41 protein-coding genes are annotated in these 42,667 nt (G+C 67.3%); 21 read left to right on the top strand and 20 right to left on the bottom strand.

The window, feature by feature from the left end:
* Positions 1-171 precede the first annotated feature (171 nt).
* Complete coding sequence (locus tag K7711_RS49190; protein WP_308015246.1) at positions 172-1,401, bottom strand: cytochrome P450 family protein; 1,230 nt, start codon at positions 1,399-1,401, stop codon at positions 172-174.
* A 359-nt stretch (positions 1,402-1,760) separates the two neighbouring features.
* Here K7711_RS49190 and K7711_RS45965 point away from each other — a divergent pair, with 359 nt between their 5' ends.
* From K7711_RS45965 to K7711_RS45950, 4 genes are all read left to right on the top strand, one after another.
* Positions 1,761-3,038, top strand: coding sequence for a hypothetical protein (locus K7711_RS45965; protein ID WP_222979301.1), 1,278 nt, complete (start codon positions 1,761-1,763; stop codon positions 3,036-3,038).
* A 95-nt stretch (positions 3,039-3,133) separates the two neighbouring features.
* Positions 3,134-3,790, top strand: coding sequence for an ABC transporter ATP-binding protein (locus K7711_RS45960; RefSeq protein ID WP_308015245.1), 657 nt, complete (start codon positions 3,134-3,136; stop codon positions 3,788-3,790).
* Positions 3,790-4,566, top strand: a complete 777-nt coding sequence (locus tag K7711_RS45955; protein WP_222979299.1) for an ABC transporter permease — start codon at positions 3,790-3,792, stop codon at positions 4,564-4,566. Before K7711_RS45960 ends, K7711_RS45955 begins: the two co-directional genes overlap by 1 nt.
* Before the next feature lie 204 nt (positions 4,567-4,770).
* Positions 4,771-5,430: a PP2C family protein-serine/threonine phosphatase gene (locus K7711_RS45950; RefSeq protein WP_308015244.1), complete on the top strand. Its 660-nt coding sequence runs from the start codon at positions 4,771-4,773 to the stop codon at positions 5,428-5,430.
* Between the two features lie 18 nt (positions 5,431-5,448).
* Here K7711_RS45950 and mscL read toward each other — a convergent pair whose 3' ends face one another.
* A complete protein-coding gene (gene mscL, locus K7711_RS45945; protein ID WP_222979296.1) occupies positions 5,449-5,922 on the bottom strand; it encodes a large conductance mechanosensitive channel protein MscL in 474 nt (157 codons plus the stop codon).
* A 146-nt stretch (positions 5,923-6,068) separates the two neighbouring features.
* On the opposite strand from mscL, the gene K7711_RS49185 reads away from it, so the two are divergent.
* Positions 6,069-6,806 carry a helix-turn-helix domain-containing protein gene (locus K7711_RS49185; protein WP_308015243.1) on the top strand — a complete coding sequence of 246 codons (738 nt, stop codon included), beginning with the start codon at positions 6,069-6,071 and terminating at the stop codon, positions 6,804-6,806.
* Here K7711_RS49185 and K7711_RS45935 read toward each other — a convergent pair.
* Positions 6,788-7,168 carry a VOC family protein gene (locus tag K7711_RS45935; RefSeq protein WP_222979292.1) on the bottom strand — a complete coding sequence of 127 codons (381 nt, stop codon included), beginning with the start codon at positions 7,166-7,168 and terminating at the stop codon, positions 6,788-6,790. The genes K7711_RS49185 and K7711_RS45935 overlap by 19 nt on opposite strands.
* A 195-nt stretch (positions 7,169-7,363) precedes the next feature.
* Here K7711_RS45935 and K7711_RS45930 point away from each other — a divergent pair, with 195 nt between their 5' ends.
* On the top strand, positions 7,364-8,344 hold the full coding sequence (locus tag K7711_RS45930) for an AraC family transcriptional regulator ligand-binding domain-containing protein (protein ID WP_308015242.1): 981 nt from the start codon (positions 7,364-7,366) through the stop codon (positions 8,342-8,344).
* Here K7711_RS45930 and K7711_RS45925 read toward each other — a convergent pair.
* From K7711_RS45925 to K7711_RS45915, 3 genes are all read right to left on the bottom strand, one after another.
* Positions 8,341-8,550 carry a hypothetical protein gene (locus tag K7711_RS45925; RefSeq protein ID WP_051193550.1) on the bottom strand — a complete coding sequence of 70 codons (210 nt, stop codon included), beginning with the start codon at positions 8,548-8,550 and terminating at the stop codon, positions 8,341-8,343. The genes K7711_RS45930 and K7711_RS45925 overlap by 4 nt on opposite strands.
* A gap of 222 nt (positions 8,551-8,772) precedes the next feature.
* Entirely contained in the window at positions 8,773-10,494 is a 1,722-nt protein-coding gene (locus K7711_RS45920; protein WP_222979279.1) for an AMP-binding protein, read from the bottom strand.
* Positions 10,491-12,161 (bottom strand): AMP-binding protein, encoded by a 1,671-nt coding sequence (locus tag K7711_RS45915; RefSeq protein ID WP_222979310.1) that lies wholly within the window; start codon positions 12,159-12,161, stop codon positions 10,491-10,493. Before K7711_RS45915 ends, K7711_RS45920 begins: the two co-directional genes overlap by 4 nt.
* 69 nt (positions 12,162-12,230) lie before the next feature.
* Here K7711_RS45915 and K7711_RS45910 point away from each other — a divergent pair, with 69 nt between their 5' ends.
* Entirely contained in the window at positions 12,231-13,085 is an 855-nt protein-coding gene (locus tag K7711_RS45910) for a helix-turn-helix transcriptional regulator (protein ID WP_222979278.1), read from the top strand.
* A 99-nt stretch (positions 13,086-13,184) separates the two neighbouring features.
* Here the strand turns inward: K7711_RS45910 and K7711_RS45905 are convergent, their stop codons facing one another.
* On the bottom strand, positions 13,185-13,724 hold the full coding sequence (locus tag K7711_RS45905; protein WP_222979277.1) for a YceI family protein: 540 nt from the start codon (positions 13,722-13,724) through the stop codon (positions 13,185-13,187).
* 93 nt (positions 13,725-13,817) lie between these two features.
* On the opposite strand from K7711_RS45905, the gene K7711_RS45900 reads away from it, so the two are divergent.
* The gene (locus K7711_RS45900; protein WP_235748840.1) at positions 13,818-14,651 is read left to right on the top strand and encodes an MmyB family transcriptional regulator; all 834 of its coding nucleotides are present in this window, start codon (positions 13,818-13,820) and stop codon (positions 14,649-14,651) included.
* A 45-nt stretch (positions 14,652-14,696) separates the two neighbouring features.
* Here K7711_RS45900 and K7711_RS45895 read toward each other — a convergent pair whose 3' ends face one another.
* From K7711_RS45895 to K7711_RS45885, 3 genes are all read right to left on the bottom strand, one after another.
* Complete coding sequence (locus tag K7711_RS45895; protein WP_222979275.1) at positions 14,697-16,373, bottom strand: glycerol-3-phosphate dehydrogenase/oxidase; 1,677 nt, start codon at positions 16,371-16,373, stop codon at positions 14,697-14,699.
* Positions 16,374-16,439: 66 nt separating this feature from the next.
* Complete coding sequence (glpK, locus tag K7711_RS45890; protein WP_222979274.1) at positions 16,440-17,960, bottom strand: glycerol kinase GlpK; 1,521 nt, start codon at positions 17,958-17,960, stop codon at positions 16,440-16,442.
* A gap of 97 nt (positions 17,961-18,057) precedes the next feature.
* Positions 18,058-18,891 carry an MIP/aquaporin family protein gene (locus tag K7711_RS45885; RefSeq protein WP_308015241.1) on the bottom strand — a complete coding sequence of 278 codons (834 nt, stop codon included), beginning with the start codon at positions 18,889-18,891 and terminating at the stop codon, positions 18,058-18,060.
* 257 nt (positions 18,892-19,148) lie between these two features.
* On the opposite strand from K7711_RS45885, the gene K7711_RS45880 reads away from it, so the two are divergent.
* From K7711_RS45880 to K7711_RS45860, 5 genes are all read left to right on the top strand, one after another.
* Positions 19,149-19,913 carry an IclR family transcriptional regulator gene (locus K7711_RS45880; RefSeq protein WP_222979273.1) on the top strand — a complete coding sequence of 255 codons (765 nt, stop codon included), beginning with the start codon at positions 19,149-19,151 and terminating at the stop codon, positions 19,911-19,913.
* A gap of 55 nt (positions 19,914-19,968) precedes the next feature.
* Positions 19,969-21,495: a glycerol kinase GlpK gene (glpK, locus tag K7711_RS45875; RefSeq protein ID WP_222979272.1), complete on the top strand. Its 1,527-nt coding sequence runs from the start codon at positions 19,969-19,971 to the stop codon at positions 21,493-21,495.
* A 132-nt stretch (positions 21,496-21,627) separates the two neighbouring features.
* Positions 21,628-21,966, top strand: coding sequence for an Asp23/Gls24 family envelope stress response protein (locus K7711_RS45870; protein ID WP_222979271.1), 339 nt, complete (start codon positions 21,628-21,630; stop codon positions 21,964-21,966).
* Positions 21,963-22,577 (top strand): DUF6286 domain-containing protein, encoded by a 615-nt coding sequence (locus tag K7711_RS45865; protein ID WP_222979270.1) that lies wholly within the window; start codon positions 21,963-21,965, stop codon positions 22,575-22,577. Before K7711_RS45870 ends, K7711_RS45865 begins: the two co-directional genes overlap by 4 nt.
* An 8-nt stretch (positions 22,578-22,585) precedes the next feature.
* Positions 22,586-23,146, top strand: coding sequence for an Asp23/Gls24 family envelope stress response protein (locus K7711_RS45860; RefSeq protein WP_222979268.1), 561 nt, complete (start codon positions 22,586-22,588; stop codon positions 23,144-23,146).
* A gap of 6 nt (positions 23,147-23,152) precedes the next feature.
* Here the strand turns inward: K7711_RS45860 and K7711_RS45855 are convergent, their stop codons facing one another.
* Positions 23,153-24,451 (bottom strand): D-arabinono-1,4-lactone oxidase, encoded by a 1,299-nt coding sequence (locus K7711_RS45855; protein WP_222979266.1) that lies wholly within the window; start codon positions 24,449-24,451, stop codon positions 23,153-23,155.
* A gap of 218 nt (positions 24,452-24,669) precedes the next feature.
* Positions 24,670-25,347 carry a TetR/AcrR family transcriptional regulator gene (locus K7711_RS45850; RefSeq protein ID WP_222979264.1) on the bottom strand — a complete coding sequence of 226 codons (678 nt, stop codon included), beginning with the start codon at positions 25,345-25,347 and terminating at the stop codon, positions 24,670-24,672.
* Positions 25,348-25,461: 114 nt separating this feature from the next.
* On the opposite strand from K7711_RS45850, the gene K7711_RS45845 reads away from it, so the two are divergent.
* The 3 genes from K7711_RS45845 (at position 25,462) to pgm (ending at position 29,971) form a co-directional block, all read left to right on the top strand.
* Positions 25,462-26,976 carry an MFS transporter gene (locus K7711_RS45845; protein WP_222979262.1) on the top strand — a complete coding sequence of 505 codons (1,515 nt, stop codon included), beginning with the start codon at positions 25,462-25,464 and terminating at the stop codon, positions 26,974-26,976.
* Positions 26,977-27,738: 762 nt separating this feature from the next.
* Positions 27,739-28,143, top strand: a complete 405-nt coding sequence (locus tag K7711_RS45840) for a DUF190 domain-containing protein (RefSeq protein ID WP_222979260.1) — start codon at positions 27,739-27,741, stop codon at positions 28,141-28,143.
* A gap of 187 nt (positions 28,144-28,330) precedes the next feature.
* A complete protein-coding gene (gene pgm / locus K7711_RS45835) occupies positions 28,331-29,971 on the top strand; it encodes a phosphoglucomutase (alpha-D-glucose-1,6-bisphosphate-dependent) (RefSeq protein ID WP_222979258.1) in 1,641 nt (546 codons plus the stop codon).
* A 12-nt stretch (positions 29,972-29,983) separates the two neighbouring features.
* On the opposite strand, the gene K7711_RS45830 is transcribed toward pgm, so the two are convergent.
* From K7711_RS45830 to K7711_RS45815, 4 genes are all read right to left on the bottom strand, one after another.
* Positions 29,984-30,652: a DUF899 domain-containing protein gene (locus K7711_RS45830; RefSeq protein ID WP_222979256.1), complete on the bottom strand. Its 669-nt coding sequence runs from the start codon at positions 30,650-30,652 to the stop codon at positions 29,984-29,986.
* Between the two features lie 293 nt (positions 30,653-30,945).
* Positions 30,946-32,004, bottom strand: a complete 1,059-nt coding sequence (locus tag K7711_RS45825) for an AraC family transcriptional regulator (RefSeq protein WP_222979254.1) — start codon at positions 32,002-32,004, stop codon at positions 30,946-30,948.
* A 56-nt stretch (positions 32,005-32,060) separates the two neighbouring features.
* Positions 32,061-33,443, bottom strand: a complete 1,383-nt coding sequence (locus K7711_RS45820; protein ID WP_308015240.1) for a DoxX family protein — start codon at positions 33,441-33,443, stop codon at positions 32,061-32,063.
* A 135-nt stretch (positions 33,444-33,578) separates the two neighbouring features.
* Positions 33,579-34,436 (bottom strand): cyclopropane mycolic acid synthase family methyltransferase, encoded by an 858-nt coding sequence (locus tag K7711_RS45815; protein ID WP_222979252.1) that lies wholly within the window; start codon positions 34,434-34,436, stop codon positions 33,579-33,581.
* A gap of 398 nt (positions 34,437-34,834) precedes the next feature.
* On the opposite strand from K7711_RS45815, the gene K7711_RS45810 reads away from it, so the two are divergent.
* The 3 genes from K7711_RS45810 (at position 34,835) to K7711_RS45800 (ending at position 38,419) form a co-directional block, all read left to right on the top strand.
* Positions 34,835-35,779 (top strand): SMP-30/gluconolactonase/LRE family protein, encoded by a 945-nt coding sequence (locus tag K7711_RS45810; protein WP_235748839.1) that lies wholly within the window; start codon positions 34,835-34,837, stop codon positions 35,777-35,779.
* A 173-nt stretch (positions 35,780-35,952) separates the two neighbouring features.
* Positions 35,953-36,105 carry a hypothetical protein gene (locus K7711_RS45805; RefSeq protein WP_222979251.1) on the top strand — a complete coding sequence of 51 codons (153 nt, stop codon included), beginning with the start codon at positions 35,953-35,955 and terminating at the stop codon, positions 36,103-36,105.
* Positions 36,106-37,273: 1,168 nt separating this feature from the next.
* A complete protein-coding gene (locus tag K7711_RS45800; RefSeq protein ID WP_222979249.1) occupies positions 37,274-38,419 on the top strand; it encodes an alpha/beta hydrolase in 1,146 nt (381 codons plus the stop codon).
* Positions 38,420-38,785: 366 nt separating this feature from the next.
* On the opposite strand, the gene K7711_RS49180 is transcribed toward K7711_RS45800, so the two are convergent.
* The 4 genes from K7711_RS49180 to K7711_RS45780 form a co-directional block, all read right to left on the bottom strand.
* Entirely contained in the window at positions 38,786-39,634 is an 849-nt protein-coding gene (locus tag K7711_RS49180) for a helix-turn-helix transcriptional regulator (protein ID WP_222979240.1), read from the bottom strand.
* A gap of 114 nt (positions 39,635-39,748) precedes the next feature.
* Positions 39,749-40,180, bottom strand: a complete 432-nt coding sequence (locus K7711_RS45790) for a tautomerase family protein (protein ID WP_222979238.1) — start codon at positions 40,178-40,180, stop codon at positions 39,749-39,751.
* A 337-nt stretch (positions 40,181-40,517) separates the two neighbouring features.
* On the bottom strand, positions 40,518-40,901 hold the full coding sequence (locus K7711_RS45785) for a VOC family protein (protein WP_235748838.1): 384 nt from the start codon (positions 40,899-40,901) through the stop codon (positions 40,518-40,520).
* Positions 40,898-41,677: an SDR family NAD(P)-dependent oxidoreductase gene (locus tag K7711_RS45780; protein ID WP_222979235.1), complete on the bottom strand. Its 780-nt coding sequence runs from the start codon at positions 41,675-41,677 to the stop codon at positions 40,898-40,900. Before K7711_RS45780 ends, K7711_RS45785 begins: the two co-directional genes overlap by 4 nt.
* A gap of 127 nt (positions 41,678-41,804) precedes the next feature.
* Between K7711_RS45780 and K7711_RS45775 the strand changes: the two genes are divergently transcribed.
* Complete coding sequence (locus K7711_RS45775) at positions 41,805-42,005, top strand: PNPOx family protein (protein ID WP_235748837.1); 201 nt, start codon at positions 41,805-41,807, stop codon at positions 42,003-42,005.
* 41 nt (positions 42,006-42,046) lie between these two features.
* The gene (locus tag K7711_RS45770; protein ID WP_222979233.1) at positions 42,047-42,475 is read left to right on the top strand and encodes a nuclear transport factor 2 family protein; all 429 of its coding nucleotides are present in this window, start codon (positions 42,047-42,049) and stop codon (positions 42,473-42,475) included.
* The last annotated feature ends 192 nt before the right edge of the window (positions 42,476-42,667 follow it).

The raw sequence follows: 42,667 nt of genomic DNA, 5'->3' as shown, positions 1-42,667 counted from the left end.
TGACGTTCCCTTCTGCTCTGCGTCCGCTCGAGATTAACCGCCGCATACCGAATAAGTAAATACGGCTTCGCTATACCAGCAGGTGAAACCTGTTACAGTTTCGCCAGTATTGTGGCAGGTGAGCGTACTTGTGTTACTGCGAGCAGAAGGATGTTGTTATCCGTATGCCGCCTACTTGAGTCGAACGGGAAAGGCTGTCATCCCGTGGATCAGGAAGCTGGGCTGCCAGATCGGATCCGCTGCCGTGGCGCTCGGGCCCAGGTCCGGGAACCGGCGCAGCAGCGTCCGGAACGCGATATCGGCCTCGAGCCGGGCCAGCGGCGCGCCCACGCAGTAGTGGATGCCGTGACCGAAGGCCAGATGTCCGCTCGCATCGCCGGTGGTGCGCAGCGCCTCGGAATCGGCGTAGTGCTCGGGATCCCGATTGGCCGCGCTCAGCGCGACGTACACCAGTTCGCCCTCCGGAATGTCCACCCCGCCGATCTGCACGGGCTCGTCGGTGAAGCGCGCGGTGGCCCAGCCGACCGGTCCGTCGTACCGCAGGAACTCCTCCACCGCGGCGGGCACGCCGTCGGGATCCTCGCGCAGGGCGCGCAGCTGATCCGGGTTGTGCAGCAGCGCCCGGACGCCGTTGGCGATCAGATTCACCGTCGTCTCGTGACCGGCGACCAGCAGCAGGAAGGCCATCGAGACCAGTTCGCGCTCGTCGAGACGATCGTTGTCCTCGTCGCTGGTGTGCACCAGCCCGGACAGCAGATCCTCGCCGGGGTTCGCGCGTTTGGCCTGGACGAGCCGCCGCAGATACTCGGACATGTCCGAACCCGCCGCGAAGACCTCCTCGTCGGTCTTCGCCGCGCCGCCGATCAGCATCTTGGTCCAGCGCTGGAAGCCCTCGCGGTCGTCGAGCGGCACGCCGAGCAGTTCGCAGATCACGGTGACCGGCAGCAGCACCGCGAAGGACTGGATCAGATCGACCTCGTCCCGGCCCTCCATCGCGTCCAGCAGGCCGTCGGTGATCTCCTGGATGCGCGGCTTCAGCGCGGCCACGCTGCGCGCGGTGAAGGCCTTGTTGACCAGCTTGCGCAGCCGGGTGTGGTCCGGCGGATCGGTGTTGAGCATGTGGCCGGACAGATCGAACATGCCCGGATTCGCCCGGGACGCAGGATTTTTGCGTTCGAAGACCGCCAGCAGGCCGGGCACGTTCTTGCGCAGCCGGGAATCGGTGAGCGCGGCGCGCCCCTCCTCGTATCCGACGATCACGTAGCCCGGCACGGAGTTACGGGGCAATTCGACGTACAGCACCGGGCCGCGTTCGCGCCAGCGACGGTAGTAGGCGTGCGGGTCGGAGAAAAAATCTTCGCCGACTGTTTCGATCGGAGTAGGTGCTTCGGTATCGACCACGATGTCCTCACTGTCCTCTGCGATCGAGATCCGATCGCGCTCCCTGTGCGGCTGTCGGCCCCACCTCATCCAAGCTACTCGCGGGTACCGGGACAGGCTGTGGCGCAAGCGATCACGAGGACGGCGGGGAAATGGGACGAGCCGCGCATTCGAAACCGTCCGGTTCCGGGTCGGTAGTCCAGTTCGGAATGTTCGGTAGCCCTACCGTTCTGCGCGTGTCGCGCGCGCCACGCCGAGGATTTGTGCGAAGTGGCAAACTTGCGGTTTCGCCATGGGCGGTCTATCGACTATTAATGCTATGTGCCGCTACCAACCGTGACCCCTTGGCTGCCGCAGCATCTCACACGCTTGGAGGCGCGATGACCATCGAGCACTCGGGCGAGGACGATGTCACGCATCTGGCAAAACGGGTCGAGCATGCCCGCGGACGGCTGGCCTATCAGTTCGACCCCGCGCTGACCGAGGCCCTGTCCGAAGACGAGCTGCGCGCCGAACGTGAACTCGCCGAGAAGATTCGCGAGGCCGAGCGCGACCAACGCTGGAAGCATGTCCAGGCCGCGGCCGCGGCCTCCGACGAAGCCAGGACAACATCTCAGAAGATCGCGAAAGCCGACATGCGTGATCTGTTGCTCGCCCGCCGGGCGCTCGCCGCACAGCGGCGCGAATCGAGTCCGCACGCCAAACTGGCCTCGCTGTACCGACATCGGGCGTGGTCGCTGCGCGCACTGGCCGGTGTCGTGGCGGCCGGCATGTTGTGGTCCGCGGTGAACGTGCAGCACAACATCGCCCCCGGCGGTCCGACCGATCCGCTGTACTGGTTCAGCTACCTGCTCGAAGCCATGATCAGCGTGTGTCTGGTCATCATCATGATCGGCACCAACAAGGTCGCCGAGTGGGGCATCCTGGACAGCCGCAAGCAGGTCGCGATCGCCGAATTGGCCCTGCTGTCACTGACTGTCGGCCTCAACACCTACCCGTACCTGAGGTCGGGCCGCTGGTACGACGTCGGCGTGCACGCGGTCGCCCCGGTGATGATCGGTGTCGCGCTGCTCATCCACCACGCCGCCAGCTCGCGGTACGGCATGGCCATCGCGCACGCCACCGAACAGGTCCGCGATCTGCCCGACCCCTCGGAGCAGATCCGTCGCACGATGCCGACCTTCGTGAGTTTCTTCCGGCAGAACGTCTCTCCGGACGTCACCCGGCCCAGCGGCGCGCTGATGGCGTTGCCTGGAGGGGAGGCCACCTCCTCGGCCGAGGACTCCACCCGGGTGGACGCCATGGCCGGGGAATCCGACAAGCCCTCGACGGTGGACGCGGACGACACGCTCACCTCGTTCCGCTCCGCGGGCGCCGACGATTCCGCGAGCAGCAACGAATACCGCGCCAACGAAGCCTGGCTGAACGGTGCGGACGTCAACGGTGCGCCGGCGAAGAACGGAAAGTCCGGCGGCAACGGCAAAGCCGCGAGCAACGGCGCGGATGCCGATGCCGGACAGGACGATTCGCTCAACGGCTACGACACCGGCCAGTTCCGGATCGCCGAGACCCTCGAACAGGAACTCGCCGAACTGCGCGCCGAACGTCGTCGCGCCCGCGCGAGCAAGCAGCGCGCCTCCTCGTTCAGCGAGGACTGAGCAGAACTCCCCGAACGCGCTGTCATCCGCACCGGATGGCAGCGCGTTCGTGTGGTTGCGGTGCGTTACGTGCCCGGGTGCGGCAGGGTGGTGTCGTGCACAGCATCGTCCTGGAGCAGGTCGGCGTGGATTACGGGCCGACCACGATATTCGCCGACGTCAGTGTGCGGCTGCCGGGCGGCCGGTGTACCGCGGTGGTGGGGCCCAGCGGGGCCGGTAAGACCACGTTGCTGCGACTGCTGAATCGGCTCGCCGAACCGACCAGCGGGCGGATCCTGCTGGACGACGTGCCGATCACCGAACTCGACGTACTCGATCTGCGCCGCCGGGTCGGGCTGGTGCCGCAGCGGGCGACGCTGCTGACCGACGTCGTCATCGATGAGCTGCGGGTCGGGCGCGCGGAACTGACCGAGTCGCAGGCGGGTGAGCTGCTGCGGCGGGCGGGACTGCCGAAGACCTTCCTGCATCGACGCTGTGCCGAGTTGTCCGGCGGTGAGGCGCAACGGGTCTGCCTGGCGCGCGAGCTGGCCGTCGGCCCGCAGGCGCTGATCCTGGACGAGCCGACCTCGGCCCTGGACGAGGCCGCCGCCGGAGCGGTCGCGGATCTGATCGCCGAGCACACTCGCGACGGCGGATCGGTGGTACTGGTCAGCCACGACAGCGGATTCGTCGGGCGGGTCGCCGACGAGGTGCTGCTGCTGGGCGGCGGCGGGCTGTCCCGGCTCGGCGCCCACGACGATCGGAAAGCCTGATGGTGGAAGGACTTTCGGTCCCGAACTGGCAGGGCGTCGGCACCTCGGTGGCGCTGGTGGCCCTGGCCGCGCTGATCGCCTACCGGCAGCGACTGCATCTGACGCGTGAGTTGCTGATCGCGGCCGCGCGCGCCGGGGTGCAACTGGTCGCGGTCGGCGCGATTCTGCTGATTCTGTTCCGGCACACCGGATTACCGGGCGCACTCGGCTGGGTGGTGCTGATGGTCGGCATCGCCGGACAGGTCGCCGGACGACGCGGCGCCGGTCTGCCGCATGCGATTCGAGCCGCCACCACCGGGGTCGCGTTCGGGACGGTGATCACCCTCGGCGCGCTGATCGCGTTGCAGGTCATCTCGACTCAGGCGCGGGTGGTGGTGCCGGTCGGCGGCATGATCGTCTCGGGGTCCATGCAGGCGACCGGGATCGCCCTGCGCCGCCTGCGCGAGGACGCCGTGGCGGCCCGTCCCGCGATCGAGGCGCGACTGTGCCTGGGGCTGCCCGCTCGCGCCGCATTCCTGCCGTACCGGCGCTCGGCGCTGCGCACCGCCTTGGTGCCCGGCATCGATTCCACCAAGGTCGTCGGCCTGATCAGTCTGCCCGGCGCGATGACCGGCCTGATCCTGGCCGGGGTCGAACCGCTCACCGCGATCCGCTATCAGATCGTGGTGATGTACATGCTGCTCGCCGCGGCATCGCTGGCGGCGCTGGCCGCGGCCCGGGTCGCCGAACGCGCTCTGTTCGACGACGCTCAGCGACTGATCACCCTGCCGGGCTGACCGGAGAACATGCCGGTCGTCCGGTTCTCAGGAATCCCACAGACGAATCTGGTGTTGTCCATGGGTGTGCGGGGTTTACTTGAATTACTGCCGACAGGCAGCGCGGGGTGAGCTGAGCCCAAGGAGGCGGCCGTGGACAGTGGTGTTACCGCCGCGTTTTCCCGTCGTGAGCTGATTCGGGTGGCGGGTGTCGCAGGAGCATCGGTGAGCAGGCGTGGCCTGCGGTCGCTCAATGCCGATGCCGTGTCCAGCTGGACCGATCCGAGTACCGGGACGAGCGCGTTCGTGGTCGCGGACGGAGTCGGCGATCATCTGCCGGCTGCCCGTGCCGCCCGCACGGTCGCCGCGGTCGCCGCGCGCACCGCGACCCAGGCCGGCGCCGCCGACGGAATACTCGCCGCGCAAGCCGAACTGTTGCGGCAATTCCCCGAGAAGGAAGCCGACGCGGTCCTGGTCGTCGCGGTTGTGCCGCCGGCCGACGGGCCGTGCGACATCGCCTGGGTGGGGGACTGCCGCGCGTACCGGTGGAACGGGCGGGTGCTGCATCAGATCACCACCGACCACACGGCCGCGGAATACTTCCGGTCCCTCGGGCGCAATCCGGCGCGGCGCTTCGAACATCTGGTGATCACCTCCGCGCGCACGGTCACTCCCGAGGCCATCGGCCGGGCCACGACCGGATCGAGTCACGGCCGTTTCCTGCTGAGCACCGATGGTGTGCACAAGCCGTTGAGTATGACGGAGATCAAGGAGACGCTCGTCGGGTGCGCCACTCCGGCGATCACCGCGGAGGCTCTCGTGGAGGGCGCGCTGCGAGCCGGAGGTAGCGACAACACCACGGCCCTGGTGGTGGATTGCGGTTGACCGCCGCGCACGAGCGGTTCAGTCGGCGATACTGCTCGCGGTGACGCGTCGCGAGTCGGTGGCCGAGTCGTCGGAGCGATCCGAACCGTCGGAGGCGGCCGAGCCCTTCGCCTGAGCGGCGAGCAGATCGCGGATCTCGGTCAGCAGTTCTTCCTGGGTGGGTTCGGACTTCTTGGTCTCGCCCCGGGCGAAGCGCTTCTTGAGCGTGTTCATCGGCAGGATCAGCGCGAAGTACAGCACGGCCGCGACCATGATGAAGTCGATGGCGGCGCTGACGATCGGCCCGATCGCGATGAAGGTGGCCGGCTTACCGGGCACCAGCTGGAAGCCCAGCCCGAGCTGGCTGTTGCTGCCCAGAATCGCCAGCAGCGGTTCCACGATCCCCTTGGTGACCGACCGGACGATCGCGGTGAACGCGGTACCCATCACGACCGCGACGGACAGGTCGATGACGTTCCCGCGCATGAGGAAGTCTTTGAAACCCTTGAACATGGTGATGCGGACCCCAATCCGAACTAGCTTTGTTTCCCTCCGGAAGTCCTGGGTAGTCTAGTGGTCCCCACAGGGGCATCGGATGCTCCCCGGTGCATGTGGCGATGAACACGGACGGGCAGAGCGCGCCGCGTAGTGTGTCGGAGGTGCAGATCCATCCGCCGCCGCGGTATCGGGAGCGTCGCTCCCGGACGGTCCCGGGCGCGACGGTGTGGGCCCGCACGATCGGCCCGGCCGACGACGCTCCCGTCCTGCCGGACGGATGTATGGATCTGCTCTGGCTGCGCGGCCGACTGGTCGTCGCGGGCCCGGACACCCGCGGCTATCCGACTACCGCCCCGCCCGGAACGCGGGTCACCGGAATCCGGTTCTTCCCCGGCACCGCACCCGCACTGTTCGGCGTCCCGGCACGCGAACTGCTCGACCGGCGAGCCGATCTCGACGAGTTGTGGCGGCCCGCGCGGGTGCGTCCGCTGACCGAAGTCCTTGTCGCGTCGACCGATCCGATGACCGAACTCGACCGGATCGCCGGAGCTGTTGCCGCCGAGACCGATCCGGCCGATCCGGCGTTGCGCGTGGTGGTGCGGCGGTTGGGTGCGGGGTCCTCGGTGGCCGCCGTCGCCGAGTCGCTGGGGCTGGGGGAGCGGCGACTGCATCGAATGTCGCTGTCCGCCTTCGGGTACGGACCCAAGATGCTGGGCCGGGTGCTGCGCCTGCAACGTGCGCTTGCCCTGGCCCGTCGGGGAGTCCCGTTCGCCGAGACCGCATTCCGCGCCGGATATGCCGATCAGGCCCATCTCGCGCGTGATGTTCGCGAGCTGGCCGGGACGTCACTGGCCCGGTTGATCGCCCGGGATCGGTCCGTTCAGACGAGCGGGGCGTAGAGGTCGACCCCGTTCCCGTCCGGATCCAGGACGGTGGCGTAGCGCTGGCCCCAGACCGCGTCGAACGGTTCGATCTCCCCGCGATATCCCGCCTCGATGAGTTCGGCGAAGACCTTGTCCACCTCGGCGGCTCCGTCGCATTCCACCGCCAGCCCGATCCGGCCGGGCCGGCCCTGCCAGTCGGGATGGAAGGAGCGGACGTTGTCCTCGGAGTCGATCATGAACTGCATGCCACCGGGTAGCCGGGCCTGGACGTGGCCGCCGGTCGCCTCGCCGAACTCCACCCCCAGACGGCGGTAGAACCGCACGGCGGCAGCGAGATCCGCGGCGACGAGGCCGATCACATTCAGTCGAAGAGTCATGGTTCCGGACTCTATGGCGGTGATCGGGACTCGGTCTTGAACAAATCGGACACCGGGCCGAGGAGTACCCGACATAATGCGGACCGCTGCGCTCGCGGCGACTACTCTGCCAGGTAGCTATTTCCAGGAAGATTCTTCGGGGAAACAGTAGGCAGGAGGGGCATGGGGACTGACTCGACGTTATTGCACCGATTTGTGATTGCACGGCTTGTCGAAGCCGGGCTGGATCGTGACCGGCTGCTACGCGCGTGCGGGCTGCCCGATTGGGTGATGACCGGACCCGGCGCACATGTATCAAACGACCATTTCAGTCGACTCTGGGAAATCGCCGAGCAATGGCTCGACGATCCCGACGTGGCCTTGCACATCGCGAGCCGCTACGAGCTGTCGACCACGCGGCTCTACGACTACCTGTTCACCAGCGCACCGACGGTCGGCGCCGGGCTGGCGACCTGCGGGCCGTACGTCACCGCGGTCACCAGCAATCACCGCTTCGACCTGTTTCAGGAGAACGCGGAAGAGGCGACACTGTCGCTGGAGATGATCGAGGGCGATGGCCGGGCCCGTGAGCTGACTCAGCTCTGGGGACTGGTCGCCGTGCTGACCAGGGCTCGTGCCGTCGTGGATGCGCCGCTGGACCCGATCCGGGTGGCACTGCGGCAGTCCGCGCCGCGGAATCTGCGGGCCTTCCGGGAGGTATTCGGTTCGGGGGAGATCGAATTCGACGCGCAGATGGACGCGATGACGTTCCGGGCCGCCGATATGGATCTTCCGCTGACCACTGCCGATCCGGCGCTGGCCGAGGTGCTGCAACCGCTGGCGGCCACGTTGCCGCCACCGCCGCCGCTGGAACTGAGCTGGCCCGAACGGGTGGGCGCCGCACTGGCCGAGGCACTGGACCAGGGTGAGGTCTCGCTGGAACGGGTCGCTCGCCGACTGGCCACGAGTCCGCGCACGCTGCAACGCAGGCTCACCGAATCCGGCACGACCTGGCGGCGGGAGCTGGATCGTGCCAGGCTCCACCGCGCCGCGGCCGCGGGCCCGGTGAGCCGTGCCCGGCAGGCGCAGTTGCTGGGATACGCGGACGCCGCCTCGGTACGTCGCGCTGCGCAGCGGTGGAACGTTGCGGCGCAAGCGCGTTCGTTCGTGGAAGCGGGGATTGTCACCGGATCCTAGAATCGCAGGTGGGTGGCGGCGATTCCCCAGAACGTGGTGCGTTCCAGGGAATCGAAATCCCAGCTCTCCGCTATTGCGTGGGTTGCGGCGACGATCGCGGGTACGTCGAAATCGTCGCGGGTTGCGGTGCCCTTCGCCTCGAGAGCGGCCACGACGTACGCCGTGGCGCTCTCGCTGGTGTGCTGGGACCCGGTGTGCTGCGGCAAGGCAATCTCCAATCGTCGAGATACGGACTGTCGATCACGAATAATCGGGACGTGAGCCCCAGTTTTGTGTGCTGACCAATTGCCTTGCTAGCCCGGAACACGCCACTTTCGGGCAAACGCGCCAAACTTCGGCCGGACACCGGATACCCGACACGAAAGTCGGATACGCCAGCTGGAGCTGCCGGGGTGGAGACTATCCGAATCATGATCGCTGCGTGGCCATTAGTCGAGTGTCGTTGTGCGAACGAGTTCTTCGTAGCGGAATTCGGTGTCGATGCGTGCGCCGGAGGCGTGTGCTGTCTGTTCGCGGCGCCGCAGTTCCACTCGCCGGATCTTGCCCGAGATGGTCTTGGGCAGTTCGGTGAACTCGAGCCGGCGCACCCGCAGATAGGGCGCGAGATGGTCGCGCGCGTATTCCAGGATGGCGCGGGCGGTCTCGTCGTCGGCGGCCCATCCGGCGGCCAGCGTCACATAGGCCTTGGGCACGGCCAGCCGGGTGTCGTCGGGCTGCGGCACCACCGCGGCCTCCACCACCGCCGGATGTTCGATCAGCACGCTCTCCAGTTCGAAGGGGGAGACCTTGTAATCCGAGGATTTGAAGACGTCGTCGGTGCGGCCGATATAGGTGATGTAGCCGTCGGCGTCGCGGGTGGCGACATCGCCGGTGTGGTAGTAACCGCCCGCCATCGCCGCGGCATTGCGTTCGGGGTCGTCCAGGTATCCGGTCATGAGATTGACCGGATCGGCGCTCAGATCGAGGCAGATCTCACCCTCGTCGGAGAGTTCGCCGGTGATCGGATCCACCAGCACCACAGGGACTCCCGGCACCGGACGCCCCATCGATCCGGGCTTGACCGGCTGGCCCGGGGTGTTGCCGACCTGCAGGGTGGTCTCGGTCTGGCCGAAGCCGTCCCGGATGGTCAGGCCCCACGCCTTCTGCACCTGCGCGATGACGTCGGGATTGAGTGGCTCACCCGCGCCGAGGATTTCGCGCAGTCCGTCCGGACGTTCGCCGAGGTCGGCCTGGATCAGCATGCGCCACACCGTCGGTGGCGCGCAGAAGGTGTTCACCCCGGCCCGGTGCAACTGCGCCAGCAGCGCCGCGGCGTCGAATCGCGCGTAGTTGTAGACGAAGATCGTCGCCTCGGCGATCCAGGGGGCGAAGAAGCAGCTCCAGGCGTGCTTGGCCCAGCCGGGTGCGCTGATCGCCAGATGGACGTCGCCGGGGCGCACGCCGATCCAGTACAGCGTGCTCAGATGTCCGACCGGATAGCTGGTCTGGTTGTGCCGCACCATCTTCGGCTTACTGGTGGTGCCGGAGGTGAAGTAGACCAGCAGTTCGTCGGTGACATCGGTGACCGCCCGGAACGGCCCCGCGCTCTCGACCGCGTCGGCCTCGGTGTAGGCGTGCCAGCCCGGTACCGGGTCACCGACCACGACCCGGGTGTAGTCGCCGTCCAGCTCGGCGAATTTGGTGGCGTCCGCGGTGTTGGCGATGACGAAACACACTGCGCCACGGTCGATCCGGTCGCTCAGGTCGGTGGGGCCCAGTGCGGCGGTGGTCGGCATGATCACCGCGCCGAGTTTGGCGACGGCCAGCATCGCCTCCCAGAGTTCGACCTGGTTGCCGAGCATCAGCAGCACCCGATCGCCCTTGCGCATACCGAGATTCGCGAACCAGGTCGCGACCCGATCCGAACGGCGCGACATCTCCTGGAAGGTGACCTTCCGTTCGCTGCCGTCCTCCTCCACGATCCACAGGGCGGTGCGGTCGTTGCCGTGCGCGATCACGTCGAACCAGTCGACGGCCCAGTTGAACTTCCCGGTCGGCCGAGGCCAGCGGAAGGTGCGCTGCGCGCTCTCGTAATCGGTTGCCGCACCGAGGAGCTGGTCGCGGCTCGCGCGATAGAGCGCGGTATTGGACGTGGGTTCGGGCCGGGTCACTGAGCCTCTCCTGTCGAGCCTGAGGTGGTGTCCGCCGAATCGGCGGTGAACAGTTGCGCGGAGATCTCCCGCATCTCGACCTTGCGGATCTTGCCGGTCACGGTCATCGGGAATTCCTCGACCAGATGCACGTAGCGGGGGATCTTGAAATGGGCGAGCTTGCCGGTGCAGAATTCGCGCAGCGAGGTAGCGTCCAATGATGTTGTGCCCTCGCGCATTCGGATCCAGGCGACCAATTCCTCACCGTATTTCGGATCGGGTATTCCGACGACCTGGGCGTCGAGGATATCCGGATGGGTGTAGAGGAATTCCTCGATCTCGCGGGGATAGATGTTCTCGCCGCCGCGGATCACCATATCCTTGATCCGGCCGGTGATCGCGACATATCCGTCCTCGTCCATCACCGCCAGATCGCCGGTGTGCATCCAACGTCCGGCATCGATGGCATCGGTGGTTCGTCCGGGATCGTTCCAGTAACCGAGCATGACCGAATAACCGCGGGTGCAGAATTCGCCCTGTTCTCCGCGCGGCACCGTGAGACCCGTTGCGGGATCGATGATCTTGACTTCCAGATGCGGGCCGACCCGGCCGACGGTGGCGGTGCGCTGGGCCAGTGAATCGTCGCGGCGGGTCTGGGTGGACACCGGCGAGGTCTCGGTCATGCCGTAGCAGATGGAGACCTCGCTCATGCCCATCCGATCGATGACCTGTTTCATGACTTCCATCGGGCACGGCGATCCGGCCATGATCCCGGTCCGCAGCGAGCTCAGATCGTACGAGTCGAATCCGGGGTCGGCGAGTTCGGCGATGAACATCGTCGGCACGCCGTACAGCGACGTACAGCGTTCGGCCGCAACGGTATCCAGTGTCGCGGCCGGATCGAACGCGGCGGCCGGGATGACCATCGCCGCGCCGTGACTGGTCGCGGCCAGATTGCCCATCACCATGCCGAAGCAGTGGTAGAAGGGCACCGGAATGCAGATCCGGTCCTCGGCGGTGTAGCCGCACAGTTCGCCGACGAAATAGCCGTTGTTCAGGATGTTGTGGTGTGAGAGCGTCGCGCCCTTGGGGAATCCGGTTGTGCCCGACGTGTATTGGATGTTGATCGGATCGTCGGGGGACAGGTTCTGCTGTGCCGCGGCCAGTTCCGCGGGGTCCGCGGCTTCGCCCGCCGCCAGCAGCGCGGACCACTCGTCACTCTCGAGCAGGATCACCTGCTCCAGGTCCGGGCATTCGGGCCGGGCCTGCTCGATCATCGCCGCGTAGTCCGATCCCTTGAACTCGGTCGCGGCGACCAGTAGCCGGATTCCGGCCTGCTGCAACACATATCGCAGTTCGTGCATCCGGTACGCGGGGTTGATGTTGACCAGGATCGCGCCCATCTTCGCGGTCGCGTACTGCGCCAGCGTCCACTCCGCGCGATTGGGCGCCCAGATGCCCACCCGATCGCCCTTGCCGATGCCCGCGGCCAGCAGACCCGAGGCCAGTGCGTCGACGCGCGCGCCGAGTTCGCGATAGGTCCAGCGCGCCCCGGTGACGCGATCGACGAGCGCGTCACGCTCGCCGTAGGTCGCGATCGTGCGGTCCAGATTGTCGCCGATAGTATCGCCGAGTAATGGCGTGTCCCATGCTCCGTGTGTATAACTGGTCGGCCGAGCCAGGCCCATGCTCCAACTCACGGTTATAGGATCTAGGTCACAGTTGCCCGTCGCTACCCCCGGAAAGGGGTGCCCGCAATGAGTTCCGCCGATGTCCTGCGCCCGCGCGATTCCGACGCGTTGCGCGCGGAGTTACGGCAGGTCGCGGCGGTGTCGGGGATGCCGGTGGTATTCGGCGGCCAGGTGTACGCCGGTGCGCTGGTGCTGACCGAGTTCCTGGGTACCCGGACCAGTGCGATGCGAGGTCTGGTGGTATCCCCCTCCTCGGGGGTGGGCGGTGCGGCCTTCGCCAGTAAACGTCCGACCTCGGTCGCGGACTACCGGGCGGCCTCCACGATCACCCATCACTACGACGCGCCGGTGCTGACCGAGGGGCTGCGCGCGGTGGTCGGCATTCCGGTCGTGGTGGGCGGGGAGTCGCGTGCGGTGCTGTACGTCGCGAGTCGTGATGCCGGTCCGGTCGGTGACCGCGCGGCCGATCTGGCCATGGCGGCGGGGCGGCGCCTGTCGGTCGAGTTGGCGATCCGGGACGAGGTGGACCGGCGGCTGCGGCTGCGTGAGGCCGCCGCGCCCGCGCCCGGACCGGACGCGGTGGTCGCCGAGCAGCTGCGCGCCATTCACGCCGAGGTGCGGGGTATCGCGCAGACCGTCGGCGATGCGGTGACCCGCACCCGCTTGCGGGATCTGTCCGACCGGCTGGCCCGGCTCATGTCCGATCCTGGGATCCCGGACGAGGTACCCGCCCTCGCGCCGCGCGAACTCGACGTGCTCGCGCAGATCGCGCTGGGGTGCACCAATGCCGAAGCCGCGGAACGTCTTTCGGTCGGTCCGGAGACGGTGAAGAGTTATCTGCGCAGTGCCATGACCAAACTGTCCGCGCACACCCGGCACGAGGCCGTGGTGCGGGCGCGGCGGCACGGGCTGCTGCCCTGACCGGTCCGATCGGCCCGTCGCCCGGACACGTCGAAGCCGCCCCGGCCGGGATCGGCGAGGGCGGCTTCGCGCGCGAGAATCAGACCCGTGGTCCGGGGCTCAGCCCTGGGGCTCGATCAGCTGGATGTCCAGCTCGATGGCGATCTTGTCGCTCAGCATCGCGGCGGGCACGGCCGGGGCGACCTCGAAGTCCGAGCGCTTGAACGAACCGGTGGCGGAGAATCCGGCGTGGCGCTTGCCGTCGCCCTGGAACTCCTGCACGCCGCCCCACTCGACCTCGAGCGTGACCGGCTTGGTGACGCCGCCGAGGGTGACATCGCCGGTGACCTCGAAGTCCTCGGCCACCTGCACCGGCTCGGACGCCTTGAAGTGCAGGGTGGGGCGCTTCTCGACGTCGAGCAGGTCGGCGCTGCGGACGTGGTTGTCGCGGCCTTCGTTGCCGGTGTCGAAGGAGTCCAGGTGGATGGTGGCCTCGATGGTGGCGGTGCCGGACTCGTCGACGACGAAGCTGGTCTCGAAGTTGTTGAAACGTCCGCGTACCTTGGAAATGCCCAGGTGGCGGACGGTGAAGTTGACCGAGGAGTGGTTGGCGTCGAGCTCCCAGGCTCCGGTCGCGAGGGTCTGTTCGGAAGTCGTCATGTGCACCAGCCTTCCGGACCGTGGTCCGGTTATCCACACCGCCCTTATCCTGGTACTGGTAGGGCGCGGATAACGGGTCCGGGATAGTAGAGGATGGATGGTGTGTCGAGGTCCGAATTCGCCGAGTTCCTGATAGCGCGGCGTGCGCAGTTGCAACCCGAGGAAGTCGGGTTGCCGTCGGGGCGTCGCCGCCGCACACCGGGTCTGCGTCGCGAGGAGGTCGCGGCGCTCGCGGGAGTGAGTGTGGATTATCTGGCCCGCCTCGAACAGGGGCGGGACACCAATCCCTCGACCGCGGTCCTGGCCGCCTTGGCCGACGCACTGCGCCTGAACGAGGTCGAACGGCACCACTTCAGCAAGCTGGCGCTGGGGCTGGACCACCAGGTCGGCAGTTGTCCCGCCGACGGACGGGCGTTCGAGCGCGTCAGCGACACCGTGCAGGCGGTGCTGGACGCGATGCACCCGACACCGGCGTTCGTCCTGGGCCGGCGGCTCAACATTCTGGCCTGGAACGCCGCGTGGCGCGATTTCGCCGAGCCGCTCGGCCTGCTCGACGCCTCGGTCGAAGGCAATCTCGCGCACTACCTGTTCGGCCATCCGGCGGCGCAGAAGTGGTGGACCGACTGGCCCGTGGCCGCCGACCTGATGACCTCGGCGCTGCGCGCGGCCCGCTCCCAGTGGGGCGAGGACCCGCAGCTCACCGAGACCATCGAAGCGCTGCAACGCTTTCCGGAGTTCATGCGTCGGTGGCAGGAACATCGGGTGACCGATTACCGTTCGGCCACAGTGCATCTGAACCACCCGGTTCGCGGTGAGGTCGAGGTCGAGATCGAAACCCTCAATCCCGCAGTGGATCAGAGCGTCATGGTGTGGTTGGTGGACCGGCGTCGGGTGCACGCACCCGGACTGCGGTTGGTCAACGAGTAGTTCGCGGCCCGACTCGGCTGCCGGGCCGCTGATCTTCCGAGACGCTCAGCAGGGCGGTGCGATCAGACGTGCCGCGTTCGCCGCGTCGTCGTCGGCGGCGGCGTTGGCGGCCAGTTCGGCCTGCACTCGTTCTCGATAGCGGGCCAGCTCCTGAGCCTTCGTCGCCTCGTCCCAACCCAGATGTGCGGCAACGAGATCCGCCGCCACGGCCGCTGCGGCCAGGCCGCGGTCGGCCACCTCGATGGAGATGCGGGTGCGGCGGGTGAGGATGTCGTCCAGATGCAGTGCGCCCTCGTGGGTGACCGCGTACACCGCCTCCGCGCCGAGATATTCGGTGCCCGGCAGCAGCATGCCGAGTTCGGGTTCGCGATCGATCATGGCGAACAGTTCGGTGGCCAGGGAGCCGTAGCGGGACACCAGGTGGGTGGCCGCGGCGACCGAGAGCCCGGCCCGCTGGGCGACGCTGTCGATGTCGTCTCGCAGTTCGTGATATCCGGCCGCGCCCAGGATCGGCAGATGCGCGGTCACCGAGGGAGCCACCCCGCGCCCGAATCCGGCCACCGCGGCGTCGATCACGTCGGCGGCCATCACCCGGTAGGTGGTATACTTGCCGCCCGCGATCACGAACAGTCCCGGAACCGGTTCCGCCACAGCGTGTTCGCGCGAGAGTTTCGCGGTGCTCGACGACGCCCCGGACAGCAGCGGCCGCAGACCGGCGTAGGTCCCCACGATGTCGGCGTTCGAGAGTGGTTCGCGCAGCAGCGAATTGACGTGATCGAGGATGTACCGCACATCGGCGGCGCTGGCGACGGGATGATTCTTGTCCAGCGACCAGTCGGTGTCGGTGGTGCCGATGATCCAGTGCTCCCGCCACGGGATCACGAACAACACACTCTTCTCGGTCTTTATGATCAGCCCGGTGTCCAGATCCAGCCGCTCGCGCGGCACCAGGATGTGCACGCCCTTGGACATCCGCACGTGGAACGGGAAGTCCACGCCGGTCATGGCATTCATCTCATCGGTCCACACGCCCGTCGCACTGATCACCCGCCGGGCGCGCACCGTATACTCGCGCCCGGACTCTCGATCGGTGACGATCGCGCCCACGACCTGCTCCCCCTCACGGAGCAGGCCGGTCACCTTCGCCCGGGTCAGCACGGTCGCGCCGTGCCGGGCCGCGGTGCGCGCCAACGTCATCGTGTGCCGTGCGTCGTCGACCTGTGCGTCGAAGTAGCGGATCGCGCCGACCATCGAGTCCTGACGCAGCGCGGGAGCCAATTCCAGTGCGCGCGAACGACTCAGGTGCCGGTGCATCGGCAATGCCCGTGCACCGCCCAGGGTGTCGTACAGCGCGACGCCCGCACCGATGTACGGCCGCTCCCAATGATGTTGCAGCGGAAACAGGAACGACACCGGATGCACCAGGTGCGGGGCCAGCGTGTTCAGCAGCAGGCCCCGTTCCCGCAACGCCTCCCGCACCAGCGCGAAATCGAACTGTTCGAGATAGCGCAGACCCCCGTGGATGAGCTTGCTGGAGCGGCTCGACGTTCCGGCCGCGAAGTCCCGGGCCTCGACCAGCACAGTGGTCAGGCCGCGGGAGGCGGCGTCGAGGGCGGCTCCGGCACCGACCACGCCGCCGCCGATGACGAGTACATCCACCTCGTCCTCGCCGAGCGAGGCGAGTGCTGCGGCGCGATAGGTGGGGTCCAGATGTGCGGGCACGGCCGTATCTCTCCTTGTTCCAGAGGTTTTCGATGATCGGGCCCGGACCAGCCGGGCCCGGGTCGTTCACTTGTCGAGGTCGATCCAGTTCAGGGTCCGCTCGACGGCCTTCTTCCAACGCGCGTAACCGCGCTCGCGCTCCTGCTCGCCCATGGCGGGCTCCCAGCGCTTGTCCTCCTGCCAGTTCTGTTCGAGTTCGTCCGTGCTGCGCCAGAATCCGACCGCCAGGCCCGCGGCGTACGCGGCGCCCAGGGCGGTGGTCTCGGCGACGACCGGCCGCGAGACCGGCACACCTAGGAAATCGGCCTGGATCTGCATGCACAGCTCGTTGGCGGTGACGCCGCCGTCCACCCGCAGCACATCGAGTTCCACACCGGAATCGGCCTGCATGGCGGCTACCACGTCGCGGGTCTGATAGCAGATCGACTCGAGCGTCGCGCGGGCCAGATGCGCGTTGGTGCTGTACCGGGACAGTCCGACGATCACACCGCGCGCGTCCGAGCGCCAGTAGGGCGCGAACAGTCCGGAGAACGCGGGCACGAAGTACACTCCGCCGTTGTCCTGCACCTGCGCGGCGAGCGATTCACTCTGTGCCGCACCGGAAATGATGCCCAGCTGATCGCGCAGCCACTGCACCGCCGAACCGGTGACCGCGATCGACCCCTCCAGCGCGTACACGGGCTTCTGATCGCCGAGCTGGTACGCGACCGTCGTGAGCAGCCCGTGCTTGGACCGCACCACCTCCTCACCGGTGTTCAGCAGCAGGAAATTGCCTGTGCCGTAGGTGTTCTTGGCCTCGCCTGGCCGGAAGCAGACCTGTCCGACGGTCGCGGCCTGCTGATCGCCGAGCACGCCGGCCAGCGGCACCTCGCCGTGGAACGGACCGGTGGCGAGGGTCTTGCCGAACAGCCCGGGATTCGAGGACGGCACGATATCGGGCAGCATCGCGCGCGGAATTCCGAAGATGGACAACAGTTCCGGGTCCCAGTCCAGCGTCTCGAGGTCCATCAGCATGGTGCGGCTGGCGTTGGTGGGGTCGGTCAGGTGCGCGCCGCCGTCGACGCCGCCGGTGAGATTCCAGATCAGCCAGGTGTCGGTGGTGCCGAACAGTGCCTCGCCGCGCTCGGCGTCCTCGGCCACCCCGGGCACGTTGTCCAGGATCCAGCGCAGCTTGCCGCCGGAGAAGTAGGTGGCCGGCGGCAGTCCGGCCTTGCGGCGGATGGTCTCACCGTGTCCGGCGCGTTCGAGTTCCGCGGCGATCTTGTCGGTGCGGGTGTCCTGCCAGACTATGGCGTTGCAGTACGGGCGGCCGGTGCGCCGATTCCACACGACGGTGGTCTCGCGCTGATTGGTCACCCCGACCGCGGCCAGGTCCGCGGCGGTGAGATTCGCCTTGGTGAGCGTGGTTTCGATGACGGCGCGGGTGCGTTCCCAGATCTCGGTGGGGTTGTGCTCGACCCAGCCCGCCTGCGGCAGGATCTGCTCGTGCTCGAGCTGGTGACGGGCGATCTCGTTGCCGCCGTGATCGAACACCATGAAACGGGTGCTCGTGGTGCCCTGGTCGATGGCTCCGACGAACTTGCTCATCGCGGTCCTTTCGAAAGAATGTGCTGGAGAAGGAGTTCAGACGTCTGTAATCGCATCTTGCGGCGATGGCAAGGGCCACGGCCGGGAATCGCGCGAACTACAGCACCAGATGAGCGATCAGTCCGGCCAGTGCGCCGCCGACCAGCGGACCCAGCACCGGAACCCACGCGTAGGACCAGTCGGAGTTCTTGCGCTGCGGCTGCGCCGGGGTGGTCTGTCGCTCGGCCTGCTCCTGCGTGGCGGCGCCCTCGCCCGCTCCGACCGTGACCGCGACGCGTTCGGGTTCGGCCGCCGCGGTGGAATTCATCGGCAGCAGCGCGTGCGCGATGCGCGGGCCCAGGTCGCGGGCCGGGTTGATGGCGTATCCGGTGGGACCGCCCAGCGAAGCGCCGATACCGACCACCAAGAGTGCGACCGCCGCCGGGCCGAGGCCGGTGGGTGTGTGCCCGAAGGCCAGCACGACGAAGACCAGCACGAAGGTGGCGATGACCTCGGTCAGGAAGTTCCAGCCGTAGGAGCGGATCTCCGGTCCGGTGGAGAACACCGCGAGCTTCTTGGCCCCGTCGGTCTCGGCGTCGAAGTGCCGCTTGTAGGCCAGATAGGCCGCGCACGCGCCGAGGATCGCACCGATCATCTGTCCGAGCAGATAGGCGACGGTATTGCCGACGGTGATCGGAATACCCGGCGCGTACTCGTGCGCGCCGCTGAACGCGATGCCGACGGTGACCGCCGGATTGAGATGCGCGCCGGTCTTGTAGGCGGCGTACACACCGGCGAAGACACCCAGTCCCCAGCCGAAGTTGATCAGCAGCCAGCCGCCGTCGAATCCCTTGGATTTGGTCAGCAGCACATTTGCCACGACACCGGCGCCGAGCAGGATCAGAAGTCCTGTGCCGAACGCCTCACTGACGAATATCGAGCCGAAGTTCACCGTTGAGCCTCCGTGATGAGCCATCGGTCGCCACTGCGACCGCACCGGCAAACGGTACGAATCGCCCGCGAACAGGGGAATCGGCAGCGTTCGACAATGCTGAACGGGCGGGCTGGTGACGCCCGGTTCGGGTGGTTAGGTTGCTTCCGGCTGGGAGGACTACATGGTGCAGGTCACATATGGTGGCGGTGATGTCGTCGTTCGATCACTCAGCGTTCGACATTGTCGAATCGGAACTTTCCAGATAGGTTTCCGCCATGCCCGGTCCGATCCAATCGATCGAACGAGCGGCAGCAATTCTGCGACTGCTCGCCCGCGGCTCCGGCCGTCTCGGCGTCGGCGATATCGCTGCCGCGCTCGATCTGGCCAAACCCACCGCCCACGGCATCCTGCGCACCCTGCAGGGCGTCGGCTTCGTCGAGCAGGAGGCGGCGACCGGCAAATACCGGCTGGGTGCGGCGGTGCGGCAGCTCGGCACGGTGGGTATCGACGCCAACGAACTGCGCTCCTGGGCGATCAACTGGGCGGACTCACTGGCCTCGCGCAGCGGTGAGGAAGTCCGGGTCGGTGTGTGGACCGACGGCGGCGTGCTGGTGGTGCACCACGTCTTCCGGCCGGACAATTCCGAACAGGCCCTGCAGGTCGGCGAGCGGCTGCCCCCGCACGCCACCGCGCTGGGCAAGGTGCTGCTCGCCGCCGAGCCCGACCTCGCCCATGCGGTGCGGCACGGCGACCTGACCTCGCTGACGCACCGCACCCTCACCGATCGCGCCGCGCTCACCCGCACACTGACCGAGGTGCGGCGGAACGGCTGGGCAGGGTCGGTCGAGGAGTTCCGGCCCGGTGAGGCCGGTATCGCCGCACCCATCCGCGCGCACGGCGGGCTGGTCATCGGCGCGATCGGTATCGCCGGACCCGTCGATCGGGTGTGCGGCCCGCAGCTGCGACATCGCCCGCCGCTGATCGCGCTGGTGCGGGATGCCGCCCACGCCATCTCCCGCGATCTGGCCGCCGGTCATTGACCCCGCCCCGGTACCGAGCCGGAAAGTTCGAAACGCCGATCAGAGAGCTGGGCGGATGACACAACGTTACGTGTTGGCGATCGACCAGGGCACGACCTCGACTCGTTGCATCCTGTTCGATCAGCGAGCGCAGCTGGCCGGAGTGGCCCAGCGCGAACATCAGCAGTACTACCCGAGGCCCGGATGGGTCGAACAGGATGCGATGGAGATCTGGCGCAATGTCGACCGGATCGTGCCGCAGGTGCTGCGCAATGCCGGCGTCGGCGTGGAACAGATTGCGGCACTGGGGATCGCGAATCAGCGGGAGACCAGCGTCGTCTGGGATCGGCGCACCGGCAACCCGATCGGGCACGCGATCGTCTGGCAGGACGTGCGCACCGAGGAGCTGGTCGCCGAATTCGAGAAACGTCCTGTCGCGCAACGGATCCGGCAACTGTGCGGACTTCCGCTGGCCACCTACTTCGCCGCGCCGCGGCTGCGCTGGATGCTCGACACCACCCCCGGCCTGCGTGAGCGGGCCGAACGCGGCGAGGTGCTGTTCGGCACCATGGAGACCTGGCTGATCTGGAATCTGACCGGCGGCGTCGACGGCGGCGAACACCTCACCGACGTCACCAATGCCAGTCGCACCCTGCTGATGAACCTGGCCAGCCTGAGCTGGGATCCGGAACTGCTGGAGTTCTTCGGCATTCCCGCGGCGATGCTGCCCCGGATCCAGCCCTCGACCGCCTCCTACGGCACCACCCGGCGGGTGGTGCCGGGGATCCGGATCGCCGCCGCGCTGGGTGATCAGCATGCCGCGTTGTTCGGCCAAACCTGTTTCGCCCGTGGGGAAACCAAGTGCACCTACGGCACCGGCGGATTCCTGATGATGAACACCGGCGGCGAACTCGTGCAGTCCACGCACGGGCTGCTGACCACCATCGGCTATCAGATCGATCGGGACCCGGTCTATGCCCTGGAGGGGCCGATCGCGGTGACCGGCTCACTGGTGCAATGGATCCGGGACAACATCGGTCTGGTCGCCAGCGCGCCCGAGATCGAAACCCTCGCTCGCACAGTGGAAGACAACGGCGGTTGCTGTATCGTCCCGGCGTTCTCCGGTCTGTATGCGCCGCATTGGCGTAGTGACGCAAGAGGTTTGGTGATCGGTCTGACCTCCTACATCACCAAGGGGCATCTGGCGCGGGCGGTGCTCGAGGCGACGGCCTGGCAGACCCGCGACGTGGTCGACGCGATGAACGCCGATTCCGGATTGCAGGCCGCGACCCTGCGCGTGGACGGCGGGATGACCTCGAACAATCTGCTGATGCAGATGGTCGCCGATTTCCTGGGTATTCCGGTGATGCGCCCGTTCGTCCCCGAGACCGTATCCCTCGGCGCGGCCTATGCCGCGGGTCTGGCCGTGGGCTACTGGCCGGACCTGCAGGGACTGCGCAACAACTGGCGTCCGGCGGGGCGCTGGGCCCCGCGGATGGACCCCGTGCGCCGGGAGGAGCAGTACGACGACTGGAAGCGCGCGGTGCAGCTGAGCTTCGGCTGGGCCCGCCGCCGGACGCACGGTGCGCCCGCCGAGCGGTGAACCAGGCCCGGTCGGGAACGAATCGACACTTTTGCCCGGCGCGTAAGGCGAGGTGAACGTCATTTTCGGTTAGTGTTCGGCTATTGCGGGGGGAGCATGTGAATCGGCCCCTACCGAATACCGGAGGTACTGATGACGAGCATTCTCAGCGGTGTCCCTGTCGTATCGGCACTGGCCGCACCCGCGGTGATACTGCCGGATACGCGCGAGGTCATCGATCCCGGTGTGGTGGGGGCGGTCGCGGCCCAGGCGGCCCGGGAGATCACCGGGGTATGCGCCGATGTGCAGGTCCAGGCCAGGATCGCCCGGGGCGCGGTGGAGCTGACCATGCGGCTGTCGGTCCGCTATCCGATGCCGGTCTGGCAGGTGAGCACAGTCTGCCGGAACCATGTCACCGAACGTGTGCGTAGTCGGTTCGAGCTTCCGGTGCGTCGCCTGGAGATCGAGATGCGCGGGCTGGTCGAGCTATGAGACGGCGGCCGCGCCGGGCGCTGCCCGCGGGTGTGCTGGCTGTCGCACTGCTGGCGGCCTGTGCGGCCGCCGTGGGCCCGCTGGTCCAACATCTCACCGGTGCAAGGGAATTCGTGCCCTACGGCCGCATCGTCGCCCGGCTGCACGGGATCGCCTGGGACGACCGGTGGGTGGCGGTCGGCGGCATTGTCGCCATCGTCGCCGGACTCACACTGCTGATGTCGGCGATCCTGCCCGGACGCGCGGTCGTACTGCCTCTGGTCGGTGACGACGGATTCACCGCGGGCGTCGCTCGCCGGGGTCTGCGCGGTGCCCTACAGGATGCCGCGCAATCCGTGGAGGGTGTGCGCTCGGCGCGAGTTCGGCTGCGGCGCAAGAAGGTTCGCATCAAGATCCGTACCGCATACGTCCACGTCGCCGGGCTGAGTGAGCGGGTCGGCACGGCTGTGGACGAACGCATGACCCGGATCGGTCCGGATCCGGCGCCGCGCGTCGTGGTGGTGGCCCGGCGGGGAGGCGGATCGGGTGGTCGGCGTGCTGACGGCGCGGTGCCGGGCGGCGATCCGATCGTGGTCGCCGGATCGGAGCAGGCAGTGGGGCGGCCCGGATGACGCGGGCGATGACGACTCGTCATGGTGCGGCTCGGCTGAACCGGACGTTGCTCGCGGTGTTCGGCCTGGCATTGATCGCGGTGGGCGGTTATGCGCTGGCCGCGCACTTCGGCCGACTCGGGTGGGTGGGGCCTCGCTCGGGCCTGATCCCGGACGCCAGGCCGCCCGGCTGGATGTTGTGGGCGATCGCGGGTGTCGGTTGTCTGGTCGCGCTGGGCTGCGTGTGGTGGGCGATCGCGCAGCTGCCCCGCAAGTCGCGGACGGTCCGATGGCGTGCTCGCGCAAGGGATTCCGCGGATACCGTCGCGCTCGACACGGCGGTCGCGTGCGCTCCGGTGTCCACCGATATCGAGTCGTACGACGGGGTGCGCAGTGCCGCGGCCCGGTTGTCCGGCCCGGGGAGCGGGCCCGGTCTGCATCTGGTCGTGACGGCGGCCCCCGACGCCGACGTCACGGCCCTGCGCGATCGGATCCGCACGCATGCCGTGCCCCGCCTGCGGCAGGCCCTCGAGCTCGAGGAGCTGCCCGTCGAGATGGAATTGCGCCTGGCGCGCGAGCGGTCTCGCTGATCGAGCTCAGTCGATCGGGCCCAGCACCCGATTCACGTACGGATTGCTGAAGCGCCCCTTCGGGTCCAGGCGGCGGCGGACCTGCTGGAATCGCTCCCAGTCCGGATACCGTTCGCGCAGCGTGTCCGCGGTCTGGAAGTGCCGTTTACCCCAGTGCGGGCGGCCCTGGTAACGATCGAAAATCGCCTCGCAGGCGCGGAAGTACGGTTCGTACTCCATGCCGTGGTACTGGTGCACGGCGATGTAGCAGGTCTCCCGCCCGCCCGCGGGGGACAGGTACGCATCATCCGGGGCGACCCAGCGCACCTCGATCGGCATCGGGCCGGCGAACCGCCGGGACACCTCCTTGATCTCGCGAATGGCGTCGACCGAATGTTCGCGCGGCACTGCATATTCCATCTCGGTGAAGCGAAACAGCCTGGGGGAGGCGAAGACCCGATAGGACCGGTCCACCTGGCGACGATACGAGCCGGCGTACGCGGCCGCGCGCTGCACCCACGGAATCAGTTGCGGCCGAATGCGACACAGCCGGGCCAGAGCGTCGAAGGTGTGGTTGGACAGCAGGATGTCGGCGAACCAGTCCACCGGTTTGGCGCGCGGTTGCTCGGGCAGCTCGACCCGGTTGTTGCGCTTGGTCATCGCGATCGGGCTGTGCGCGAACATGTAGAACTCGAAATGGTCGTTGCCGTCGACGAATTCGTCCAGATCGGTGAGCACGTCGTCCAGCGGTAGCGGACGTTCGACGCCCTCGAGTACGAATGCGGGCACCAATGCCAGCGTGACCGCGGTGACCACGCCGAGCGCGCCCACATTGACCCGCGCCGCACGCCAGCCTTCGGGGTCGGTCTTCTCGCTGAGCTCCACCCGGCTGCCGTCGCCGAGGACCAGTTCCACCGAATGCAGTGCGGCGGAGATGTTCTGCAGCCGAGCTCCGGTGCCGTGGGTCGCGGTCGCGGTCGCGCCCGCGATGGTCTGCACATCGATGTCGCCGAGGTTCGGGAATGCCAGCCCCAGCGGATGCAATGCGGTGCTGAGCGCGTTGAGCGTCGCCCCCGCCTCGACCCGCACCAGGCCGCTCGACCGGTCGACCTCCAGAATCCGATCCATCCTGTCGAGCCGCAACAGCGTGCCATCGGTGAGCACGGTGTCGGTGAACGAATGTCCTGCCCCCGCGACCCGCACGGTCCGCCCCGCGTCCCCCGCGCTGCGGACCAGTTCGGCTACCTCATCGGCCGAACCGGGCGTAGCGATCACATTCGGCGCACACCGCTGGTCGCCTGCCCAGTTCACCCACGAGTTGGTCACACGTCCAACTTTAAGGGATGGGTGTGCGGTACGCCACTTCGGCACCCCTGCCAGCACTGTTCGTGCTCAGGGGCGCGTGCGGAGTCGATCGGATGGGCCCGTTCGCCGTTGTTCGGCCGGGCCTCGTATCGGCCTGCTGTGCGGCCGGTTTCGCTTCGTCTCGATGCGACCGGGATATCGTTGGCCGGTCGGCTGCGACTACTTCTCGCGGGCCGCGGCTACTTCTTGTTGCGCGGGGGGAAGCAGGCGGCCTTGGCGCGGTCGATCGCGTCGTCGTCCAGCGGGGGGATGGTCAGCGGGTCGCGCGGGACGCAGTCGGCTCGCACGCCGTCGAGCACGATGGTCATATAGCGCCGCCAGACCTCCGGATCGACCGGGCGCGCGAAGGCCGCGATCGTCTCGACCATGCTGACCAGGACGAAGAAGTCCGAGGGTGCGATGCCCTCGCGCAGGACTCCGGCGGCACGGGCGCGCTCGATCAGGCGCTCGATCGCGGGCTTGATCCGCTCGCGCACCCAGGCGAAGCGCGCCTGCGCATCGGGGATCTCGAGCATCACCTCGCCGAAGCCGCGGTTCTGGGCCATGTGCTGGCAGGCGTACTCGAACACCTCGGTCAACCCCGCCCAGGGATCCGGATTGCGGTTGGCCGTCTCGACCATCTCCGCCATCTCCGCGATGTTGTGCTCGAAGACCTCGACGATCAGTTCCTGCTTGTTCGCGAACCGCCGGTAGACCGTGCCCACGCCGACGCCCGCCGCCTCGGCCACGTCGTCGAGGGTGACCTCGAGTCCGCGCTCGGCGAACAGTCTGCGCGCGGCCTCGAGAATGCGTTGCTGATTACGGGCGGCGTCGGCGCGCAGGCGTCGCGGTGGTGCAGCGGTAGTGGCGGGGTTCACAGCGCCATATTACCAAGATCCGGGATTAAGTGGAGGCAATACCTCCGTTATTGTGATAGCTTTCCTACGAAGCGGAGGTACCTCCTCCGCATACGGCATCGGACAAGGGGACCCATGACCACCTCGATAGATCTCCAGAAAGACCGGGCGACATCGTCGTCCCGGCGCGACCGCGGCGCGAGCCGCCGCGGTTCGCACGCCCTGCGCTGGTGGGTGCTCGCCGTACTCGCCGTCGCCCAGTTGATGGTCGTTCTCGACGCTACCGTCGTGAACATCGCGCTGCCCGCCGCGCAGCACGATCTCGGCTTCTCCAACGACGATCGGCAGTGGGTCGTCACCGGCTACGCCCTGGCGTTCGGCAGCCTGCTACTCCTCGGCGGGCGCCTGAGTGACCTGGTCGGACGCAGGACGACGTTCATCGTCGGCCTCGTCGGCTTCGCTGTCGCCTCCGCGGTCGGCGGTGCGGCGAACGGTTTCGTGATGCTCGTCGCAGCTCGCGTCGCACAGGGTGCTTTCGGCGCTCTGCTCGCTCCCGCCGCGCTGGCGCTGCTGACCGTGACGTTCACCGAGGCGTCCGAGCGGGCCAAGGCATTCGGCATCTTCGGTGCGGTCGCCGGTGGTGGCGGCGCGCTGGGCCTGCTGCTGGGTGGCGCGCTCACCGAATGGGCGTCGTGGCGCTGGGTGATGTACGTCAACCTGATCTTCGCCGCCGTCGCCCTGATCGGCGCGATCGCACTGCTGGCCAAGCATGTCACGACCGAGCGGCCGAAACTGGACATCCCCGGCACGGTCACGGTGACCGCCGCGCTGTTCGGCATCGTCTACGGCTTCTCCGAGGCGCAGTCGCGCGGCTGGACCAGCGGCGTGACCCTGACCTTCCTGATCGGCGGCGTCGTACTGCTCGGCGTGTTCGCCTGGCTGGAAACGCGGGTGTCCAACCCGTTGCTGCCCTTGCGGATCGTGCTCGACCGCACTCGCGGCGGGTCCTTCCTGACCATCTTCGTGATGGGCATCGGGATGTTCGCGATCTTCCTGTTCCTGACCTACTACATGCAGTTGACCCTGCACTACTCGCCGATCATGACCGGCGTGGCCTTCCTGCCGATGATCGCGGCGCTCGTCGCGACCTCGACCACGGTCCCGTCGCTGCTGCTGCCCAGGATCGGACCGAAACTCGTTGTCAGCAGCGGATTCCTGGTCGCCGCGATCGGTATGGCCTGGCTGACGCGGATCGGCCTGCACACCGGATACGCCTCGCACATCCTTCCGGCGCTGATCCTGCTGGGCCTGGGCCTGGGTGGCGCGATGTCCACCGCGTTCCAGAGCGCGACGGCCGGTGTGCACCACGAGGACGCGGGCGTCGCGTCGGCGACCATCAACACCAGTCAGCAGGTCGGCGGCTCGATCGGCACCGCACTGCTGAGCACCATCGCCGCCTCGGCCGCCTCGGACTACCTGACGAACCGTCAGCCCACCCCGCTGAACGTCGCGCAGTCGTTGATCGAGAGCTACACCACCAGCTTCTGGTGGGCCGCCGGGATCTTCCTGGCCGGCGCAGTGGTCATGCTGGCCCTGATGCCGAACGCCGCACCCGCCCCGGCGGAAGGTGAGCCCGTCATCGTCCACTGATCCGAATTCCCTTTCCGGACAATGCCGTCCGCCCAGCGCCCGCCTGTCACACAGGCGGGCGCTGTGTCTTTGGCCTCCGCTTCGCTACGGCGGGTTCGCGGCCCCCTGAGTCTCACCGCTCGGCCCCGTGTCGGGTACTCGTTCCTCGCACCCGCCACGCGTCCGAGCGGCGAGACGGGCCGCGAACAGGTTGGCGCTTCCCGGGGTTGGTGGAACGAGGTGTGGGGGAATTCTCATCGGCCGGTGTGCCTACTTGGCCGTTTCGGTCCGGGTGACTGACCGTTCGTGAGCGCCGTGGATGTTCAGGGGGTGAGAACTGTCGGTGATGCCCGAGAAGTGTGATTGCCCTGCGGTAGCCGAAGGTGCGGCCTCGACGGGATCGGCACGCGGACCGAATATCGCGATTCGGAGCGCCCGAATCGAACCATCACTCCGAATCTGCTGAAAGAACCTCCCGCTAGGGAGCGTGCGGCAGCCGCAGGTCACCCGTTGCTGCCGACCGAGCCGATCGGCGGCGATCGCTGACAGTTAGCATGATCCGACGATCATCGGACCGGGGTAGGCGATTTCCCGGTGGCGCGAGGCCGCCGCGGGGTGCCCCGGGAGAACTGTTGTGACGTCGCGCGCGGTGCCTTTCGGACGGTTCGGGCGGCCGCGCGCCGACGAGGGCACGATGGATGGCACAGGGCGGTGCGAGGGACGGTGCGATGACACAGGGCTCGGAGCAACCGGGTACGCGGGCACGAGGATTGGGGGTATGCGATGAGTGAGTTACCGACGGACCCCGTCGTGGAGATCTTGACGGAAGCCGATGCCTGGCAGCCCGATCCGCGATGGCGGGCCGCTGCCCGGCTCACCGTGCTGCTCGGTGAGGATGATCACTGGAAGCACCGGCCCCGCTATCACGAGATCGTCCGGCGCGCCCGCGACGCGGGCCTGGCCGGGGCCAGCGTGTGGCGCGGCATGGAGGGTTACGGGGTCTCCTCCCGCATCCACACCACCCGGCTGCTGGATCTGGCCGAGAACCTGCCGGTCATGGTGATGATCATCGACGACGCCGAACGATTGCGCGAATTCGTCTCCGGCAACGCGGAACTGTTCGACATCGGCACCGTCGCGTTGTCTCCGGTGCAGGTGTGGACCGGCACCCCCGGGAGCCGTCCGTGACGTCCGACGGCCCCCAACCCTGCGGTCCGAATACCCCGGTTCCGGTGGATCGTGCGAACCCCGCGCGATTCGCTACGGTAGAACGTCTGGGCACGGCGGCCGCCGCCGGAGCGATTCTCGCAGAGTGGGTGTGGCCGTGATCCTGATGACCAGCCGGGCGCAGGCGACACGGAAAGGAGGCCCGACCATGGCCCACGATCGAGCCGGACGACCGGCGCGGGCCACCGATCTGGAGGATCTGCCACATCTCGTGACGGCCTACTACGCGCGCATTCCCGATCCGTCGGACCCTGCGCAGCTGGTCCAGTTCGGTACGTCGGGACACCGTGGGTCGAGCCTGGACTGCGCGTTCAACGAGGCCCACATCCTCGCCATCACCCAGGCGATCGTGGAATACCGTGCCACCCGCGGCATCACGGGTCCGGTCTATCTGGCGCGCGATACGCACGCGCTGTCCGAACCCGCCTGGACCACCGCGCTCGAGGTACTCGCCGCCAACGAGGTCACCGCGATCATCGACGCCCGCGATCGCTACACGCCCACGCCGGTGCTCAGTCACGCAGTGCTGCGGCACAATCAGGGCGGCGCGCGGCATCAGGCCGACGGCATCGTGGTCACCCCCTCGCACAACCCGCCCCGCGACGGCGGCTTCAAATACAATCCGCCGCACGGCGGCCCGGCCGACACGGTCGCCACCGACGCCATCGCCGACCGCGCGAACGAACTGCTGCGCGGCGGTCTGGTCGGTGTCAAGCGCACCACGTTGCAGCATGCGTTGATGACCGGCGTCGAGCGGTACGACTATCTCGACCACTACATCGCCGATCTGCCGAACGTGTTGAACCTGGACGCGATTCGCGGCGCGGGCATCCGGCTCGGCGCGGATCCGATGGGCGGCGCCAGTGTCGACTACTGGGAGGAGATCGGGCAGCGGTACGACCTCGAGATCGAGGTGGTCAACCCGTTCGTCGACCCGACCTGGCGGTTCATGACCCTCGATGCGGACGGCCAGATCCGGATGGATCCGTCCTCGCGCTATGCGATGGCCTCACTGGTCGCCATCCGCGACGACTACGACATCTCCACCGGTAACGACGCCGACGCGGACCGGCACGGCGTGGTGACACCCGATGCGGGACTGATGAATCCGAACCAGTACCTCGCGGTGGCGATCGAATACCTGATCGCCAACCGGATGGGCTGGGATGCGCTGACCAAGATCGGCAAGACCGCGGTGACCTCCTCGATGATCGATCGGGTGGTGAGCGTGCTGGGACGTCAGGTGCACGAGGTGCCGGTCGGATTCAAATGGTTCGTACCCGGATTGTTCAGCGGCTCACTGGCTTTCGGAGGTGAGGAGAGCGCCGGCGCATCCTTCCTGCGGCACGACGGCACCGTGTGGACCACCGACAAGGACGGCATCCTGCTGGCCCTGCTGGCCGCGGAGATCACCGCGGTCACCGGCCAGAGCCCCTCGGCTCGTTACGCCGAACTCGAAAAGCGTTACGGCTCACCCGCTTACGCGCGCATCGACGCCGCCGCCACCGCTTCGCAGAAGTCCCGCCTGGCAGCCCTGACCCCCGACGACATCACCGCCACCGAGGTCGCCGGGGAGGAGATCACCGCCATTCAGACCCGTGCCCGAGGGAACGGCGCGGCGCTGGGCGGTGTCAAGGTCAGCACCGAGAACGCCTGGTTCGCCGCCCGTCCCTCGGGCACCGAGGACAAATACAAGATCTACGCCGAATCCTTCGAGGGCCCAGAACATCTCGCCCAGGTGCAGGCGGCAGCGGAAGAGGTCGTGGGCCGGGCGTTGACCGCGGATTGAGCCGGTCGCGGTTCAGTATTCGTCACGTTTGCGCGGCCAGCCGGAGAAGTCGGTGCCGCGGCCCAGGGGCGCTCGGTCCAGGAGTTGCCAGGTGGCGTTGAGGGCGTCGGTACCTCGGTCGTAGGTCGAGTAGGTGTGGTAGACGACGCCGTCCTGTAGGGCGAAGCAGCTCAACGCCATCAGCTCCATCATGTCGAGCATATTTCCCGGCGGACGGTGTTCGGCCGTGGTGCGCATGATCTCGAAGAAGTCGTCGTTGAAACCGCTCTCGCCGGAGGAGACCCATTCGATGTCCCAGCCGAAGCGCTGTTTGTAGGCGTTCAACGTCGCCAAGGGGGAGCGGGAGGCCAGGATGAACGTCACGTCGTGGTGGGCCAGATGCGGGACCGCGCCGACCAGGTTGTCGGTTTCGAAGGTGCATCCCGGGCAGCCCTCCGGCGTCTTCGGACCGTGCATGAAGTGCCGGATGATCAGCTGGGATCGGCCGTCGAACAGTTCGGCGAGGGTCTTCTCACCGGCATCGGTCTCGAACCGGTATTCCTTGGTGACCGGCACCCACGGCAGCGCCTGACGCTGCCGGGCCAGCGCGTCCGAGCGCCGGGTCAGGTCCTTCTCCTGCGCACGCAGATCCTCGTACGCCGCGCGCCACTGTTCCCGTGTGCCGATGTCGTGTACGGGCATGATGCTCCCTTCCGAGTGGTTCTCCTCCTAGCTAGGACGAGGCGCGTGCGATGAATTCATCTCCGCGCGGCGCGACCGTTCGCGCAGTCCGGTGGCGGCATCGGGCAGGCGCCGTGCAAAAGCGTCTGCGCAAATTCGGTCCCGCCGAAACATCCACGCCGACTACGATTTTCGGTGTGACCGATGTTGGGAAGCGATCGGTCGTGTCGGGCTGAGGCCGTGGTGGGGACTGCCTCAGCCCAGAGAAATCCGAGTGGCTCGACGGTCGGCACACCTGTGCGCCGGGAGTGGATTCACGAGAAATGCGGGAGTTGTGCGCGTTTCTCCGGTCGCGGCGGTGGTCGCTGCGCCGAGCGAGCCCGATATTTCACCTCTCCGGGCAGAATGCCGAACCTGTCGACGAACGAGGTTCTGAAGCCGCTCAGGGAGCTGTATCCGCACGCGGTCGCCACGTCGACGACGTCCTCGGTGGCGTCCGGGTCGGCGAGCAGATCGTAGGCTCGGCGCAGACGGGTTTCGCGCAACACCTGACCGGGGGTGCGTCCGGCGACCTTCTTCATCGCCGTCTCGAGCTGCCGCCGCGAGGTTCCGAGACTTTCCGCCAGCGTGCGCACGGTCAGATCCGAGTCGTTGCTGTACAGGTGGATGCGTCGCCGGGCGGCAGCCACCAGTCTGGCGTGTGCGTCCAGTTCCGGGGCGCGTCGATCGTCCAGGGTTCCCGCGACCAGATCGACGATCGCCCGGCTGAACTCCACGAACTCCGGTGCGGTCACCGATCCGCGATCCGCAGCCAGACTGCCGACCATGCGCCGGACGTTGTTCAGGATGAAGTTCTTGGGCTGAATCCCCAACGCCCCCCGCGGATCCCGAGCCGGTGGCAGAGCGTACGCGGGGATGTTGAGAATGTAGGCGCGAAAGTCGTCGCCGTGGGACATGGCCATGTCCTGGTTCCACCGCAGAATGCCCATCCGGCCCGGCTCGACGCAGACGGCATGGTCGGATTGGGCCAGGAGTATCCGTCCGTCGATCGGGATGATCAGCCTGGCGCTGTCGTCTCCGGCGTTCCTCGCGATCTCGTTGCTGCGGGTGTAGTCGATTGCGCTGGAGGCGAATTCGACCAGCTGGAGCATGCCCGAATCGGTGCCGCCACGGGTGCTCAGCGCCCGTTGTGTCCAGGTCTTGCCCCAGAACCCCTCCGGCCACTCGATCCGGGTGTGCACCGGGCCGTGGTTGTGGCCGACGTGCTCGTGCCACATATCGATCCGGTCGACGGTGGGCAGTTCCGCGCCGAGGGACACCTCGAGAACCCCGTAATGCCAGCCGATATCCGTGCCGTGCGCCACCACGGTCACCACCCCTCTGCATGCGTGAAGATATTCGCGCAAAAACCGTACCGGGTGCGGCCGGGTCAGAATGACGGGTTGTCCTGAACCCAATGGAATCCGCCGCTACGCAGTCGGAAGCTGTTCTCCTCGACGCGGTGCAACTCGATGGTCACCGGATGCCCGTCGAGCCGGCCGTCCAGGCGTAGCCGGTCGGGTGCCGGTTGCTGGAATGTGAACTCGGCCGAGGACTTCGGTGCGGTGTCGGTCTGTCCCTCACTCTCGATGACGTGTCGCTGCCCGCCTGCCAGTTCGATGTGCCGGGTCCGGGTGTCGAGTGTCAGTGCCGCGTCGACCACCCGGCCGTCCATCCGCTGATAGCTCATCACTCCGGGCATATCGAAAACGATTCGTTGCCAACGGTTCTCATCGGTGAGTAGCGGGAGAACCAGCTGCCCGTCGCGGGTGAAATCGGTGACCGACCAGATGCCGTACAGCGGCGGATGCGGGCGGCCGTCGCCCGCTTCGTGGTAGTTCTTCCAGCTGGAGTGGGTCAGCGGCACGAGGATCCAAGGGATGCAGGCGATCTGGATCAGCGCTGCGATCGTGCGGGACCTGCGGGTGTGGAACGGATAGGGTGCGTTCGAGGGTGCGCTGGGGCGGTCGAGCACCAGCACGTCGAACAGTCGCCGCGCCTGCGGCGCCAACAGGATCAGCGACATGAGCATCAGATGCCCGGACAGGATCTTCACCGGGACGTCGAAGGTCATGTCCATGACGAACACCAGGGACATGTCGACGAGGGCGAGCATCGCGCCGAGTATCGCGGTGCGCGGGATGAACAACAGGATTCCGCCGACGAGTTCGGCTGTGCCGAGCAGTATTTCGTATGTCGGCGAGGCGCCGACCTGACTCCACAGCACGGCCATCGGTGAGAAGTCACCGTAGCGCTGCAGGAGTGTGGTCAGCCCCGGCTGCGCCATCTGCGTCGGAATGAACTTGGCCATGCCGTAGGTCAGCATCTGCCCGGCCACACACAACCGGATGAACAGCAGGAACCATCCCGCGAGCCGACGATACCCGGGTCGCCGCCGATCCAGTATCGACCAGAGCAGTGTGCCGATCATGGCCACCACCAGTACGCAGAACACCAGCACCCACAGCAGTGCCAGATCCCCACTGCCACTGCTGTTCAGTTCCGCATCGACACCGAAAACAGTGCGTCCCACCCACCGGTAGACCGGTTCGAGCACCCGCACCTGCCAGACGACCGCGTCGTCGGGCAGCCACCGGTGGGAGCCGAACCACCCCAGGAATGCGAACAGCAACTGCGGGTACAGCACACAGAACAACCCGAAGTACAGAAAGCAGAACCGAAATGCGATGCGGGTGAACGGATTCCACCGAGCACGGGCCGACCCCTCGACATCCCGCAGCTCACCGTCCCGTTCCACTGTCGCGGTACTCACGCCGACCACCCTTCGTCGAAGTAGGCAACGGTACGAACCTACGAACAGACTCCGCGTGCCGCCTCCGGGAACCCCCCGATTCGCACCCTGAATTCGCCCCGACCCGTACTCCGGTACCGGCGAGGCGTTTTCGGTTCACTTGGTGAGGGTGAACTGCATGACGTCGAGGTGTCCGCTGCGGAAGTGGGCCGCACTTCCGGTCAGGTATCGCAGGTAGCGTGCGTAGGTTTCCGGCGAGGTGATCCGCTCCGCCTCGGCGCGGTTGTCCTGTAGTGCGCGAGCCCACAGGTCCAGGGTGCGGGCGTAGTGCGGTCGCAGGGATTGGATCTGCTCGGTGCCCAATCCGGATCGTCCCGCGAGCCTGGTGATCACGGCCGGCTGCGGCAGTTGCCCGCCGGGGAAGATCTCGCGCCGGATGAAGATGTGGAAGCGGGCGTCCTCGCGGGTGACCGGGATGCCGAGGCGGCGCAGATCGGCGAGGGTGTGCCCGATGATGGTGTGCAGCACCATTCGCCCGTCCGCAGGCAGGTTCCGGTAGCAACGGCGGAAGAATTCCTCGTACCGTTCACGGCGGAAATGTTCGAATGCGCCGACGCTCACGATGCGGTCGACCGGCCCGTCGAATTCCTCCCAGCCCTGCAGCCGCACTTCGACGTCGGTCGTGCCCTGCCGTTCGATCTCCCGCCGGACGTGGTCGAATTGATTGCCGCTCAATGTCAGGCCGATGACGCGCACGTCGAACTGGCTGGCCGCCCGGAACATCATTGCGCCCCAACCACATCCGACATCGAGCAGGGTCTGGCCCGGTCGCAGGTCGAGTTTGCCGAGAGACAGGTCGATCTTGGCCAGTTGAGCCTGTTCCAGCGACATGTCCGGGCGCTGGAAGTAGGCGCAGCTGTAGGTCATGGACGGATCGAGGAACAGCCGGTAGAAGTCGTCGGAGACGTCATAGTGCGACTGCACGTCCTGATAGAACGGGGCTAGCCTGGCCACGGCGGCCTCCCTGTCATGTGGTTGGCGGCTGTGCTCGCATGTCTGTACCTGATCCGCGTCGCGGACCGGCTCGTGGTTCACCTTCGGTCGTTCGACCTCGTCGACTACCTCAACGCTGGCAAATACCCTGATCAGGCGATAGATATGTTGGTCATCCACATCGGCGACCTTGGTCAGCGGTAGCGGCGCGCACGCCCGCTGCCCGGCGTCACCCGGTTGGCCCGGTACGAGAGCCGGTGAACCTCGAGCCTTCCCGCATCGTGTAGCAACACGGAAGGTCCTGCTCGCGCCGGTATCGTCGCTGGTCGGATCGTTCACCCAGACCCGTGGCGATGTCTGCCGAGGCGGCCACCCCACGTGGCGGCGCCCCCTGCCGCCCCGAACAGAAAAGGTAGGTCATGAACATTCTGCGCGCTGCCGCCGCGACGATGGCCGCATCGGCCCTCGCCGCCCTGACCGCCGCCGTCGCACCTGCCGCGCAGGCCGCGGCGATCTGCCCCGGTGCCGGGCAGGCGAGTGTTCGGGCCGGATCCGTGTCCGGCGCCGCCTTCGAGGGCCTCACGGTCGACCCGCACGGCCGCGCCTACGTCACCGACCTGAGCTCGGGCCGGGTGTTCCGCATCGATGCCCCCGGAGCGGCCGCAGTCCCCGTAGCGACGGTGCCCGGCGCGGGCGGACTGGCCTGGACCCCCGACGGGAAGCTGCTGATCGGCTACGGATCGAATCCGGGCGTCATCGTCGGAGACGCGGTGCGCGCGGCCGGTATCGACGAATTCGACCCCGCCACCGGCGCACTCACCCGGTACGCCGCGGGCGTGAGCGCCGCCAGCGGCCTCGCCGTCGGACACGACGGAACCGCTTATGCCACCAACGATTTCGCCACCCTCGTCGGTCGCATCCGCCCCGGCGGCGCGGTGCAGGCGGACTGGTCCCGCTTTCCCAGCGCCAACGGCGCGGTACTCGACCGCACCGGCCAATTCCTCTACGTCTCACGCACTTTCAGCAACCCCGGCGTCAGCCGAATCCCCATCGGCAACCCCGGCGCCCCCCAATCACTACTCGACCTGACCGGACCCGACCTCACCGCCGCCCCCGACGGCCTCACCCTGGATTCACAGGATCGCCCGGTACTCCCGTTCAACCCATCGGGCCGAATCGTGCGAGTCGACGCCCCCGGCCACTACTGCGAACTCGGCACCGCCGGCCCCACCACCAGCGTCGTCAGCTACGGCCGCGGCTCCACCGGCTTCTCCGCCGGCCGCCTGTTCGCCGCGACCTTCGGCGGAGTCGTCTACGAGATCCCCGGCGGATTCGACCCCCACGCCACCACCGCAACACCCTGACACCAGGTCGCGCCGCGGCGGTTCAGAGGGGCTCTGTCATGCCGCGCTCGTCGGGAAATCCTCGACGACAGCTTCGGCGGTAGCCTGGGCGGCAGGCACAGTGTCGGCCCGGGGGATGACCAGCGGCAGTTCCACATTCGTGCCGACGGGCGGATCAGCGAGAGGAGACGGAGATGGATTCAGGTTCCGCAGGTGCGATCGGCGATCCCGACGACGACCACCCGAACGCGGTCGGCGACGCGGTGCTGCGAGGACTACGTTCGGTGCTCGGAAAGCTCGGCAGTGTGGGCGATCGGATAGCTGCCGCGCTTCCCCGGAAGTCCTGACGCGGGCCGCGGGCTCGTGGGCGAACGCCGCTGGACGTTCTTCGACTCCATGCTCTCGGCCGGATGTGCGACAGCAGTGGCGCGAAGGGGAACCGCACCTGTTGCGGCTGCGACTGCGTGCCGGGTCATCGGACCGGTCTGTTGCCGAGCAGCAGGGCGGTCGGCAGATGGGGCGAGGTGACGTCGAACCGGCGCGCGGCGGAACGGGGCCCAGTAGGGGACATCTCGAGATCCGTGAACTGATTGCTGGATATGAGGGTGAAGAGGAGTTTGTCATTACTGTGTTCAGGCAGACTGATTATGACAACTACCGGCCCGCCGCTGGATTTGGAGACAGTTGGTGCCGGACTTGTAGGTGCGGCGCGTCCATACGCGGATCCCACCGCACCCACGCTCAGCTACTCGCCGTCGGCCTCGTTGCGATCGGCTGCCGCGTCTGCGGGGTCATCGAACCCGCTTGTCGCTGTTGGCGATTCAGGATCTCAATCGGCCGCTGCACCGATGCGGTCGGTTCTATAGCTGGTTGGAGCTGTTGTAGCTCGGCTTGTGTGGGCTCGAAACCCTTGCAGGCCACATCGAGATGACGCCGCGCGCAAGGAACAGGCACAACACAGTCGCCGCAGCACAAGCGCTCCTCCCAGGAGGCGTCGCCGAACTCGGCAAACCGACTGATGTCGTCGACTCGTTCCGGGCCGAGTAGCAGTAGTCCAAAGGGATTCGGCCCCTGCTGGGGCCGAAATCCTTTGCAGTCTCGGATCAGCGCGAGCGAGGATCCGCCGCGATCCTCCCGATATCGGGAGGATCGCGGCGGTATTGAGCAGCGGGCGGTCGATCGCCCGGAGGTTCCCGATCAGTACCGGGGCGGTCGAGACTGCGATGTCGGCCTGGTCGTCCTAGGCGATCTCGTTCAACTGTTCGCGAAGCTGTCGGGCCACCGGCGTTCCGAGTGCTGTGGCGACGCGGTCCTGGGACGAGCGCCACAGCGCGAGCGCCTGCTCGAACCGCCGCCGCCCTTCCTTGGTGAACGTCGGCGCCCATCGGCCTTCGCCCTCGCGTCGAAAGTGGTGCTGTCAGCACCACTTTCGATCGGTGACGTCACCGTGCGGGTTCGCTAGCGTCGAAGCCGGCCCCACGGTCCGTGCGACGACAAACAGTCAGGAATCCCAACGTGTTCAGCTACTTTCCGGACAACTACATGTGGTCCTCGGGTGTGAACCTGTCGATCATGGCCGGTGGACAACTTGGTCAGATCGACCGCTGGCTCCGCCCGGTCCGAGACGGTGACGGTGACCTCGATGCCTGGACCAAGGCCTTCGACAGCGCGGCTGCCCAGCAGGAGCAGCATGCCGTCGACAATTTGCGCCGCGGTTTCCTGCGCAGTGCCGGAGAACACTATCTGCGTGCATCGACCTATTACCTGACCGGTGAGCGGCAAACCCCGCTCGGGGCCGCCAAGAGCCACAGCTACACCCGTGCCCTCGCGGCATTCGGTGATGCCGCGAAGTACTTGCCCGAGCAGCCGGAGCGCGTCGAGGTGCCCTCACCGGACGGGATCCTGCCCGGTTGGCTCATCCCCGCAAGCACGCCCGGGCCGAGCCCGATCGTGATCTTCTACAACGGATTCGACGTCACCAAGGAAATCCTCTACGGCATCATCCGCGACCAGTTCGCTACCCGCGGGATCGCCTGCCTGGTGATCGACACCCCCGGCACCGGTGAGCCGTTGCGGCTACGTGGGGTGCCGTCGCGACCGGACTACGAAGTGCCCACCGCCGCGATCGTCGACCACCTGCAGACCCGCGACGATATCGATGCCGATCGGATCGGTCTGCTCGGCATCAGCCTCGGCGGCTACTACGCACCCCGAGGCGCGGCCTACGAGCACCGCATCAAGGCCTGTGCCGCCTGGGGTGCGATGTGGGATTACGGCGCCACCTGGCAACAGCGCTGGAAAACCGCCTCCAAGACGACCTCGGTGCCATTCTGGCAGCTGCCGTGGGTGATGGGCACCGACACCATGGAAGATGCGCTGGAACGGGTCGAGCAGTGGTCGCTGGTAGACGCGATGCCGCACCTGACGCAGCCACTGCTGATCGTGCACGGTGAACACGACGGCGCCATCCCGGTCGAAGATGCCCGCAAGGCCATCGATGCCGCCGGCTCCACCGATAAGGAACTGCGGATCTTCACCATCGCCGAAGGAGGCTCCGAACACGTCGGCGCCGACGATCCCGATCCGTCCCGGCAGTTGATCTGCGACTGGTTCGCCGACCGGCTCGGTGTAATCCCGGCGAAACCACAGTGCGGGGCGTGAGCATCATGTACCAACGACCTCGCGCTGGCCGCCTACCGACAAGCCCACGAACCCAAGGCCCTGCACCTCATCGACCGCGGCCACTACGCGCCCTACCGGACCCGGCTCGGCGAATCGGTGACCGCGGCCATCCAGTGGTTCCTCACCCACCTCACCGAGGCACCTACGTCATGACCGCGGTAGTCGTCATCCGGCTACCTTTCACCGGCGCTGACAGCCTCGACGGGACTGTCTGGGGGCTGGGCTCTCTGTCTCACCCTTCCGACACTCCCGCGTCTCGTCGGATGCCGGTTGACAACCTGCTCGTGGGCGCTGTTGTGTAACGGCCACGCAATCAACGATCAGGCTCTTGCCCGGTCTTCCCGCTCAGGCCGTTCGCTCTCTCTGAGTGGCGGCGGGGGGTTGTTCGTGCAGTTGCTGGAGGCGGTCGCTGGTGGCGCTGCGGTCGGCGGCGGTGTACATGATCAGGCGGTGCCCGTCACTGCCGGTGTCGAGGATGTCGCAGTCGACGTGCAGGATGCCGACGTCGGGATGCCGGATGGCTTTCGTGTCGTGTTTGTAGTTGTCGACGTGCTGCAGTGTCCACAGTTCGCGAAACGCGGTGCTGTGTAGGGAGAGATCGGCGATGAACAGATCGTGTTGGTCGTTGCGGCCGTGCTGGCCGAGCGCGGCGCGCAGATCGCCGACGATGACCTTCTGCACCTCCCGGGTGTCCGATGGCGGCCGCTGAGCGCGTATCGGCAGTCCCGTCATGAGCCGCCACAGCATGTTGCGTTCGATATGGGGACGGCTTGCCGGGTCGCCATTGACTTGTGCCCATTGCGGATTCCAGGCGATGGGGTTCCAGTATTCGTCGTACACGGCGGCCGGCACGACGCCGAGTTGAGTGACCAGTCGCTGCATCTCCGGTGTCGGGGCGGCGCGATGTTCGACCCGTGGTCCGTATCCGGCCAGTCGCAGCAGGTGGTCGCGTTCGAAGGCCGAGAGTCGCAGTGCCCGTGCCAGCGCCATCAAGACCTGAGCCGATGGCACGCTGCCGCGGCCCTGCTCGAGTTGGGTGAGGTAATCCGGTGACACACCAGCGAGCCTGGCGACCTCTTGACGCCGCAATCCGACAACACGCCGCCCGGGCCCCGGGGATAGGCCGACGTCCTGGGGGGTGACTCGTTCCCGCCACCCCCGCAGGAGTGGCCCGAGTTCAGCGAACTCGCTCACTGACCCAGCCTAACTCTGTACTGCTGAAACGGCTGGTTGCCGCCGCGGCGGTCCTCAGCAGGGCTCGGTGAGCCGACGAGGAGGCACGCCGGTGGCTTCGGCACCGGACAGCACTCATGAGCCGGGGCCGAATTGGTCGGGTTCGGCGCACTTCTGGTAGAGCTCGTCGGTGGTGTGCGCGTGGCCGGCCAAGCCCCAACCGGTATCGGTGGCTTCGGTGAGGATGACCCAGATCCGTTCCGGCGGAGGCGGGTCGCCGGGCGCCCGGGCAATGGCTGCGGTCAGCCGGCCGACGGTCTCGATCTTCTGCTCACGATTGAGTGCACCGGCCGCGGTGAGCACGCGGACTCGGATGTAATCGGAGTCTCCGTCAGCATTGGCGAAGGCGCTCGTCGGCCATTCGTGGATGTAGGTGGCGGTGTTTCGGCGAAGCCAGGAATTGTCCCTCAATCCGTAGACGTCGAGCAGTTCCAGCGCGAGCGTTCGGGCCAGCGTGGGCATGTCGGTGAATGTTCCCGCCGCCGCGAACACGTCGATCATCGGCATGCAGGCACCCCCTGTGGGTCGGTGTCGGTGTCGCCGCCCCAGCAGTAGCGGCGAACCGGTCGTCTCTGGCGTGGCCATTGTTCACCGAGGGCAGCGGAGCGCCCCATCGAGCCTGCCGCGCGCGCTGCTCGGCACGGGCCGAGCGCCCGCCGGTCGACGTCGCCTCGTCGGCATGAACTGCAATCAAAGCCATTGCAGATCAATGTCTTCCGTCCAGCACAGGCGCAATTGCCGTGGTGTTCGCCCCGAAGTCGGGGCGACCGCACGTGTGGCGTCATGCCAGCCGCGGCTGCGTCAGGGCGCACCGCCAGTGCGGTGCTGTCAATACGGTGCGGGATCAGCCGGCGACCACGTCGAATTCGTTGCCCTCAGGATCGATGAAGTCGATCCAGCCGCCATTGTTGTCTTGCAGGGAACGCACCTGGGTGGCCCCGAGGCCGATGAGCCGTTGAGCCTCGTTGTGCAGGTCGGCGGCGATGAGGTCGAGGTGGACACGGTTCTTGACTGTCTTGTCCTCGGGCACTTGGTGAAACATCAGCAGCGGCCCGCCGGCGGGATCGTCTCCCGGTGCGACGGCCGCCGATCGAGCGGTAGCGCCGTCGTTGACCTTGCGGTGTAGTGCCTGGGCCCAGAACTCGGCTTGGCCGGCCGCGTCGTGGGCGTCGAAGCTGATCCCGAAAAGCGTTGTCGTCATTGACCGAACCTTCTGTTCGTCGTTCATATCGCGCTGCGGCCGGCGTCGACGGGGATCACGGCGCCGGTGATGTAGCTGGCATGTGTCGAAGCCAGGAAGCCGACGATGGCTGCGATCTCCTCGGGCTGCGCCGCGCGTCCCAGCAAGGTGGTGTCGCCGAGTCCCTTGATGCGTTCGGGCGCAGCGCCGCCGGTGTAGACCGGCCCGGGGGCGACCGCATTGACGCGCACGCCCGCCGGACCGTACTCCGCGGCCCAGGACCGCGTCAGGGAGGCGACCGCGGCCTTGGTCGCCCCGTAGGCCGCCCCGCCGGCCAGCCCGATCGTGCCGGCCATGCTGGCGAGGTTGAGGATCACCCCGGATCCGCGAGCAGCCATCTTCGGGCCTATGACCGAGACCAGCAGGTAGGGCGCCTGCACGTTGGCCGCGAACAGCTGATCCAGCGTCTCGGCATCCAGATCGCCGGTTGGGCCGAACCACGAGAACCCGGCATTGTTGACCACGATGTCGACGTCGGCGTGCTCGTGGGCGAGCCGTAGTGCGTCCTCGGGTTCGGACAGGTCGGCCGGTGCGAATCGGGCACGTCCGCCCGCGTGGGCGATGGCGTCGACCACCGCCCGGCCGCGTTCGGCGTCGCGTCCGTGCACCACGACTGCCGCCCCCTGGCCCGCCAACTGCACCGCGACAGCCCTGCCGATGCCGGAGGTCGCACCGGTCACCAGCGCCGTCTTGCCGTTCAGATCACTCGTCGCCGACGGAATCGACTCCCACGTGCGGTATTCGGGCTCTTCTCGCTCACTCATGTTCGGAAATGTAGTGCGCGATCCGACCCCGATGCCACGCTGAAGGTGGTGCTGACAACACCACGATCAGCCGTCGTGCCTCCAGCTTCCGTCGCATTAGCGTGACAGCGAGAAGGAGGCATCGCCCATGACAGAGACTGCCGAATCCGGGCTCGACGGCGAGTACGAGCCCGTCGGCGAATACGTCGCCCGCGAGGTCACCGGGGACGAGAAGATCTACTACTGGTCGGTCGCCGAACGATTCTGGCCGCACTTCCCCGAATACCGCAGACTCGCACAGGGCCGCGACATCCCCATCATGATCCTCGAACCCAGCCCGCACACCTGAGCAACACCGCCGCCCAACACCATAGGAAGGCTCGACTCGCCATGAGCACCACCGAGGACACCAAAGCCATCGTCGACGCGTACTACCGCGCTGGAGCGCGCGGAGATCTGCCGGCCTTCTCCCCGTACCTGGACCCCGAGTTCTCGGTCACCGCGCCCGACTACCTGCCGTGGGGCGGCACCCATGTCGGAAAGGCCTTCTTCGACGACGTACTACACCACCTGCCCGAAACCTTGGACTTCGGCCGCTTCAGCTACGACAGCTTCACCGCCGAAGGTACCCACGCCGTCGCGCTGATCACCATCGGCGTCGCCGACACCCCGCACACGGTGCAGATCTCCGAGCACTGGGAAGTCGAAGACGGTTTGGCACAGTCTATTTGGGTGGCCTACTTCGAGCCCCAGCCGCTACTGGACAAACTCGGCATCGTTCACGGTCTCTCGCACCCGAGTGCACAGGCACCTTCGTAGAACGCGATGCCACTCGCCCCGTCGGCGTAGTTCGCCGCCACCATGAACTCGCAACGGCACATCGTCCTCGCTCGAGTGAGCGGGCCTGAGTATTCGACACGCCTCACCAAAGCTCCGACGTGTGGATGACCCTCACCCAAGCGACGACGATGATCACCCATGTCGGACGGGGACGACCGCATCTACCTCCCG

It is taken from the genome of Nocardia coffeae (assembly GCF_019890715.1).
GTDB lineage: Bacteria > Actinomycetota > Actinomycetes > Mycobacteriales > Mycobacteriaceae > Nocardia > Nocardia jiangxiensis.
The sequence above is the reverse complement of the archived record's forward strand: the minus strand, read 5'-3'. Positions and strand labels throughout refer to the sequence as shown.

Bases quoted from the DNA above. Each gene is read 5' to 3' on its own strand.
- K7711_RS45860 (WP_222979268.1), top strand. From the start codon at position 22,586: ATGACGACTCGTCATGGTGCGGCTCGGCTGAACCGGACGTTGCTCGCG.
- K7711_RS45910 (WP_222979278.1), top strand. From the start codon at position 12,231: ATGAGTTCCGCCGATGTCCTGCGCCCGCGCGATTCCGACGCGTTGCGC.
- K7711_RS45880 (WP_222979273.1), top strand. From the start codon at position 19,149: ATGCCCGGTCCGATCCAATCGATCGAACGAGCGGCAGCAATTCTGCGA.
- K7711_RS45915 (WP_222979310.1), bottom strand. From the start codon at position 12,161: ATGGGCCTGGCTCGGCCGACCAGTTATACACACGGAGCATGGGACACG.
- K7711_RS45905 (WP_222979277.1), bottom strand. From the start codon at position 13,724: ATGACGACTTCCGAACAGACCCTCGCGACCGGAGCCTGGGAGCTCGAC.
- K7711_RS45935 (WP_222979292.1), bottom strand. From the start codon at position 7,168: ATGACTCTTCGACTGAATGTGATCGGCCTCGTCGCCGCGGATCTCGCT.
- K7711_RS45810 (WP_235748839.1), top strand. From the start codon at position 34,835: ATGAACATTCTGCGCGCTGCCGCCGCGACGATGGCCGCATCGGCCCTC.
- pgm (WP_222979258.1), top strand. From the start codon at position 28,331: ATGGCCCACGATCGAGCCGGACGACCGGCGCGGGCCACCGATCTGGAG.
- K7711_RS45785 (WP_235748838.1), bottom strand. From the start codon at position 40,901: ATGAACGACGAACAGAAGGTTCGGTCAATGACGACAACGCTTTTCGGG.
- mscL (WP_222979296.1), bottom strand. From the start codon at position 5,922: ATGTTCAAGGGTTTCAAAGACTTCCTCATGCGCGGGAACGTCATCGAC.
- glpK (WP_222979272.1), top strand. From the start codon at position 19,969: ATGACACAACGTTACGTGTTGGCGATCGACCAGGGCACGACCTCGACT.
- K7711_RS45955 (WP_222979299.1), top strand. From the start codon at position 3,790: ATGGTGGAAGGACTTTCGGTCCCGAACTGGCAGGGCGTCGGCACCTCG.
- K7711_RS45840 (WP_222979260.1), top strand. From the start codon at position 27,739: ATGAGTGAGTTACCGACGGACCCCGTCGTGGAGATCTTGACGGAAGCC.
- K7711_RS45805 (WP_222979251.1), top strand. From the start codon at position 35,953: ATGGATTCAGGTTCCGCAGGTGCGATCGGCGATCCCGACGACGACCAC.
- K7711_RS45865 (WP_222979270.1), top strand. From the start codon at position 21,963: ATGAGACGGCGGCCGCGCCGGGCGCTGCCCGCGGGTGTGCTGGCTGTC.
- K7711_RS45965 (WP_222979301.1), top strand. From the start codon at position 1,761: ATGACCATCGAGCACTCGGGCGAGGACGATGTCACGCATCTGGCAAAA.
- K7711_RS45830 (WP_222979256.1), bottom strand. From the start codon at position 30,652: ATGCCCGTACACGACATCGGCACACGGGAACAGTGGCGCGCGGCGTAC.
- K7711_RS45900 (WP_235748840.1), top strand. From the start codon at position 13,818: ATGGATGGTGTGTCGAGGTCCGAATTCGCCGAGTTCCTGATAGCGCGG.
- K7711_RS45790 (WP_222979238.1), bottom strand. From the start codon at position 40,180: ATGCCGATGATCGACGTGTTCGCGGCGGCGGGAACATTCACCGACATG.
- K7711_RS45870 (WP_222979271.1), top strand. From the start codon at position 21,628: ATGACGAGCATTCTCAGCGGTGTCCCTGTCGTATCGGCACTGGCCGCA.
- K7711_RS45780 (WP_222979235.1), bottom strand. From the start codon at position 41,677: ATGAGTGAGCGAGAAGAGCCCGAATACCGCACGTGGGAGTCGATTCCG.
- glpK (WP_222979274.1), bottom strand. From the start codon at position 17,960: ATGAGCAAGTTCGTCGGAGCCATCGACCAGGGCACCACGAGCACCCGT.
- K7711_RS45845 (WP_222979262.1), top strand. From the start codon at position 25,462: ATGACCACCTCGATAGATCTCCAGAAAGACCGGGCGACATCGTCGTCC.
- K7711_RS45775 (WP_235748837.1), top strand. From the start codon at position 41,805: ATGACAGAGACTGCCGAATCCGGGCTCGACGGCGAGTACGAGCCCGTC.
- K7711_RS45770 (WP_222979233.1), top strand. From the start codon at position 42,047: ATGAGCACCACCGAGGACACCAAAGCCATCGTCGACGCGTACTACCGC.